At 41.9% G+C, this 57,671-nt stretch carries 33 protein-coding genes (2 of these 33 cut by a window edge); 19 read left to right on the top strand and 14 right to left on the bottom strand.

Features of this window, described 5'->3' with window-relative positions; translation table 11 throughout:
* Nucleotides 1-160 carry the end of a flagellar protein FlgN gene (locus PSV17_RS01205; protein WP_300478748.1) on the top strand. 314 nt of this gene lie to the left of the window's left edge, so 160 of the gene's 474 nt are visible here — the last part of the coding sequence; the start codon falls outside the window, past its left edge; its stop codon occupies nt 158-160.
* A 385-nt stretch (nt 161-545) separates the two neighbouring features.
* Nucleotides 546-6,680: a PAS domain S-box protein gene (locus tag PSV17_RS01200; protein ID WP_300478745.1), complete on the top strand. Its 6,135-nt coding sequence runs from the start codon at nt 546-548 to the stop codon at nt 6,678-6,680.
* Nucleotides 6,681-6,700: 20 nt separating this feature from the next.
* On the opposite strand, the gene motD is transcribed toward PSV17_RS01200, so the two are convergent.
* The 7 genes from motD to flhB are packed head-to-tail and all read right to left on the bottom strand — an operon-like array spanning nt 6,701 to nt 14,625.
* Nucleotides 6,701-7,516, bottom strand: a complete 816-nt coding sequence (motD, locus tag PSV17_RS01195; protein ID WP_300478742.1) for a flagellar motor protein MotD — start codon at nt 7,514-7,516, stop codon at nt 6,701-6,703.
* A 25-nt stretch (nt 7,517-7,541) separates the two neighbouring features.
* Nucleotides 7,542-8,282 carry a flagellar motor protein gene (locus PSV17_RS01190; protein WP_300478739.1) on the bottom strand — a complete coding sequence of 247 codons (741 nt, stop codon included), beginning with the start codon at nt 8,280-8,282 and terminating at the stop codon, nt 7,542-7,544.
* Entirely contained in the window at nt 8,264-8,998 is a 735-nt protein-coding gene (locus PSV17_RS01185) for an RNA polymerase sigma factor FliA (protein WP_300478737.1), read from the bottom strand. Before PSV17_RS01185 ends, PSV17_RS01190 begins: the two co-directional genes overlap by 19 nt.
* Nucleotides 8,999-9,013: 15 nt before the next feature.
* A complete protein-coding gene (locus tag PSV17_RS01180; RefSeq protein WP_300478735.1) occupies nt 9,014-9,847 on the bottom strand; it encodes a MotR in 834 nt (277 codons plus the stop codon).
* Entirely contained in the window at nt 9,840-11,345 is a 1,506-nt protein-coding gene (flhF, locus tag PSV17_RS01175) for a flagellar biosynthesis protein FlhF (protein ID WP_300478732.1), read from the bottom strand. Before flhF ends, PSV17_RS01180 begins: the two co-directional genes overlap by 8 nt.
* On the bottom strand, nt 11,342-13,426 hold the full coding sequence (gene flhA, locus PSV17_RS01170; protein WP_300478729.1) for a flagellar biosynthesis protein FlhA: 2,085 nt from the start codon (nt 13,424-13,426) through the stop codon (nt 11,342-11,344). The genes flhF and flhA overlap by 4 nt, the downstream gene beginning before the upstream one ends.
* Entirely contained in the window at nt 13,426-14,625 is a 1,200-nt protein-coding gene (gene flhB, locus PSV17_RS01165; RefSeq protein ID WP_300478726.1) for a flagellar biosynthesis protein FlhB, read from the bottom strand. Before flhB ends, flhA begins: the two co-directional genes overlap by 1 nt.
* A gap of 729 nt (nt 14,626-15,354) precedes the next feature.
* Between flhB and flhD the strand changes: the two genes are divergently transcribed.
* The 15 genes from flhD (at nt 15,355) to PSV17_RS01090 (ending at nt 42,183) form a co-directional block, all read left to right on the top strand.
* Nucleotides 15,355-15,675 (top strand): flagellar transcriptional regulator FlhD, encoded by a 321-nt coding sequence (flhD, locus tag PSV17_RS01160; RefSeq protein ID WP_300478724.1) that lies wholly within the window; start codon nt 15,355-15,357, stop codon nt 15,673-15,675.
* Nucleotides 15,676-15,721: 46 nt separating this feature from the next.
* Nucleotides 15,722-16,279 carry a flagellar transcriptional regulator FlhC gene (flhC, locus tag PSV17_RS01155; RefSeq protein WP_300478721.1) on the top strand — a complete coding sequence of 186 codons (558 nt, stop codon included), beginning with the start codon at nt 15,722-15,724 and terminating at the stop codon, nt 16,277-16,279.
* 86 nt (nt 16,280-16,365) lie between these two features.
* The gene (locus PSV17_RS01150) at nt 16,366-17,232 is read left to right on the top strand and encodes a class I SAM-dependent methyltransferase (RefSeq protein WP_300478718.1); all 867 of its coding nucleotides are present in this window, start codon (nt 16,366-16,368) and stop codon (nt 17,230-17,232) included.
* A 264-nt stretch (nt 17,233-17,496) separates the two neighbouring features.
* The gene (motA, locus tag PSV17_RS01145; protein WP_300478715.1) at nt 17,497-18,357 is read left to right on the top strand and encodes a flagellar motor stator protein MotA; all 861 of its coding nucleotides are present in this window, start codon (nt 17,497-17,499) and stop codon (nt 18,355-18,357) included.
* Nucleotides 18,358-18,399: 42 nt separating this feature from the next.
* Nucleotides 18,400-19,332: a flagellar motor protein MotB gene (gene motB, locus PSV17_RS01140; protein WP_300478712.1), complete on the top strand. Its 933-nt coding sequence runs from the start codon at nt 18,400-18,402 to the stop codon at nt 19,330-19,332.
* Between the two features lie 88 nt (nt 19,333-19,420).
* The gene (locus PSV17_RS01135; RefSeq protein WP_300478709.1) at nt 19,421-19,963 is read left to right on the top strand and encodes a chemotaxis protein; all 543 of its coding nucleotides are present in this window, start codon (nt 19,421-19,423) and stop codon (nt 19,961-19,963) included.
* A gap of 165 nt (nt 19,964-20,128) precedes the next feature.
* Complete coding sequence (locus PSV17_RS01130) at nt 20,129-20,497, top strand: response regulator (protein ID WP_300478707.1); 369 nt, start codon at nt 20,129-20,131, stop codon at nt 20,495-20,497.
* A 112-nt stretch (nt 20,498-20,609) separates the two neighbouring features.
* Complete coding sequence (cheA, locus tag PSV17_RS01125; protein WP_300478704.1) at nt 20,610-22,991, top strand: chemotaxis protein CheA; 2,382 nt, start codon at nt 20,610-20,612, stop codon at nt 22,989-22,991.
* On the top strand, nt 22,988-23,506 hold the full coding sequence (locus PSV17_RS01120) for a chemotaxis protein CheW (RefSeq protein ID WP_300478701.1): 519 nt from the start codon (nt 22,988-22,990) through the stop codon (nt 23,504-23,506). Before cheA ends, PSV17_RS01120 begins: the two co-directional genes overlap by 4 nt.
* 48 nt (nt 23,507-23,554) lie before the next feature.
* Nucleotides 23,555-26,593, top strand: coding sequence for a methyl-accepting chemotaxis protein (locus PSV17_RS01115; RefSeq protein WP_300478698.1), 3,039 nt, complete (start codon nt 23,555-23,557; stop codon nt 26,591-26,593).
* 451 nt (nt 26,594-27,044) lie between these two features.
* Nucleotides 27,045-29,681, top strand: coding sequence for a methyl-accepting chemotaxis protein (locus PSV17_RS01110; RefSeq protein ID WP_300478696.1), 2,637 nt, complete (start codon nt 27,045-27,047; stop codon nt 29,679-29,681).
* Between the two features lie 54 nt (nt 29,682-29,735).
* Complete coding sequence (locus PSV17_RS01105; protein ID WP_300478694.1) at nt 29,736-32,387, top strand: methyl-accepting chemotaxis protein; 2,652 nt, start codon at nt 29,736-29,738, stop codon at nt 32,385-32,387.
* Between the two features lie 175 nt (nt 32,388-32,562).
* Entirely contained in the window at nt 32,563-35,820 is a 3,258-nt protein-coding gene (locus tag PSV17_RS01100) for a methyl-accepting chemotaxis protein (protein WP_300478692.1), read from the top strand.
* Between the two features lie 190 nt (nt 35,821-36,010).
* Nucleotides 36,011-38,758 carry a PD-(D/E)XK nuclease family protein gene (locus PSV17_RS01095; protein ID WP_300478689.1) on the top strand — a complete coding sequence of 916 codons (2,748 nt, stop codon included), beginning with the start codon at nt 36,011-36,013 and terminating at the stop codon, nt 38,756-38,758.
* Nucleotides 38,758-42,183: a UvrD-helicase domain-containing protein gene (locus PSV17_RS01090; RefSeq protein WP_366910264.1), complete on the top strand. Its 3,426-nt coding sequence runs from the start codon at nt 38,758-38,760 to the stop codon at nt 42,181-42,183. Before PSV17_RS01095 ends, PSV17_RS01090 begins: the two co-directional genes overlap by 1 nt.
* Before the next feature lie 371 nt (nt 42,184-42,554).
* Here PSV17_RS01090 and PSV17_RS01085 read toward each other — a convergent pair whose 3' ends face one another.
* From PSV17_RS01085 to PSV17_RS01060, 6 genes are all read right to left on the bottom strand, one after another.
* Entirely contained in the window at nt 42,555-43,484 is a 930-nt protein-coding gene (locus PSV17_RS01085; RefSeq protein WP_300478686.1) for a hypothetical protein, read from the bottom strand.
* 195 nt (nt 43,485-43,679) lie between these two features.
* A complete protein-coding gene (locus tag PSV17_RS01080) occupies nt 43,680-44,291 on the bottom strand; it encodes a DedA family protein (protein WP_300478684.1) in 612 nt (203 codons plus the stop codon).
* Between the two features lie 35 nt (nt 44,292-44,326).
* A complete protein-coding gene (gene mfd, locus PSV17_RS01075) occupies nt 44,327-47,755 on the bottom strand; it encodes a transcription-repair coupling factor (RefSeq protein WP_300478681.1) in 3,429 nt (1,142 codons plus the stop codon).
* A 109-nt stretch (nt 47,756-47,864) separates the two neighbouring features.
* Entirely contained in the window at nt 47,865-49,343 is a 1,479-nt protein-coding gene (gene tldD / locus PSV17_RS01070; protein WP_300478678.1) for a metalloprotease TldD, read from the bottom strand.
* A gap of 47 nt (nt 49,344-49,390) precedes the next feature.
* The gene (locus PSV17_RS01065) at nt 49,391-50,257 is read right to left on the bottom strand and encodes a carbon-nitrogen hydrolase family protein (protein WP_300478675.1); all 867 of its coding nucleotides are present in this window, start codon (nt 50,255-50,257) and stop codon (nt 49,391-49,393) included.
* A gap of 48 nt (nt 50,258-50,305) precedes the next feature.
* A complete protein-coding gene (locus tag PSV17_RS01060; protein ID WP_300478672.1) occupies nt 50,306-54,262 on the bottom strand; it encodes a YhdP family protein in 3,957 nt (1,318 codons plus the stop codon).
* 290 nt (nt 54,263-54,552) lie between these two features.
* Between PSV17_RS01060 and PSV17_RS01055 the strand changes: the two genes are divergently transcribed.
* Nucleotides 54,553-56,472, top strand: coding sequence for an ATP-binding cassette domain-containing protein (locus PSV17_RS01055; protein ID WP_300478669.1), 1,920 nt, complete (start codon nt 54,553-54,555; stop codon nt 56,470-56,472).
* Nucleotides 56,473-56,627: 155 nt separating this feature from the next.
* Nucleotides 56,628-57,194 (top strand): hypothetical protein, encoded by a 567-nt coding sequence (locus tag PSV17_RS01050; RefSeq protein WP_300478667.1) that lies wholly within the window; start codon nt 56,628-56,630, stop codon nt 57,192-57,194.
* Between the two features lie 78 nt (nt 57,195-57,272).
* Here PSV17_RS01050 and PSV17_RS01045 read toward each other — a convergent pair whose 3' ends face one another.
* Nucleotides 57,273-57,671: the 3' portion of a Spy/CpxP family protein refolding chaperone gene (locus tag PSV17_RS01045; RefSeq protein ID WP_300478665.1), read on the bottom strand. The gene runs 174 nt beyond the window's last position; the window shows 399 of its 573 coding nt (coding positions 175-573); the start codon falls outside the window, past its right edge — the gene reads right to left on this strand; it ends in the stop codon at nt 57,273-57,275.

Below are 57,671 nucleotides of genomic sequence, written 5' to 3'. Positions count from 1 at the left end.
AGAAATGAATCGGCTCAATGGCATGCTTATCAATAAACATTTCAATCGTAACCAACAACTGCTCAATCAACTGCAAGGCGGCTCAGAAAATGGTGGCGTCTACGGCAAAAATGGACAGGCAAAATCACAGTCCAGCTCTCGCTCAACTTTAATTGCTTAATGATTTTTTCTTGTTATAATTGTGGCACTTTATTGGCCTATGGCGCCGCTGTACTTTGCAGTTTAAATTAAGCTCAATGGTTTCTAAGAGTTAGCATTAGGGTTTATCCTTCCAAAAAATATAATTAAGTTAAGGGACGTACCTGATGGTTTTGGTACCACTAAATGACCATTAGTAAATTCTTATTACTTTTTAATATTAAGTTTCTTTTCTCGGTTGCAGTGATTTTCCAAATGTTTATATTGTCAAAAATTACGCTTTTAAAAACCGCTTTTCATTCCCTCAGTTCTCCGCATGTTAATTTAAAGCCATCCTTAGATTTTATCTATGATTGCTCATTACCTAAATTCCCCGCAATCTTCTCGCTAAGTCTCAACTGCTCGAAATGAAAGTCGGCCACAAATTATTACTCATTGTGGTGGCTAGTGTTTTACTAGTGGTTATACCTGCCTTAGCGGGTATTTATCTGTACTTAAAGCATAACTTGCTTGCTAATGAAGCAGTTACACTTACCAATGAAACTCAAACAATTGTCGCAACTAATACTCAAACACTTCTAGGTTATGAGTTCAGCCTAAAAGCATTGTCAAGCACGCTTGAGAAAACCCTAGCCGAGCCGCCTAAGGTGGAAGAAGCCGCAACCTTTGACCGATTGATACAGCGCTACCCAGATAATGCATGGCGCAATCGACGCGAAGGTTTTGATGGGCGCACTGAAGCAGGAGTGTTTTTACCGCCAGATGCGGTATTAGATGCTGAGCAAAAAAGTCTGCATGTACGCAGTAAACATTTACTTGATATCTACGGCACGTCAATTACCACTGCATATGGCAATATATGGTTGCTGACTAATGATAAAACTGAAGTTATTTACGATCATCTTTATCCAGAATTCGCAGCTTTAATCAAAGCTGATACAGATTACACTCAAACACCTTGGCTGACGTTAGGTAACCCGGCCACAAACCCCAAACGTGAAGTGCGTTGGACGCCTCCGATGCTTGATCCAGTCTCGAGTAGTTGGATTATAAGTGCCGTTTTACCGCTACATGTTAAAGGCAAATGGATAGGGACAATTGGGCGCGATATTAGTATTACTAAAACGCTTCCTTCCTTAATGCAAAAAAGTGAGCGCTATTCTGGCGAGCAACACTTATTGATGGATGCACAAGGTGACTTCATCGACGCTGGCCCGTGGCAAAAACAACTGATAGCTCATCCAGATACGTTTAAGTTGGATCTAACTCAAGAACCAGACTTGGCTGAGCTTTTAGTGCACAAAGAACCAAGTTTGAATACTCATTTATATGATAAGCAGGTGACCATTAACGGCCGAGAATACCTCGCTATTGACGCGCATATGCCTAACCTAGATTGGCGCTATATGCGCTTAGTGCCTGTGAATGAGATTTTAGCGCCAATGCGTCAATTATTTTATTCTTTAGTTGGCATCGTGTTTGCTATTGGCTTATTAATAGGTTTTTTAATTGATTCGGCAGTTCAGCGTAACATTATTAAACGTCTTCAAATTTTAGCTGATACTGTGCGACGTTATGGTTTAGGTGATATGAAGGCTCGCGCTAATTTGTGGGGCAATGATGAGCTCGCAAAGACCTCTCAGGAATTCGATACGATGGCTAAGCGCATGGAAAGTAATGAGCGCGAACTGAATTTAGTCATGAACAACATACCCGTTGCGGCTTCACGTGTGGATAATGACTTCCGCTATGTTTATGTAAGCCACCAATATATGACTGTTTTTGCTAAGTCTAAAGAAGAAATTCTTGGGCATACGATGCGAGAAATTCTCGGTGAAGATTTATTAGAGCAAGAAGAGCCATATGCTAGGCGGGCAATAGCTGGCGAAACTGTTAAGTTTGAATTTAAAACTGATATTTCAGGTTTCGGTGAAATGTATGGTTTGGTACATTTCACTCCCAACATGGATGAGCAAAATCAGGTTGACGGTTTTTTTATTAGCGTTGTTGACATTACCGAGCTTAAAAAAATTCAACAAGATTTAATGGCGCGGGATAAGCGCTGGAAATTTGCTATTGAAGGATTTGGTGATTATTTATGGGATTCAAATGAGGTCACCCGAACAATTACTTATTCAAAAGCATGGATAGACATTTTAGGCTACGCTGAACATGAGCATAATCATAAGCTAGATGAATGGCAGTCTCGTGTTCATCCAGATGATAAAGCGGCGGTGTTTACCAATTTGCAAAAGTGTCTTGATGAAGTTACAACCACATTTGAGTGTGAGTATAGGATACGCACTAACAATAGTAGTTATAAGTGGATACACGATCGCGGTATAGTCTTAGACCGAAATTCAAATGGCAAACCATTGCGTATGGTTGGTACTATTAGTGACATAAGCGTGCGTAAGCAGCTAGAGGCCGACTTAAAGGCGAAAGATGAGCGTTTGAAATTTGCGATTGAAGGTTCTGGCGACGGAGTTTGGGATTGGGATATTCAATCCGATGCCATGGAGCATAGTGCTCGCTGGAAAGAAATAATTGGTTATGCCCCAGTAGATATACTTCCAACGGGTGAAAGCTGGACAAATCGATTCCACCCAGATGATATGGCGCGGGTTGAGGAAGAGATGCGTTTGTATTTAGAGGGGAAAATCTCCACTTATAGAGTTGAATGTCGAATAAAGTGTAAAGACGGTAGCTACAAGTGGATATTAGGTCGTGGCATGGTGGTGAGCCGTGATGAGCAAGGCAAGCCATTACGTATGATAGGTACAAGTACCGATATTAGTAAACGTAAACAAGCTGAACTTGAACTAAGCATCGCGGCGACAGCTTTTGAATCTCAACAAAGTATTCTTATCGCCGATGCTGAACGCAAAATTGTGAGAGTGAATGCTGCGTTTACTGAGACCATTGGATATTCAGACAAAGAAATCATTGGTCAGTCTATTGATATCCTTAAATCAGATAAACATGATCCTGCTTTTTACGTAGAGATATGGACGACGGTTAAAGAGCTTGGCACATGGAGTGGTGAAGTTTGGAATAAGCGTAAGAATGGCGATATTTATCTAGGGCAACTCACGCTCACTGCAATAAAAGACGATCATGATAACGTTAACTATTATGTGTGCACGGTGCTAGATATTACAGAGCGTAAGAAAGCTGAGGAAGCTTTAATTGAAAGCGAATATCGCTCAAAATTTGCCATTGAAGGTTCAGGCGATGGCGTCTGGGACGTGAACGTCCAGACTGAGGAAGCGACCTACTCTAAACGCTGGGCAGAAATGCTCGGCTATGAACCAAGTGAGATTCTGCCCACGCGGGGTGAATGGCGAGCGCTTCTTCATCCTGAAGATAAACCAAGAGTAATCGCAGCTGGTAATGACTATCTTGATGGTAAAACAGAAATTTACATGGTTGAGTATCGTATAAGATGTAAAGACGGTCATTACAAATGGATGTTGAGTCGCGGCATACTTGTGAGTCGCGATGAAAATAACAACCCTTTGCGTATGATCGGTACGCAAATAGACATTACAGAACGCAAACTCGCAGAAGAAAAGCTAAAACGGATGCAACGTGAGTTGTTGGAGTCTCACGAGCGCTATGTCGATTTGTATGAGTTTGCACCTATTGGTTATTTATCTATCACTAAGCATGGCATGATTACTGAGGTCAACTGGAAGGTGACCTCAATGTTTGGCTTGCAACGTAAAGATATTAATCAGCATCGGTTTGAGGAATTTGTCATAGAAGATGACAAAAAGTTTTGGCGTCGTCAGTTCAAGATGATTAAAGAAATGCAGGGCGGGGAAGAATTAAGCTTGTCCCTTAAGCTTGCTGGTGCAAATGGCGCTATATTTAACGCAAACCTTCATTGCTTACGTATGGATGATGATGAGGATCAGGATCAGCCTATATTACGTGTGACGCTAGAAGACGTGACTCAACTTAAACAGGCTGAGCAATTGATGCAGTTACGCGAAGGTTACCAGCGCTCATTGTTAGATAACTTTCCATTTATGGTTTGGTTGAAAGACAAAAAGCATCGCTACCTTGCTGTAAACCAATCTTTTATTGAAGCCAGCGAATACGATTCAGAAGCTTTATTGTTAGGTTTAACTGACCTAGATGTTTGGCCTATTGAGCTAGCAAAAAAATATCGCTCGGATGATATCGCCGTATTGAAAAATGGTGTGCCAAAAGCTTCTGAAGAAATTGTTGAGATCAATGGTCGGAAAAGATGGTATGAAATCTATAAGTCACCCGTCACTATAGATGGGGAAGTAGTGGGGACAGTTGGCTTTTCGCGGGATATTAATGAACGCAAGCATGCTGAAATGTTTGAGCAATTCCGTAGCCGCGTATTAGAGCTTTTGATTGCTGACTTAACATTAAAAGATATTCTTGAAGCGATTGTACTTGGTGTAGAACAATTTAACCCTGAAATGCTCTGTAGTGTTTTGTTGATCGACGCAGAAGGTAAGCATCTGGTTACCATGGCTGCTCCAAGTTTACCTACATTTTATAATGCTGCGATTGATGGCACTGAGATTGGCGAGGGTGTTGGCTCTTGTGGCACGTCCGCATTTACTGGGGAGCGTGTCATTGTTGAGGATATAGCAACACATCCTTATTGGGAGAGCTATCAAGATTTAGCCATCAACTCTGGATTGGCCGCTTGTTGGTCGCAGCCGATTTTGGCTCATAGCGGCAAAATACTTGGTACATTTGCCATCTATCATCGCCATCAAACTGCACCCACGCCAAGAGATATTACGCTGATTGAGCAGTCTGCTAATCTAGCAAGTATTGCTATTGAGCGTAAGCAAGGTGAAGATGACCTGCGTATTGCCTCAATTGCTTTTGAATCGCAAGAAGGCATGATGGTGACAGATGCAAAGAATATCATTTTGAAAGTCAATCAAGCTTTTTGTGATATTACTGGTTACACCGCTCAAGAAGCAGTAGGTCATACGCCACGCTTATTAAGCTCCAGTCAACATAGCGAAGGCTTTTATGATGCTATGTGGGAATGCGTGCACGCCACAGGTCATTGGGCGGGAGAAGTTTATAATCGACGTAAAAATGGTGAAGTTTTCCCTCAACATTTGACCGTGACCGTAGTTAAAGATGTCTACGGTATTGTGACCAATCATGTGGCTACCCTCACCGATATCACCATGAATAAAGCCGCCGCCGAAGAAATTAAGCATCTGGCTTTTTATGACTCATTGACTGGTTTGCCAAATAGACGTCTCATGGTGGATAGACTTAATCAAGCGTTGGTCTTTAATGCGCGTACAGGTCGAGACGGTGCAGTATTATTTTTGGACTTAGATCATTTCAAAACACTCAATGACTCGCTGGGTCATGATGTGGGCGACTTATTACTCCAACAAGTTGCCGAGCGTTTGGTGGGTTGTGTGCGAGAAGGAGATACGGTTGCTCGATTAGGCGGTGATGAGTATGTGGTGTTACTAGAAAGCTTGAGTCAAGATGCGCCTGAAGCAGCGGCTCAGGTTGAGGTTATAGGCGAGAAAATCCTTGCCTCTTTGAATCAAGCCTACCAACTTGGCCAACATGAATATCACTGCACACCCAGTATTGGCGTAGCATTATTTAGTAATCATAATCAGTCCCAAGAAGAGCTGCTGAAACATGCGGATATTGCCATGTATCAGGCAAAAAAAGCTGGGCGCAATACCATACGGTTTTTTGACCCGAAAATGCAAGAAGTGATTAATACCCGAGTAGACTTAGAGCGCGAGTTACGCAAAGCCATAGATAAGCAGCAATTACATTTATACTACCAAATTCAAGTAGATCTTTCTGGTCGATCAATAGGCGCAGAAGCCCTCATCAGATGGATGCACCCTGAGCATGGCTTAGTTTCTCCATTCCATTTTATTTCGCTTGCAGAAGAAACTGGTTTGATTCTACCCATTGGCCAATGGGTATTAGAAACTGCTTGTAATCAGTTAAAAATATGGGAAAAAGATGAGATGACAAGTAGTCTTACTTTATCCATTAATGTAAGTGCTAAGCAATTCCGCCAAACTGATTTTGTTAATCAAGTACGTGAAGCGCTTCAGCGCAGTGAAGTTAACCCCATGCTGCTAAAGCTAGAGCTTACTGAAAGCATGTTGCTAGATAATATTGAAGATACCGTTACTACTATGAGTAGATTGAAAGAGATTGGTATTCGCTTCTCGTTAGATGACTTTGGCACTGGCTATTCTTCATTACAGTATCTTAAACGCTTACCTTTGTATCAGCTCAAAATTGATCAATCATTTGTCCGCGATATTGCCGTGGATACGAGTGATCAGGCAATTGTAAGGACAATAGTGGCAATGGCGCATACACTTAATCTAAATGTCATTGCAGAAGGTGTAGAAACTGAAGAACAACAAGGCTTACTACTGAATAATGGTTGTACGCATTTCCAAGGCTACTACTTTGGAAGACCTGTGCCTATCGAACAATTTGAAGTGCTGGTTAAATCTAATTTGCTAAGAAATAGCTAGCTTATTGAAAACTATTAGTTTTATTTGGCAATGGTTTTTGGGGTAATTTCTAAAGCAGCTTCTTTTTGATTGGGTAAATCAGAAAGAACCATAATCGACACGCGACGATTTTTAGCGCGCCCTAGTTCAGTACTGTTTTCGGTAATAGGTTGAGTAGCACCAAAGCCTAGTGCGCTTAATCGCGCTTCAGCGATGCCCGTATCACTTAACATTCTCACAACGCTACTTGCACGCACTGCGGAGAGTTCCCAGTTTGAATAGAATAGGTCATTGTGAATGGCTATGTTGTCCGTGTGGCCTTCCACCTGAATTAAGCGCTCATTATCTTTTAACAGTGGTGCAATTTCATTTATTACTGTTGACGCTGCTGCGGCAAGTTCGGCTGAACCAGGTGTGAATAACAAGCTGTCATTAATGTCGATACGAATGCCACGAGTATTTTGCATCACACGAACCTTACCTTCTTTAATCAAAGGCGATAGCTTGTTGGCTAGATCTGCGCCCATATTTGTCATGGACTCTCGTTCTTTACGGATTTTTTCATTATGAAGATATGTCAGCGGCAGTGGCTTAATAAGCGAATCTGCCTGATTTTGAGCTTTGCTATTGAGATTAGGGTTAGAGCGATTAGTCTTTAAATTTACAGCAGCACCTTGCCCCGAAAATGCCATGCCCATTGAGGACATTAATTCATTATATTTACCTTGATTGACTGATGAAATGGAATACATCACCACAAAAAATGCAAAAAGTAATGTAATAAAATCGGCATATGAAACCAACCAGCGATCTGGACTTTCATCATCATCGTCTAAAGGAGGTCTTCTTATCAACATAAGCTAAAAATAATCTCTAAATAGACTAACGAAGGTAAGCCATTAAGCGCTCTTCAACGATTCTAGGGTGATCTCCACTTGCAATAGATACCCATGCGTTTAATAACATTTCTCGGCGCGTCATTTCTTGTTGAATCAGACCTTTAAGCTTATTCGAAATTGGCAGAAATACCAGGTTTGCTAATCCGACACCGTAAATTGTGGCAACAAACGCCACGGCAATGCCACTTCCTAGTCTACTTGGATCAGATAAATTTTCCATCACATGGATTAATCCCAGTACAGCACCTAAAATGCCGACAGTTGGCGCATAACCACCAGCGGCACTCCAGATTTTTGCAGCATTACGTTGATGAACCTCAAAAAAATGCATATCTATAGCAACCACCTGACGAATTTTATCTGGAGGCGTGCCATCTATCATTAACTTCAAGCCTTTTTGAATAAAAGGATCGACCTCTTTCGTTAAGTAATTTTCAAGCATGAAAATACCCTCTTTGCGGGCAAAGTTGCTCCACAGAATAATGCGATGGGCAAGGGCTTGCCTGTCATCTATTGGTGGATAAAACACCTGGCTTACCATTTTCAAGCCCGTAATAAATTTGTTTAAATCTGTTTGCAGTAATACGGCACCAAAAGTACCGCACATCACAATCAGAAATGCCGCAGGCTGTATGAGTGAGCTTATTTGCCCACCTTCAATGGCTTGCCCGAGTAAAATGCCGACTAAGGCAAGTACTAAACCGCCTAAACTGCTCCAGTCCATGATTTCTCTTTTAGGTTGGAACGCAACCTAGCGACTGCTTGGCTGTGTAATTGGCAAACGCGTGATTCAGAAACGTTCATCACCGCACCTATTTCTTTTAAGTTTAGTTCTTGTTCGTAATACAATCCCATCAGTATTTTTTCACGTTCAGGTAGGGCGGTAATTGCACTTACTAAAGCTTCACGGAAGTCGCTTTCAAGTAAGCTTTTTATGGGGTCACCCTTGCTATCAGCATTAAAGCGATCAAGAAAGTGATCACCACCCTCTGATTCATGGAAATCTTCGTAGTAAATTAATTGGTGACCACTGCAATCACCCAACATGTCATAGTAATCATTCAATGGAAGCTGTAGTTTTTTAGCTACTTCATTTTCCGTTGGAGGCTTGCCTAATTGTTGTTCTAGCTGACTGATGGCTACTTCTACATCACGCATGTTCTTGCGTACACTACGTGGCAACCAGTCTGCACTGCGCAGCTCGTCTAGCATAGAGCCGCGAATTCTCTGCGCAGCATAAGTTTCAAACTGTGCGCCATGGGTATCCTCGTAGCGATTAATCGCATCGAGTAAGCCCATCATGCCCGCCTGTATTAAGTCGTCTAATTCAACACTGGGGGGCAGTTTGGCTTTAAGCTGATAGGCGAGCTTTTTAACCAAAACGGCATGCTTGTTTAGCAGTTCGTCTTTCTGGTCTTTTTTTCCATGAATGGTATACATTGTAAAACCTTTAGCCTAGATAGATGCCATTTGGTGAATGGCGGTGCCATCATGTTTGTAATCTAGTCGTTGTGCAATCTGCTTAAAAGCGGTTGAAGCGCTTGCTAATGGAAATGCATCAATCACTGAACGACCCAGTTTAGCGGCACGGCTAAGATGGTCATCACAAGGAATAGAGCCAAAGAACTCTAATTCTATTTGCATGAAACGTCGTGCAACTTGCGAGATATTGCGGAATACGATTTGCGCTTGAGCATCAGTTGCGTTATCTACAATAATGCCGAAAGAGCGCCTGCCCAGCTCACTACATATTTGTTTGATGAGCGTGTAAGCATTGGTAATAGACTCTGGCTGACGTGTTAATTGAATAATGATTTCGCCATTGTTAAGAATTTTTAGCGGTAGTAAATTATCTTTATTAAGCGTTGCATCCACCAACACAATTTCATAGTCATGAGCTAACTCATTAAACAGTTGATTAGTCAGTTCACATTCATCACTTTCCATATCAATGTTGAATTGTCTTTTTTGCATAAGCTTAGCTACGTTAAAACCATAGCTAGTGTTGCTAATGGCGTCAGATATTGAAAAATCTTCGTTATTCACCTCAAAAATCACATCAAATAATGAGGGTAATTTATCTACACCATATTTAACTTCACGCGACTCTTGCGAGGCATGTACTACCAGCACATCGCTACCTTGGCCGAATATTGAAGCCGCTAAATTAGTCATCATGCGTGGTTGATCTTGTGTGATATCTGCAGAGATAATCGACACTACTCTTGGCTTTGGTGCCGCCATAATACGGCGCAATCCAGCTGCTTGATCTTGATGGAAATTAGACATGGCTTAACCCCGCTAGCTTAGTTTGAATTGTGTTGCCAACCGTATTGCCCATTACCAATGGCAATTCATCATTCAAAAATTGGAATGGTTGATTGTTAATGGATTTAAGTTTTAATGCGTGCTGAATCAGAAAAGCTTTATTAGCGAGATGAATATCTTCAGGTACACGTTGACCATTCGCTACGTAATACAGTTTAATTTTTTCTCTAATCACCACATCTAAGGCGCTGCCGATTGTAGCCGCTTCATCTAATTTTGTGATGATGCAACCTTCTAAGCCTTTACGTTTGTAGGCTTTAATGACATCAATAAGTGTTTCACCTGTGCTAGTTGCATTAAGGCACAACAATTTTTTTACAGGCATGTTGGTGCTGGAAAGCATAGCGATTTGCTCAGTCACCATACGGTCACGTTGACTAACGCCTACGGTATCAATCAGCACGGTATGTTTGTTTTTTAGCTCGTTAAGCGCGATTTTTAAATCAGCTTCATCTTTTACGGCATGCACCATTACGCCTAAAATTTTGCCGTAGATTCTTAACTGCTCATGACCGCCAATACGATAAGCATCTGTAGTGATAATGCCTAAGTTTTCTGTGCCATGCTTCATCACATAACGCGCAGCTAATTTGGCAGTCGTAGTGGTTTTACCTACACCAGTTGGGCCGATAAGCGCAAAAATTCCACCTTGATCCAATACTTCAGTTTCATTTTCTATAGTATTTAAATTAATGCTAAGAATAGCTTTAATCCATGCCAATGCTTTTTCTTCGCTAAGATTTCCAGGCATTTTCTCGGTTAACTGTCTTGAGAGTGCAGCGCTAAAGCCTGCAGATAACAATGTGCTTAACATTTTTGATTTAATAGGATCACGCTGTTGAATATTGCCCCAAGAAATAGCCGTAAGTTGCGACTCAATCACGCTACGCATATTACGCATTTCATTCAACATATCAGTCATTTGTTGATTAGATTGAATGCTAGGCAACGGATTATGGTTAGCTGTCTGGCGGACAGGCGCTACTGGTCGACTAGTTTGTTGCATCACTGGTTTTTCTGGTGTAGCTTGTCTTGCTGGTGCAACCTGTCTTAAAGGTGCCGCTTGTCTTACTGGCGCAGTTTGTTTTTGAACTTCAGCTTGCCTATTCATATTAGCGTTATTTTTTAATTCAGCACGCCTTACAATCTCATCATAATCGTCAATTTCAGCTGATGAAGACTCGTTATTACTCGTCTGAATGTCAGCTGATTTATTGCGATTATTTTTGCTGAGCAAAGACAATAGAGTAGGAGCATCATTGCTCTCTTCACTAAATGAGCGCTGCTGATTTTCATCTCTGGCGACCATAGCATTCATGTCTTCTTCTTTGAAAGCCATGATTTCATTGCCACCATTCATCGCACGGTTAGATAATATCACCGCATTTTCTCCCAGTTCTTTACGCACCATGCTGAGTGCTTCCCGTGAGTTTTTTCCGAAAAATCGTTTTATGTTCATGCTGAACCTCCAATAAGACTAGTAACACGTATGGTTTTTGAATCAGGTAATTCGTCGTGCGATAACACACGAAGATGCGGTACTGCGCGGCGTAAGAATTTAGATAACGCCGCGCGAAGAGGGGCTGACACTAGTAATACCGGTGTCATACCCATTTGTTCTTGTTGTTTAGCAGCAGTTTCTGCTTGTCTAGACAATGTTTCTGCCATGCCTGGCTCTATGGCTGAACCCGCTGTGCCATTGCCTTGCATTGCTTGAGTTAATAAGCGCTCAAGGTTGCTATCAAGCGTCATTACTGTGACTTCATTGCCAGTGGGGAATAGTTGTTGCACGATGGCGCGACCTAGCTGAACACGCACTACGGCGGTTAACTCGCTGGTATCTTGCGTTTGCGTTGCATATTCTGAAAGCGTTTCTACAATCGTACGCATATCGCGAATATGAACGCCTTCAGATAATAAGTTTTGCAATACTTTTTGAATCACGGACAGTGATAATAGTTTTGGTGTTAAGTCTTCAACCAATTTTGGTGAATCTTTGCTGATATGGTCTAGCAATTGTTGCACTTCTTGGCGACCAAGCAACTCAGCAGCATGAAGAGAAATAATATGATTCAAGTGTGTTGCAATGACAGTGCCAGCATCAACCACGGTGTAACCCATGTTTTGAGCTTCATCTTTCATGTTGCTATCTATCCACACTGCTGGTAAGCCAAACGCCGGATCGGTAGTCATTGTGCCGGGTAAAGGGCCAGACACCATGCCTGGGTCTATGGCTAAGAATTGAGCGTAATTAGATTCACCGCTAGCAATTTCCACACCTTTAAGCGTGATTTTATAGTTAGAAGGTTTTAGTTCTAAGTTGTCGCGAATGTGCACAGTCGGTGCTAAGAAACCAACTTCTTGCGCGAATTTTTTGCGTAAACCTTTAATGCGTTTAAGTAAATCACCGCCTTGCGCTTTGTCTACCAAAGGAATCAAGCGGTAGCCAACTTCAAGGCCGATTAAATCAACTGGCGTGACATCATCCCAAGTCGCCTCTTCTAATGTTGAAAGCACTTCAACTTTCTCTTCTACCACAGGTTCAGCATCTTCAGCTTTTTTCTGTTCAGCAATAAAGTATCCAATACCCGCTAATATTGCAGCTAATAACAAGAAGGCAAAATGTGGCATACCTGGAATAGCACCCATGCCGCCAATGATGCCAGCTGTGACATACACCACTTTAGAGTTTGAGAATAACTGTGTAACTAACTGACCACCAATATCTTCGTTATTAGCAACGCGTGATACCACCACACCGGCAGCCACTGAAATGATAAGTGATGGAATTTGTGCTACTAAGCCATCACCAATCGCTAACATGGTGTAGTTCTTAACCGCATCAGCAAAGGCTAAATCATGTTGCACAATGCCTACTACTAAACCGCCAACGATATTAATGATAATCACCATGATGCCAGCGATTGCATCACCACGTACGTATTTACTTGCACCATCCATAGCGCCGTAAAATTCTGACTCTTGGCTCACTTCAGAACGGCGGCGACGTGCTTCATCTTCGCCAATTAAACCTGCGTTTAAATCAGCGTCAATCGCCATTTGTTTACCAGGCATCGCATCTAAGGTAAAACGTGCGCCAACTTCTGCAATACGGCCAGCACCTTTAGTCACCACCGTAAAGTTGATGATAGTTAGAATCACGAATACCACGATACCAACTGTGTAGTTACCGCCGATTAAGAAGTGTCCAAATGCTTCAATTACTTTACCAGCAGCGTCAGGGCCGTTATGACCTTCAGCTAACACTACACGAGTTGAAGCTACGTTAAGTGATAAACGCAACATGGTTGTCATTAATAGAACAGTTGGGAATGCGATGAAATCGAGCGCTTTTTTAGTTTGTAAGCCAATGAGCAATACCATAATCGAAATGGCGATATTGAAACTAAACAACACATCTAGAATAACTGCTGGTAATGGCAATATCATCATTGCTAATAGCAAGATGATAATGGCTGGCGCCGCAACGTTACGACTTCCGAATTTATTCATCCAAGGAGGTAAGTTAAGTGCGTTCATTAGATGAATACTCCTGCTTCTTCATTCTCTACTACACTATTATCTAGAACACTAGGCTTAGGCAATAAGCTATGAGGATCCAGCGCATCTGGTACAGCAAGTGTTGTTGGAATTTCTGGGTAGAAACCACCATCCTTTTTGAAAATACGCATTTGAAACACATAAGCCAACACTTCTGCCACTGCTGAATATAAAGCTTCAGGGATTTCGTTACCAAGTTCAGTATGTGCATAAATAGCACGCGCCAACTTTGGTGATTCCATGATTAATACCTTATGTTCGCCAGCAATTTCACGAATCTTAAGTGCAACTTCATCAGCACCTTTAGCCACAACTATAGGAGCACGCATACCTTCATCTTGATATTTAATCGCTACGGCATAATGGGTAGGGTTAGTAATTACCACGTCTGCGTTTGGAATTTCAGACATCATTCTGCGTTTAGCCATTTCACGTTGTTGTTGACGAATTTTGGCTTTAATCTCTGGATTACCGTCAGACTCTTTAGACTCACGGCGAACTTCCTCTTTACTCATTTTTAACTTATTAGCGTACTGATAAAGTTGATAGGGCACGTCAATCGCAGCGATAAATACTAAGGTGCTGACGATGGTTAAAAATCCCGTCAACATTAAACTCCCCACTTCGGAGATGCCAGATTTCAAAGGCAATGAAGATAAGGTAAGTATCGGTTCCATATCATTTGAAATCACTGTATAGGCTACTATTCCTACCAGCATGACTTTTGCAATTGATTTAACTAATTCAACTAGTGAATTTTTAGAAATAATATTGGTTAAGCCTTTAATAGGATTCAAACGGCTAAATTTTGGAACGAATGCTTTACCACTAAATATCCAACCGCCTACCAACACTGGGGCTGCAATGGAGACGGCTACTAAAATTAAAGCTAATGGTGCGAACGCCGTTAACAATGAATAAATAGAATCAGCTGTTCTCATTAATAAGACGGTGGGTTCAAATGCTGCCGTCCGATCAAGCTTTAAACCAGTACTCATTGTGGTTTTCAAAGCTTGATTAAGGTGGTCACCCATCATTACTATGGTTAAGCCAGCGGTGAAAAGCACAGTTACAGTCGCCAACTCGCGAGAGCGTGGCACGTCACCTTCTTTCCGAGCTTCATCTAAGCGCTTGGGGGAGGCCTGTTCTGTTTTTTCTAAATCGCTGTCTTCTGCCATGACGATTCCTAAAGTTATTTCAAATCAACATTCAAGCAAGAAAATATTTTCTATTACTTTGTTGACTACATGGGATGAATTATCAAGTGAATGGATGCGATTGCATCTTTGGAATAAAAGGGTGAAACCAGCCCTTTCTTGAGTGTCTTAAGTGAAATCTAACCTAATTAGACCCTTGAAGGGTGACTTTTTACAAATTAATTTATTTAATTTTATTAATAAATTCAGGTGCTTATAATTATTTTTAAAAAAATTTTAAATTTTTTCTAAATTTCTCTAAAGTTTTCAAAAGTACTGCCGATAAAGATTTGTTAGATGAAACCGAAAGTGTTTTTAAATTTTTTCTTAATTTGGATTAAAGAATTTGAAATGACTGCCGTTAGCGCTCCTAAGGTAAGCGTTTTAGCAAAAAAATTAATGCGCAGGTTGTAGAAGCGAGCAGGTTTTGTAAACTTTTGAAGAATTTTAGGATAATTTTTAGAATGAAATTACAGATTTAACATATTTTACACGCATTTAAACAATTTTTTCTTGTTTAAGTATTTGATGTATATAGATTATATTAGCCCTTGTAGGTGTTTGTAAGACAAACACCTACAAGGGCGTTTCTGTTTATCCTACCTAATTAATCGACAAACCCTAATTGTTAAGAAGTGTTAACAAGTTCAAAGTACACCCATACGCGCAACACATTATTTACAATAGAAACAAAAGTGAATGGGGAATAAAATGAACGAATCAGAAATGATGGCAGAAATTAAAGATGCGAACTTAAATTACTTAATGTTGGCTCAACAATTAATTCGTTCAGATAAAGCCACTGCAATTTTCCGTTTAGGAATTAGTAAAGACATTGCGGATTTGCTTGAAGGCTTAAGCAATCTGCAATTACTAAAACTCAGCAATGCCAACATGATGCTAGCACGTTTCCGTTTTGATGATAGCGCAATTTTAGGCATGTTAACAAATTATACAAAAGATCGCTCACAGGCACATTTGCATGCGGCTGTTCTAATGGCCGGCCAAAATGCCGAAACAATGGCACATTAATCAAGAGTTAGCGGTTAGCGTTTGATTTTAAGTTGAGGAGAATAAGATGGACAAGAAAAGTGTAGTGAATGAAGCGGAACAAATCCAGCTAGCGATTAAAATGATTAAATTAGGTGCTAGATTACAACTTCTTGAATCTCAAACAACCTTATCTCGTGAACGTTTAATCAAACTATACAAAGAATTAAAAGGCGTATCGCCACCAAAAGGTATGTTACCTTTCTCTACTGATTGGTTCTTGACTTGGCAGCCAAATATTCATTCCTCTATTTTCTATAATATTTATAAATTCATGGTGGATTACACCGATGAAAAAGGCATACATGCCATCATAAAAGCTTATAGTCTTTACTTACAACAAGTGGAACAAGAGGGCGATGAAGAGCCAGTACTGTCAATGACGCGTGCTTGGACATTAGTTCGTTTTGTTGAAAGCAAAATGCTCAAAATGCAAGGTTGCAACTGCTGTGGCGGTAGTTTTATTGTGAATAATTATGACTTAAATAAACAATACGTATGTAATTTATGCCACGTGCCTTCACGTGCAGGTAAAACTAAAAAAGCTAAAGAATTGACTTACAAAGTAGTTGCAATACCAGCTTAATATTGACTTACAGCTGTTGTAAACGGTTTACCCAAAATTAGGTATTCAAATATCAAGTTATGCAAAAAGTGCTTAATAAATTTGTTTTGAAATTTGAATCTAAATCTACTTTTGGTAGCTATTTCTACAAAAAATCATTCCTAAAAAGTGCTTTAAATAAGTTACCAACGCTAAGGCCTAATAAGCGCTTAGTACCAGCGACACTTGCGGTATTGATTCAATGTGCCGCTTTACTGTCAGTAGCCATAACAACATGGACGGTAATTTTCGCTAGCGCCTATTTTGGCCTAAGCTTAAATATCTCAATTTTCACTTTAGTGTTGATGCAGGCATTAGCTGCCGCGACACTTTCTTATCTCGCAGGCATGGCAAGTTGGTGGCGTTGGATACATTTATGTTTTCCGCTCGCCGCTTGGCTCTTGTATCAATGGCATATCCCTAACGTGATTTACCTTGTTGGTTTCATTATTAGCTTAAGTCTATTTTGGACGACATTTCGCACTCAAGTTCCATTTTTTCCATCACGCCCCGTGGTATGGCACCAAGTTGCAAGTATCATTCCACAAGAAAGTCCTGTGCGTTTAATCGATATTGGCAGTGGTCTAGGCGACATGTCTATGTATATGGCTAAAACTAGGCCGGACAGCCAAATTGAAGGTATAGAGATTGCGCCATTACCATGGATGATTAGTTATATTCGCGCCAAGTTCCGCAGATCCTCCGCCAAGTTTATTTTGGGAAATTACCAAGCGCTAGATTTTGCGAAATACGATGTCATTTTCGCTTACCTATCTCCCGCGGCTATGCGCTTGTTATGGGATAAGGCCAGCAAAGAAATGCGCTCTGGCACACTGCTGATCAGTCTTGAATTTGAAATTCCAGATGTGCCAGAAACTACGCGTATCCCAAGCAACAAAAACACACCAGAAATTTATGTTTGGCAAATCCCTTAACCAGACCTTGTTCTATTCTGATGTAATCTTTCCTGAAGTAATCTACTCTGTTTTATTCTAATAAATTCCGATTTAGCTTTATTTCTAAGTGTTTTTATAACTTCAACTTAGATATTTGGCTAAGGACTATTCACAATATAAGGCTAAAAACAGCCCTTTATTCTACAAATTGATTTCTATCGTTGCTTGATATTCTTAGATCATGTAGATAACCCTCATTTATCTAGCCCTACAAATTATTGAACTAGTCTGGAGTAATTAAACATGTTTGTCATTATAGGATACGTAGTTATATGCGGAACCATTTTTGGTGGCTATGCTATGGCAGGCGGTCATTTGGGTGGGTTGTGGCAACCATTAGAGGTGCTAATGATTTTTGGTGGCGCGCTAGGGTCATTTGTTGTGGGTAACGACATTAAGGCACTTAAGGCCACAGGTAAAGCCATTCCTACTTTATTTAAAGGCTCAAAATACACTAAAACACTTTATTTGGATTTACTGGCGATGTTATTTGAAATTCTTGCCAAAATCCGCAAAGACGGCATGATGTCTATTGAAAACGATGTTGAAAATCCTGAAGCCAGTCCGCTATTCAGTAAGTATCCAAAACTACTCCACGACCACCATCTAATAGAGTTTATTACCGATTATTTGCGTCTAATGGGTTCTGGCAACATGGATGCTTTTCAGATTGAAACTCTCATGGAAAGTGAAATTGAAACACATCATATGGAAGGCCATGTACCAGCCCATTGTATAGCCAAACTTGGCGATGCCTTGCCAGCATTTGGTATTGTTGCAGCCGTGATGGGTGTTGTACACACCATGGAAAGTTTGAGTTTACCGCCAACAGAATTAGGTATTTTGATTGGCCACGCGCTGGTCGGCACATTCTTAGGTATTTTGCTGGCTTATGGTTTCGTTGGTCCACTTTCAGGCTTGTTAGAGCAGAAGTTGGAAGAAAGCACCAAAATGTATAACACAGTAAAAGTCACGTTGATTTCTAGCCTTAATGGCTATGCGCCTGCGATTGCAGTAGAGTTCGGTCGAAAAATACTGTATTCAACAGAGCGCCCAGGTTTTGCTGAGCTAGAAGCACACGTTAAGCTGACTAAAGGTAAATAATTAATTGTTAACTAAAACAATTATTCGAATACGGAGCATGCGATGGCTGAACAACGTGTAAGACCGATTATTGTAAAAAAAATTAAAAAGGGTGGCGGAGGCCATCACGGGGGGGCGTGGAAAATTGCATACGCTGACTTTGTAACTGCCATGATGGCATTCTTTTTACTCATGTGGTTGCTAGGTTCAACTTCAAAAGAGCAAAAAGAAGGTATATCTGAATACTTTCAAACGCCATTGAAGCAAGTGTTAATGGGACCATCAATGGGAGCAAGTGACACTATTATTAAAGGCGGCGGTGGTAAAGATTTTACGAAAAAGTCAGGACAGGTAAAAAAAGTTGAGGGACCAGACGGTAAGAAAACTGCAATTGATGCTGAAGGAGCTAAAAAAGCTTTAGAGCAAGCAGAAAAAGTTAAGCTAGAAGAGCTTAAAAAGAAAATAGAAAAAGCGATTGAGGATAGCACAACCTTAAGCAAGTTTAAGGATCAACTGTTGCTGGATATTACTTCAGATGGCCTGCGTGTGCAGATTGTCGATGAGCAGCACCGACCCATGTTTAATTCCTCTAAAGCTGAAATGCAACCTTATGCCAGGGAAATATTACAAGAGCTCGGTAAAACCTTGAATGATGTGCCGAATAAAATCAGTTTATCTGGTCACACCGATGCTACACCTTACCCAAATGGTGAGAAGTCTTATAGCAACTGGGAGTTGTCATCCGATAGAGCCAATGCTTCACGTCGAGAACTTGTGGCGGGCGGTATGAATGAAACTAAACTGATGCGCGTCGTTGGGCTTTCTTCTGCGGCACTGTTTGATAAAGAAAATCCTTTTAATGCGACTAATCGTCGAATCAGCATCATCATTATGAACAAGCAGGCTGAAGAAGATGCATTAAAAGATGGTGCAGCATTCAATGTGCCTTCTAAAGACAGCGCAATAATATTAGGTGAAGTAATTAAGAGTCCATAGCGCTATTAGAAAAAATTCGAATTGATTAGTTTAACTGGTCGTATTCACTAAATTGAAATACAGCACTTTGAGGCAAGATTAGACTGACATGAAAATATTACCAATGACTGAATTAAGGAGCTTGCTTGCCACGGTTGCAGACCATGGCAAGCAACATCTAGTGGAAGTTGAAGCAGATTTGCTACAAACCACCTTCTTGCTTAGCGAGGCAATTGAAAAGCTTGGGGTGAGTTTTATGGCAGTGCATGAAGCTGTGACCTTACAGCAGTCTGTGCTAAATAGCTTGATGATGAATCATCAATTCGATGCTGATGAAGCAAAAAAATTAGAAGAGTTTAAGAACAAAATCGGAGAAGAAGTGAATGCCGCAGTGACAGGCTTACAATTTCAAGATCTCACCAGCCAATTGTTGGCAAGAACAATCAAACGAGTCAATGGCTTAAAAGATCTGCTTAACGAATTAGGCAATCACAGTGATGGAATAGATCCAGAGCACGAGCACGAAGAAATTGCTAAATTCCTAGATGAAATGAGTCACAGTTTGCATGCGGGTAGTCGCGCACTTTCTGGAGGATTAAGACGTTCTGTTGATCAGCAAAATATGTCGACAGGTGATATTGAGCTTTTTTAACAAAACCATTAAGAATTAAAGAAATTCTGCCGTTAAGTAGTGTGAGAAACCTTTAATAGCACCTAAAAATAGTAAGAAAATGTGCAGCGATTTAAATAATTTAAGTAATTCTGGTGATTTATTAACAATTTGCAAGATTAATAACGAAAAAAGTGAGTGAATGAAATGGCAAAAACAATTCTAGCAGTAGATGACTCTGGATCTCTCCGCCAGATGGTGGCATTTAGTCTTAAAGCTGCTGGCTATGATGTAGTGCAGGCTGTTGATGGACAAGATGGCTTGGATAAAGCAAAAGAGAAGACCGTAGATCTTGTGCTAACTGACCAAAACATGCCAATTATGGATGGTTTAACATTGATTAAGAACTTGCGTGAGTTGGGTTCATATCAAAATGTGCCGATTTTAATGCTCACCACAGAATCAAGCGATGAAATGAAAGCAAAAGGTAAAGCCGCGGGTGCCAATGGTTGGTTGGTTAAGCCTTTTGATCCAAAGCGCTTAATTGAAGTCGTGCAAAAAGTAATTGGTTCGTAAAAATTTTGTAGGAGGGGTGTTACACCCCGAATATTGAGTGTTGATAGTCACATTTATTCGCGGTCATAGACCGCTCCTACTTAGTAGCTAAATAGATATATGGAGTACAGCAATGACAATTGATATGAGTCAGTTTTACGAAGTCTTCTTTGATGAAGCAGAAGAGCTATTAGCTGAAGCTGAACGTTTACTTCTTAGTATCGATATAGAAAGCCCTGATACTGAAGAGTTAAATGCGATTTTTCGCGCAGCCCATTCTATTAAAGGTGGCGCTGCCACTTTTGGCTTTATGGACATGACTGAAATTACCCATGTGCTAGAAAATCTCTTAGATAAAATCCGCAAAAATGAAATGGCGCTCACTGCCGAACATGTGGATGCATTTTTGGCTGCAAAAGACGTGCTAAAAATGGAAGTTGATGGACATAGATTAGCCACAGAAGTCGATCAAGAGCAAGTTGCTGATGTAAAAATGATGTTAAAGCAGCTCTCTGAAGCAGGCGGTGTTGTGATTAAGCCAGCCAAAACTGCGCCTGCACCAGAGACTTCACCAGTCATAGCTGCTCCAGTTGTGGAGGCTCCTAAACCCGTTGACCCTGTGATTGCCGCAGTGCCTGATGATGGCTTAACTCGTTTTAATATCGTTTTGCCTGAAGTCACTGAAAAAGACATGAATAACCTAAAAGAAGAATTAGGCTTATTAGGTGATGTTGAGTCTAGTCAAAATGAAAGTAATCGTTACGTATTTAAGCTCACAACAGATTCAACTCAAGCAGACATTATTTCAATCTGCTCTTTTGTATTAGACCCTGATGATTTAGTGATTACTGTAAACGCAGCTGTGAGTGCGCCAGCCGTAACAGCAGAAGCTATACCAGCGGTAGTTGAGGTTGCAGGGTTCGGTCTATTTGAAGATGATGTAAAACCTGCTGCAGTGAATGCACCTGCTAGTACTTCTGGAGTCAAGATTCATGAAGAAGTGGGTTATGGCTTATTTGCTGAAGAAGGTAAAGAAAGCGTGGAAGAAGGCTACGGCTTCTTTGCACCATTTGTGCCACATAAAGATGCTGTCGTTGCTAATTTAATCGGTGATGACACCGTGGCTACAGAAGCAAACTCTGGCAAAGCTGAGCTTGTTAAGGCGGCAGCCGCTAAATCCGCAGCAGACACCGCGGCCTCAGAAGCCACTGATAGACGCAATCAAGGTCGTCGTGAATCAGATAAAGCACCTGCGAGCGCAGAGTCTTCATCTATCCGAGTTGGCATAGAAAAAGTAGACCAACTAATTAACTTAGTAGGCGAGCTAGTTATTACACAAGCGATGATAGAACAACGTATCAGCCAACTAGACCCAGTGCAACACGAACCGCTAATTAACAGTGTAGGACAACTCACACGTAACACTCGTGATCTACAGGAATCTGTGATGTCGATTCGGATGATGCCGATGGATTTTGTATTCTCACGCTTCCCTCGTATGGTGAGAGATTTAGCTGCAAAATTAGGCAAAAAAGTGGAATTTGTAACGGTTGGGGCTACAACTGAATTGGACAAAGGCCTTATCGAACGCATTGTCGATCCATTAACGCACTTAGTGCGCAACAGTGTTGACCATGGTATTGAAACCCCTGAAGGCCGTAGGGCTGCGGGTAAGGCCGAGACTGGAACGCTAACACTGTCAGCTGCGCACAAAGGTGGCAGTATTGTTATTGAAGTGACTGATGATGGCGCTGGTTTAAGTCGTGACAAGCTATTAGCAAAAGCCGCTAAAAATGGCTTGCCAGTGAGCGAAAGTATGAGTGATACCGATGTGTTTAATCTGATTTTCGCGCCAGGCTTTTCAACCGCAGAGGTTGTGACAGATGTTTCTGGTCGTGGTGTGGGTATGGACGTGGTGAAACGAAATATTACTGCCATGAATGGTGTGGTAGAAATTCGTTCTGCACTGGGTTTTGGCACCACTATTTCAATTGCATTGCCACTCACACTCGCAATCTTAGACGGTATGTCAGTATCGCTAGGCAATAGCATCTATGTGATACCACTTAACCTTATTGTAGAAACCCTACAACCACGTGCGGAAGACATTAAAACAGTGACTGGAGAAGGTCGCATGGTGCATGTACGCGGTGAATACTTACCGATTATTGCATTGCACAGTTTGTTTAATCACCCCACTGAAATTACCGATCCAACACAAGGTGTATTAGTGTTGCTGGAATCAGATGGCAAAAAATCGGCCTTGTTTGTGGATAGGTTGGTCGGACAGCAACAAGTGGTGATTAAGAGTTTAGAAACCAATTACAGAAAAGTGCCAGGCGTATCAGGAGCTACCATCATGGGTGATGGTTGTGTTGCGTTGATTTTAGACGTTTCTGCCATTATTCAAATGGGACAGACAACTAATTACCTGACTGGCGCACCACCATTTTCACACTACCAAAAAGCACAACCAATAGAAAACCAAGTAATCCCTAAGGAGCTTACAAAATGAGCACAGAAAACGTCAGCAGACCAAATAATTCAGCCCCTTCATCAGTCAAATTAAGAAACGCAGCGGGTGAGTACCTCACTTTTGTATTAGGTGAAGAACAGTATGGTTTAGAGATTTTAAAAGTACAAGAAATTCGTGGTTACGATGCCGTGACACAAATTGCCAATACGCCAGAGTTCATTAAAGGCGTGGTCAATTTACGCGGAAAAATCGTGCCAATTGTCGATTTGCGCATCAAGTTTCACTTAGGAAAAGTGGAATACGATGAGTTTACCGTGGTGATTATTCTTAATCTAAATGGTCGGGTAGTTGGCATTGTGGTCGATGGCGTTTCAGATGTTATGGCTCTTAAAGAAGAACAGATCCGTGAGGTGCCTTCTTTAGTTTCAAATATCGACACAAAATACATTGTAGGTTTAGCTTCGGTTGAGGAACAAATGTTTATTTTGGTGGATATCGAGCAATTAATGAGCAGCCAGGAGATGGAGCTTATGGATTCATTAGCGGTGCATTAATTAAGATTATGAATAAATACAAAGTCACTTTATCAAGGAAAAGTTAAAATGAATTTTTCTATACAATCGCTCAAAGTTGGTAAACGACTAATGATCGTCATCGTTATAGCATCTGTTGTGGTGTTAGCGCAGGCAGGAATCGGCCTTTACGAATTGGGTACACAAAACTACGCGTTAAAAAATGTGTATGAAAAACGTATGAAGCCTGTTGAAGATTTGGGGAAAATCTCAAATTTGATGTTAGAAAACCGCACCTATTTGAGGACGGCATTAAGTGACGTCAGCATAATTGTGACTGAACAAAACATTTCATTAGAAATGAATCATGATCAAGCCATTAAGTCAGCTGATGCGATTGAGCACAATATTGAAAAGATTACTAATATCTGGAAAAGCTACATGGCAAGTGGGTTAACAGCTGAGGAAAAAAGTTTAGCTGATCGATTCACTGAAAATCGCAGTAAGTTTGTTAAAGAAGCTTTAAAACCCTCAATTATTGCATTGCGTGCTGGAGATTATGAAGCGGCAAAAGCGTTATCAGGAAAAGCAAGCGACCTATACGCGGCAGCAGGACCTAGTCTTGAAACTTTAACTAATTTTCAATCTAAAGCAGCAACAAAATCTTATCAGGACGCTGTAAAGCGCTTCGATAGCATACGTACTATGACATTGCTAGGATTGTTAGGCGCTACGGCTTTGCTCATATTCTTAGGGTTAATCATTACACGTTCTATTACCAAGCCATTGCAAAAATCCATTGAAGTATTTGATAAAATTGCCGATGGTAACTTCGAAACGCCGATTGATGCGCAGGGTAAGGATGAACTTAGCATCGTACTGCAGTCGTTAAAAAGCATGCAAGCCAAGCTTAAGAAAGACATTGGTGATCAACGTGCCTTGGCCGCTCAAGTGGCAGATCAGTCCACTTTATATGAAAACCAACTAGCTGCTATTAGCAAATCTATGGGCGTGATTGAATTTAGCTTAGATGGCAAGGTGATTGCAGCTAATAATATTTTCTTAAATATATTAGGCTACAGCGCCAGTGAGGCTATTGGTCAACACCACAGTGCTTTTGTGGACAGCGCTTATAAAAACAGTGCGGAGTATCGCCAGTTTTGGGAAACACTTAATCGAGGTGAAGCGGTTACGGGGCAATATCTACGCATAGGTAAAAATGGCAAAGAAGTTTGGATAGATGGTACTTACAACCCAATTTTATCTGCAGCAGGTAAGCCATATAAAGTGGTGAAATACGCTTATGACATCACTGAACAAAAATTAAAGAATGCTGACTTTGAAGGCCAAATTTCTGCCATTGATAAGTCGCAAGGCATTATAGAAGTGTGTTTAGACGGCATAGTTACTAAAGCAAACCAAGTATATTTGGATATGTTGGGCTACAAAGAGAGTGAATTATTAGGCAAGCACATCAGCATGGTATTAGATCCAACATTTGCCAATAGTGATAGCTATAAAGCTTTATGGGCCAAGTTGGTAAGTGGTGGCACCGATACCGGCCAATATAAGCGAATTACTAAAGATGGTCGTGAAGTTTGGATTCAAGCGTCATATAACCCAATTTATGATTTGAAAGGTAAGCCATACAAAATTGTTAATTACACAATGGATATTACGGAGCAAAAATTAATGGCGGCCGATAATGCTGGTCAACTTGCAGCTATTGGCAAAATCCAAGGTGTGATTGAATTTGATTTAACCGGCAAAGTTATCGCAGTCAATGAAAACTTTGCCAATGTGACAGGTTACAGCGAAAAAGAAATCGTAGGTAATCATCACAGCATGTTTGTAGAACCGGCTTATAAAGCCAGCCATGAATACAAAGCCTTTTGGGATAAACTAAATAAAGGCATTGCTGATGAAGGCCAATACAAACGCATCGGCAAGGGCGGTAAAGAAGTATGGTTACAAGCCAGCTACAACCCGATTATGGACATGAACGGCAAGCCTTTTAAAGTGGTTAAATATGCTACTGATATTACCGAACAGCATCAAAATGCGGCGGTATTGGCAGAGGCGGTTGCAGAAACCCAAGCCATTATTGAAAGCGCAAAAACAGGCGATCTATCAAGCCGTGTTTCATTAGATGGCAAATCCGGCGCAATTGCCTTACTTTGCGATGGTGTGAATGCCTTAATGGATAAAATGACTGAAGTGATTGTAGAAGTACGTGAAGCCGGCGATACAATTAACACCGCAGCTGGTGAAATATCATCTGGCAATAACGATCTTTCACAACGCACAGAACAACAAGCCTCAAGCCTAGAAGAAACTGCAGCAAGCATGGAGCAGTTAGCTTCAACCGTAAAAAACAACGCAGAAAACGCCAAGCAAGCCAACCAACTGGCCGCTGCGGCTTCAGGCGTAGCTGTTAAAGGTGGCGAAGTTGTCGGTCAAGTGGTCAATACCATGAGCGCCATCAACAGCAGCGCTAAAAAGATTGAAGATATTATTTCTGTGATTGATGGCATTGCCTTCCAAACCAACATTCTTGCACTTAACGCTGCGGTTGAAGCAGCCCGTGCAGGTGAACAAGGTCGGGGATTTGCAGTGGTGGCTGGTGAGGTACGTAACCTAGCTCAACGCTCTGCTAGTGCCGCCAAAGAAATCAAAGAGTTAATTTCAGACTCAGTGAGCAAAACTGCCGAAGGTACTTCACAAGTAGAGCAAGCGGGTAAAACCATGGCAGAGATCGTGTCTTCCGTTCAACGCGTAACAGACATTATGGGTGAAATCACTGCTGCCTCTGTAGAGCAAAGCGCAGGGATAGACCAAGTAAACCAAGCGGTGACTAGCATGGATGAAGTGACGCAACAAAATGCTGCGCTTGTTGAACAGGCTGCAGCAGCAGCTGAGTCATTAGTTGATCAGGCCGTGAGCTTAATTGAAGTCGTAAGTGTGTTTAAATTAATGGGAGGTTCTTCATCCTCTTCACATAATGCTAAAAGCCGAGCACCATTACGTTTAGCTTCAAGTGATAATAAATCTAAGCCTGCTGCAAAACAAGCACCTGCTAAAGTAGTAACTAAAACTGGCACAGATGATAATGAGTGGGCAGAATTTTAATTGTGATTTAGTAATATAAGCAATTAAAAAAACAGCACCTATCGGTGCTGTTTTTTTTATGCTTATTGGTTGAATAATTATTTTCAATATTCACTCAAGATTTAAACAGAAATGACGTAATAACACATATGAGGTTTTGCGATTAATTTCCAATAATTACCTTCTCGGCTTTTTGCCATATCGTCGCTTAAGTGGCTCCTATTAACATATTGCTAGGACTAAATAAAAGCTAAACCTTAAAGATGATGCGCATTTACTGCTTTGTTTGGCAATTCAAATATTGCGACCGAAGAGGAAAATCACTATATGGAAATTGTATTAAAGCTATAGATAATCTGATCAATATTAGGGTAATGGCGATAGTTTGTTTAAGCGGTTTTAAAGACTTAAATTAATTTTTCAGATCACTGGTTAATTTACGTTAAACAGCCCAATAAATTGGAGTAATAAAATGAGTATGACAAAGAAAATGTATATGTTGATACTGGCTGCGGCTTTGGGCATGGTGTCACTGGCGGGTATTGGTTTATATAAAATTAACCAAGTCTATATTATAACTAACTTTGCCAATACGAATGCTGTGCCAAGCGTGCAATTATTGGATGAGGCATTAGCGCATTTTGAAGCAATGAATAGCTTAGTTTGGCAACATATGGCTAGCTTGGATAATGACAAAATGGTCGAAATTGAAGCCAAGGTTGCGGCAGAACACAAAGCGTTGATGGATAACCTAGCCCAGTATGAAAAGACCATGGTGGCAGATAAAAAAGATGCTGAAATGATAGTCGCTGACCGTGCGGCGCTAGCGGCATTTGATGAAATGGGTGGTCAGGTACTCACTACCTCTTTAGCTAATGACAAAGATAATGCTAGAAGCATTTTGCTCGCGAGTGGAAATATGATTTCTAGCGTACAAAACGCAATTAGCAATCATCGTAACTATAACGTTAAATTAGGTAATGATAGCGCTGAAAAAGCGGCCACCATTAAAAATGAAGCAGTGGTTCAGTCTTTGGTGATTTCAGGCTTAATTTTGTCTATTATCGTTTTGCTCGGCGTATACATTACACGTGGTTTAATTAAGCAGTTGGGTAGTGACCCTGCAGACTTAGCCTTGCTAGCCAAGAATTTTGCTGATGGCAATTTGACTCAAAAAATTATAGTAGCTGACAATGATAAGTTGAGCGTGGCTTACTCGATAAAGTCTTTACAAAGGACTTTAGATGGCATTGTGCAATCATTGCAATATGTGAGTGCACAGCATGATGCAGGGGATATTGATGTCAATGTTGACGTCAGTCGATTCAAAGGTGGCTATGCCGATATGGCGGCTGGCGTGAATAAGATGGTGGCTGGTCATATCGACATGAACAGAAAGGCGTTAGCCTGTGTGAAATCTTTTGGCGAAGGTAATCTTGGCGCCACATTAGAGAAGTTTCCAGGTAAAAAAGCTTTTGTAAACGAAGCGATTGAACAAGTAAGAGCCAACATAAATGCATTGGTTAACGATGTTAACGCGCTCTCTAAATCCGCAGTAGAAGGTCATTTAGCTGTTCGAGCCGATGCAAGTAAACATCAAGGTGATTTCCGTAAGATCGTAGAAGGTGTGAATGAGACTTTAGACGCAGTCATTGTGCCTTTAAATATGGCCGCAAAATATGTCGACGATATCTCTAAAGGCAATATCCCAAGTAAAATCACCGAGACTTACCAGGGTGATTTTAACGCCATTAAAGATAATCTAAATCAATGTATTGATGCCGTTAATGCCTTGGTAGTAGATGCCGCTATGCTTGCCGAGGCTGCTGATCAAGGCCAATTATCGACCCGTGCGGATGCAGCAAAGCACCAAGGTGATTTCCGTAAAATTGTAGAAGGTGTGAACAACACATTAGACTCAGTCATTGGACCATTAAACGTTACCGCAAACTGTGTTGATAGCATTTCTAAAGGTGATATCCCCGCTAAGATAAGCGAGCATTACAAAGGTGATTTTAATATCATCAAAGATAACTTAAATCATTGTATCGAAGCAGTTAACCGCTTGGTTGAAGACGCTAACATGCTGGCCCAAGCAGCCGCCGATGGAAGAGTCAGTGTACGTGCGGATGCTTCGCTTCATCAAGGTGACTTCCGCAAAGTGGTAGAAGGTGTGAACGCCACACTAGAAACCATCGTAGCGCCAATTGCAGCGGTTAAAGAGGCCATAGAAACTATTACCACTGCCGCCAATGAAATTGCTACTGGCAATAACGACCTATCACAACGCACAGAACAACAAGCTTCCAGTCTAGAAGAAACCGCTGCTAGTATGGAACAGCTAGCTTCAACCGTAAAAAACAATGCTGAAAATGCCAAACAAGCTAACCAACTTGCTGTCACCGCTTCAGGCGTTGCGGTGAAAGGGGGCCAGGTCGTTGGTCAAGTGGTTAACACCATGAGCGCCATCAACAGCAGCGCTAAAAAGATTGAAGATATTATTTCCGTGATTGACGGCATTGCCTTCCAAACCAATATCCTAGCCCTTAATGCTGCGGTGGAAGCAGCCCGTGCGGGTGAACAAGGTCGAGGATTTGCAGTGGTGGCTGGTGAAGTGCGTAACCTCGCGCAACGTTCTGCCAGTGCTGCTAAAGAAATTAAAGAGCTTATTTCAGATTCAGTAAGCAAAACTGCCGAAGGAACTTTACAAGTGGAGCAAGCGGGTAAAACCATGGCAGAGATCGTGTCGTCGGTACAACGCGTGACAGACATTATGGGAGAGATCACTGCGGCCTCAGTAGAGCAAAGCGCAGGCATAGACCAAGTTAATACGGCGATTACCAGCATGGATGAAGTGACACAACAGAATGCTGCGCTAGTTGAGCAAGCCGCCGCCGCCGCAGAAAGCCTAGTTGAACAAGCGATACAGCTTTCTGATGTGGTGAGCGTATTTAAGTTAAATAATACTGGTAGATCTAGTGATAATCGCCGAGCAGTGAGCAGCCCATTGCGAACCACAGTTAAGAAGGTGCAAGCGGTAGCAAGCAGGCCGGCACCTAAACTAGTGACTAAAAATGGCACCAATGATGACGAGTGGGAAGAGTTTTAGTATCAGTTGGTAAGCTTTATTAACTAAGTATTTGTATCGAAATGTGAGAACAAAATGAAAATGAAAATGAAAATGAAAATGACTATCGCTAGAAAAATGTTGTTACTAACTTTTATCGCCATGACTGGATTGATAGGTGGGATGGCATTAAGCCAGCATCAAATGGAAAAAGTTTACGCCGAAACTAATTTCGCTAATACGAATATAACACCTAGTATTCTTGTGTTAGATCAGGTAAAAAATAAATTTAATAGTTTACAGATTAACACGGCAAATCACACCATTATTGAAGATGCTGCCAAAACGGCTGAGATTGATGTGACTATTAAGAAGTTGCAAAGTGAGCTTGACATGCTTTTTCAAGGGTATGAAACCTATTTATCTGACGATAAAGAGAAGCAAATGCTCGAGGCTGATAAAGCTAACTTGAAAGAATATTATGCACGTTTGGAGCCAATATTAGCGTCGTCAAGAATCAACGAAAAAGCCGGGGCACAACAGCTCTATATCGACATTCGCGAGACTGCAGAAAAAGCTAATAACAGCATTGCAGCGCATATTGATTATAAAGTTGCGTTGGGTAAAAGTATGGCTGACGATGCCGCAGTTGTTAAAGAATCAGCCAGAAATGTTTCGTTAATTAGTGGCGCATTAGCTTTACTAGCTATCGGAATCATTGGTTTTATGATTACCCGTAATCTACGTAAACAATTAGGTGGTGAGCCAGAGGAAGTGGCAGCAATTGCAAAAAATATCGCTGAAGGCGATTTGAATCGTCATATAGACATACAAAAAGGTAGTGCTGGCAGTTTAATGGCAGCAATGCACACCATGCAGCAAACACTTAAGGCCGTGATTGATGAGCAAAGTGCAATGTCTGTTGAAAACAAAGCTGGCAATATCAAAGCGAATATCAACACACATAAATTTCTGGGTAGCTATAAAGCTATGGCAGAAAACGTGAATGAAATGGCGAATAATCAGGCTGAAGTAATGCGCAAAGTTACAGCCTGTATCTCTGAGTTTGCTAACGGCAATTTTGAAGCACCATTAGAGCGATTTCCTGGTCAACGAGTATTTATTAACGATAGCGTAGAGCAATTACGTAGCAACATTAAAACCGTTATAGCCGACATGGATTACATGTCTAAAGAGCATGACGCTGGTGATGTAGATGTCGTGATTGATGAGGCAAAATACAAAGGTGCATATGCGCAAATGGCGCATGGTGTGAATACCATGGTCGGTGGTCATGTTCAAGAAAAAAATCAAATGATTCAATTAATTCGCGCACTTGGCGATGGTGATTTTGAAGTTAAGATGCAACAATTTCCAGGTAAAAAAGCCGAAATCAATAAGAATTTAGACCGATTGAACGGCAAACTTAAAGGGATTGTAGACTCAGTGAAATGGGTAACAGCTGAACATGAGCAAGGCAATATCGACATGAGTTTGCATGCGCATATGTTTAAAGGTGGCTTTAGTGAAATTGCCACGTCAGTGAATAAAATTGTAGGCGGTCAACTAGAACTTACTGAAAAAGCTTTAGCTTGCGTTAAAGAGTTTGGTGAAGGTAATTTTGATGCACCACTAGAAATTTTCCCAGGAAAAAAAGTTTTCGTGAATGAAGCGATTGAGCAAGTGCGTAGTAATTTGAAAGCATTGAATGAAGATGCGCAACTGTTAGCAGATGCCGCTCGTGAAGGTCGCGTGATGGTGCGCGCTGATACCGATAGGCATTTAGGCGACTATCGCAAAATCGTGATTGGTATGAATGAAACCTTAGAGATGATTGTTAAACCAATTGTGACGGTTAAACAATCTGCTGAAGCGATTAATACTGCAGCTAAAGAGATTGCACAAGGTAACGCAGATTTATCACGTCGCACTGAAGATCAAGCGGCTAGTTTAGAACGCACGGCCTCAAGCATGGATCAACTCTCATCTACTGTTAAACAAAATGCAGACAATGCTAAACAAGCGAATCAATTGGCTATTGCAGCCTCAGGTGTGGCCGTTAAAGGTGGCGATGCCGTGGGCGACGTAGTGAGTACGATGAGTGCGATTAATTCCAGCGCTAAAAAGATTGAAGATATTATTTCTGTGATTGATGGTATTGCTTTCCAAACGAATATTCTTGCGCTGAATGCCGCAGTGGAAGCGGCTCGAGCGGGTGAGCAAGGTCGTGGCTTTGCGGTGGTTGCAGCAGAAGTACGCAATCTTGCGCAACGTTCTGCCAGTGCTGCTAAAGAAATTAAAGAGCTTATTTCAGATTCTGTGAGCAAAACGGCAGAAGGCACGAGACAAGTTGAAATGGCCGGCGAGACGATGAAAGAGATTGTCAGCTCAGTTAAACGAGTGACCGATATTATCGGTGAGATTGCCGCGGCATCAACCGAGCAAAGCACTGGTATCGCACAGATTAATGAAGCCATTATGAAGATGGATGATGTGACGCAGCAAAATACCGCCTTGGTAGAAGAAGCTGCGGCAGCGGCTGAATCTCTGATGGAGCAATCTGAAGAAATGACAGCGGTAGTGAGTGTGTTTCAGCTAGATAGTGGCACACCAAAAACAGCGCATAAAGCTTCTCCTTCTCCTAAAAGGCACCTCAGTGGTATTCAATCAAGCTCTGATAAAAAAGAGTCTTCAGTCAGAGCTGCTGCCAAGACGGGTACGAACGACAGCGAGTGGGAAGAGTTTTAAGTATTTTCATTAAGTGCCTCGTCGAGATTGCATCATTATTCCCGATGGGGCGCAGCTCTTACATATGACTTTTCTAGCATCATAGCGCTTATGAAACCTTTGCGTCTGTATTTAAATTTAAAAGTTATTAAACCGTTTATCGAATACAAAAAGTACAGAATAGTAAGGATTCAGAATGAAAATAAATATGCCAGTGACCCAGCGTGAGGTCGAATATAAAGACTCTTTACAAATCGTCTCAAAGACTGATTTAAAAGGAATAATCACCTTTGTTAATCGTGACTTTATAGAGATTAGTGGATTTGCAGAAGAGGAGTTAATCGGACAAAGCCATAATATAGTCCGGCATCCTGATATGCCTCCAGTGGCCTTTGCCGATTTATGGGATACGGTGAAGTCTGGCAAGCCATGGATAGGGATCGTCAAAAATCGTTGCAAAAATGGTGATTATTATTGGGTAGAGGCGATAGTTTCACCCTTTGCAGAAAACGGTCAAGTGGTCGGGTATATTTCTGTTAGAAAGAAAGCCAGTCGTGAGCAGATTGAAAATGCAATGCGCTACTATCAAGTGCTTATAGAAGGTGAAAGTTGGTTTAACCGCATCAAAAGTGCTTATCAAAGTTTTAAACGTAATTTTACGGTGAAATCTAGAATCATCTCTATTTTCATGGTGGTCGCTTTTAGTAGTTTAGTGCTTGGTTACAATGGCTTAATTGGTATTCAGGCGAGTAATAATAAACTATCCTCAGTCTATCAAGATCGTGTCATCCCACTCCAACAGCTTAAAATTGTTGCTGATATGTATGCGGTGAATGTGGTCGATACTTCACATAAGGTTAGAAATGGAAACCTAACTTGGGCACAAGGTCTGGAGAATGTCGATAATGCACTAAAAGAGGTAGATAAACAGTGGAAGGCCTATACCTCAACTTATTTGGTCGAAGATGAGAAAAAGCTGGTTGCTGAAGCCAAACCGCTTTTTGTAAAAGCTAATACTGCCACTGAGGCGCTAAAAAGTATCATGCGTAGTCAAGATGGTAATCGTATGGCTGAATTTACCACTAACGAACTATACCCAGCGATTGATCCACTATCAGATAAAATTAGTCAGTTAACTAATTTGCAATTGAAAGTAGCAGGTGAGGAATACCTTGCTGCTGACGCTAACTATATTAATAAACGCAATCAGAATATTTTCCTAATTCTAGTTAGCCTTGGTTTGTCTAGCTTGCTTGGCTGGATGCTATATAAAGCGATTATGCCGCGTGTGAATGACGCCGTTAAATACTTGTTGGCTAGTTCTCAGGGGCTTGAGCATGACTCTGTAATAACTACAGATCATCGTGACGAGTTGACCACTGTGATGAATGCTTACAGAGCATTGAGGGCGCGTATTGATTTTGACAACAGCGATGCCTTTGCTGGTATCGATCGCATTAAATCGGCTTTAGATTACGCAACCATTCCAGTGACTGTAGGCAATGAAAATAACACGCTTATTTACATGAATCATGCAGGTTTTGATTTATGGAAAAAAATGGAGTCTGATTTATTAAAACGTCATCCTGATTTTTCAATAGACAAACTCATTGGCAGCAGACTGGGACAATATATTGAAAATGAAGAGCAACGTGCAAATTATGTAGCACCAGTCGTAAGCACCAAAATGCTATCAACTGAGATTGGCGCGCGTCAATTAGATCTAACCTTTAACCCCGTTCATAATGAGGAAGGTCGCTATATTGGCCGCATGATTCAATGGGTAGATAGAACAGATGAACTAAGTGCAGAGAAAAAAGTGGCTGCACTGATTGAGAAGACCGTTGCGGGTAATTTGACTGAGCGTCTAGATGTAGCAACATTACCTGTCGGTTTCTTGCGAGATACTGGCGTAGGTATGAACCGCTTATTAGAGGCGGTGATTAATCCGCTTAATATGGCAGCCGCGTATGTTGATAATCTGTCTAAAGGCGTGATTCCCAATGAAATCACCGATGATTACCACGGTGACTTTAATATTATCAAAAACAATTTAAATGCTTGTGGCTCTGCTATTAAAGCGCTGGTTGCCGATGGCAATATGTTAGCTAAAGCAGCTGATGAAGGGGTGTTAACTGCACGTGCAGATGCAACGCAACACTTGGGCGAGTATCGCAAAGTGATTGAAGGGTTAAATGCTACTTTAGACGCGATTGTAACGCCTTTAAATATGGCTGCTAGAAACTTGGATAGCATCGCACGTGGAGACATTCCACAAAGAATTACTGAACATTACAGTGGCGACTTCAATAATATTAAAGACAATCTAAATACTTGTATCGAGTCCATCAATGCATTAGTGGGTGACGTTCAAATGTTAGCTAACGCTGCAAATGAAGGTCGTGTTTCTGTTCGCGCAGATGCCAGCGCGCACCAAGGCGATTTCCGCAAGATTGTAGAAGGTGTCAATGAAACGCTTGAAATGATCGTTGGTCCGATAGGCACGGTCAAAGTTGCTGTAGAAACCATCAGTACTGCTGCAAAAGAAATTGCTCAAGGTAACGCTGACTTGTCTCGCCGCACTGAGGAGCAAGCTGCTTCACTTGAAAAAACTGCCGCTAGTATGGAAGAGTTGTCTTCAACAGTTAAACAAAATGCCGATAATGCAAAACAAGCTAATCAGCTTGCCACTGCGGCCTCAGGTGTGGCGGTAAAAGGCGGCAATGTTGTCAGTGAAGTCGTTGCAACTATGAGCTCAATTAATAGTAGCGCTAAAAAGATTGAAGACATTATTTCTGTCATTGATGGCATTGCCTTCCAGACCAACATCCTTGCGCTTAATGCCGCGGTAGAAGCGGCAAGAGCGGGTGAGCAAGGGCGTGGTTTTGCCGTTGTTGCAGGCGAAGTACGCAACTTAGCACAACGCTCGGCTAGTGCTGCTAAAGAGATTAAAGAACTTATTTCTGACTCAGTCAGCAAAACGGCTGAAGGTACACGCCAAGTTGAAAATGCGGGTCACACTATGCATGAAATTGTAACCTCAGTTAAACGTGTATCCGACATCATCAGCGAAATTGCCGCCGCCTCCAGTGAGCAAAGCGCAGGCATTGAGCAAGTGAATGAAGCTGTGATGAAGATGGATGACATGACGCAACAAAATACGGCCTTGGTAGAAGAGGCCGCTGCAGCGGCTGAATCTATGATGGAGCAAGCCGATGAGCTGATGAACGCTGTTAGCGTATTTCAATTAGAAGGTGAAAGTCAGTCTAAACGCACCAGTTCAGTAGAGCTACGAACAGCACACAATGCGATGCGAGGCTCTGCCAATAATGCCACTACAAGTAAAGCTGTAGCTACAAAACCAAGACTGGTTGAAAGTAAGCCATCAACAACTAAACCTATAAAAGTTGTTACAAAATCGGGCACGGATGACAGCGATTGGGAAGAGTTTTAACCGATGTAGGAGCGACGTCTCGTCGCGAAGTTACGGTGCAAATCTCGACGAGACGTCGCTCCTACAAGAAATTGCATGGGCAATGATGCATTTCTTAAGCTTTTAAAAAAGGTCGCATATGCGGCCTTTTTTTTATGAAATTTTTTGAGATTTGCCGTTATGGGTCTCGACTAAACGCTACAATCACGGCATGTCTTTAACACCTCATAAAATTACTATCTGTGCGACTGCGCGACTTGTGCGCGGTGTGCTTGCTCAGCATCAGCAACAACAGCTCGAAAGCGGCGCTACGCAGTGGCAATCTGCTCAGGCTTATACACTGCAGCAATGGCTAGATGAGCTGATAAGCCATGCCAGTTTATTCGGGATTTTACCCGGCGATGCTTTACCCACGGTGACGTTGAGCAACATTGCAGAAGCATACTTGTGGGAGCAAGCGATTGAAACTTGTCTAGCCAAGCATGAGGCTGCGGCTTTGTTTGATATTCGTTCGATGGCAAAATCTGCGATTGAAGCGAATAACTTAATGCTTAATTGGCAACTGCTTGAAGCTGATATTAACCATGATTTTATCACGCAAGAAACGCGTCAATTTTTGCGTTGGCGACATACGTTTGAAGACTTTTGTACCAAGCAAAATGCTATCGAGTCCGCACGCTTAACTGCATTACAAATCGCGCTATTTGCACAGTTTCAACAACAAATTACCAGTGAACTAGCGTTGCCATCCCATATTCAGTTAGCTGGTTTTGACCGCATTACACCATTAGAATTACGCTTGTTTGAGCTGTTAAAAGTTTCTGGTGTAAAAATTGAAGTGCTGGCAAGCAATATACATAGTCAAACTGATATTCAATACTTAGCAGCGATGGATGCACATAGCGAATGTCGCGCTGCTGTGGCTTGGGCAAAGCAAAAGCTGACAGAAAATCCTAAAGCGCAATTGGCGATTATTAGCCCAGCGTTGGGTAGTATTCGCCGTGAGTTGGCTGATTTACTCGATGATACCTTTCACTCTGAAACGCTGGATTCCAGCCTATATGAAACGCCACGCTGCTATGATTTTTCGTTGGGTTTAGCGCTCACAGAGTACGCAATTGTGCATAGTGCATTACAGCTTTTGCGTTTGGCGGCTAGCAAAGCAGATTTGATTTTTGATGAAGTCACGCCACTTTTACAAGATGTCTATTGGGGTAGCCAGCAAGAGTTGGATGCCAGAGCGCAACTGGATGCGCATTTGCGCAGAAATATGAATGCCAGTTATCACTTAGAATCGCTCATCAAGCAAGCAAGCAAACTGCAAACCAACGGCGCATCATTAGACGAGTTGCTTGAAAACTTAACGCAAATTTCACGGTTTCAAAATCAACTGGGCAAGCAACGACAGCTACTTTCTGCTTGGGTGACGGCTTTTGTGCAATTGCTAGATGAGTTGCATTGGGCTAAAACACGCTCGCTCTCAAGTCATGAGTTTCAAACTCAGCAAGCTTTTTTGAAGTGCTTAAAAGAGCTAAATGGCTTAGATGCGATATTTGGCAATATTTCTGCGAGCACTGCTGTGCAAAAAATCACCGAGCTTTGCAATGCCACCATGTTTCAGGCAGAAGCTAAAGGCAATATTCGTATTCAAATTTTAGGGCTTTTAGAAACACCAGCGGTGCAACTAGATGCCGTCTGGGCGCTGAACATGAACGACCAACATTGGCCGCCTGCGGTAAAACTTAACCCGCTATTACCCGCAGATTTGCAAAGAAACCGCGGTACGCCCAACGCCAGTGCGGCGGTGCAGAGCCAGTTTGCGTCATTAGTACATCAACGCTTAATGACATGTGCACCAGAGGTGATTTTTTCATATGCAACAAAAGAAGAAGAGCGCGAATTGCGCCCATCACCTTTGTTAGATATTCAAGATGAGATATACACATCGAATACCATTCAAACGCTGGCAGAACGATTAGCGCAACCAGCGACTTTGCAGCTACTTGATGACTTTATCGCGCCTGCTGTTTTAGCCGATGAAAACGTGCGTGGCGGTGTGAATTTATTTGCCACCCAAGCCAAATGTCCTGCATGGGCGTTCTATCAATATCGGCTTGGTGCGGCTAAGCTAGAAACCCCTGTTGATGGCTTAGATACGATGTCGCGAGGCAGCTTGCTACACATGGTATTGCAACTTTTTTGGCAAGATTGCAAAACGTTGAGCAATCTAAAATCTTTTTCTGAAACGTTGTTAATTGAAAAAATTAATGATGCAATCGAAAAAAGCATACAAGCTTTAAGTGCAGAAATTAGCTATCACATTCCACCGCAAGTTTTGCAAATTGAAAGAAACAGACTTCGCCAACTCATGCAAACGTGGCTAACATTAGAACTCGAACGCGCTGATTTTGTGGTGGACGCCTGCGAGAAAAAATTTGAGCTTGATGTTGAAGGGCTAAAGCTTAACTTAAGCATAGACCGAATTGATAAGCTTGCAGAAGGCGGATTAGTTGTCATCGACTACAAAACCAGCACTGTCGTGAGTCCTTCAAGCTGGGCAGAAGACCGCATTGCCGAGCCACAGTTGCCTATTTATGTAGTGCTGGCACTTAAGTACGAGCAAGTGGTAGCCGTCAGTTTTGCCAAAATCCGCAGTGATGAAACCAAGTTTATTGGCTTATCTGCTGAGCAAGATGTGTTACCAAAAGTGACAACATTAGGAAAAGTGGCTAAAAGTTCAGCGTTTTATGAGTTTTCAAATTGGGATGTTTTATTAGAGCATTGGTACACCAGCTTGACCAATATTGCACAAGAAATCAAAACAGGGGTCGCCGATGTAACAATGAGCAACGAAGCTGATTTGATTTATTGCGATGTTAAACCACTGTTACGTTTACCTGAACGATTATTGCAATTTGAGAACATGCAAGTGGCTTTACAAAATGGAGGGAATGCATAGTGACTGCTTTGAATTCTCTTAATTTAGCTACTTTAGACTTAAATGAAATGGACACATTAAATCGTGTTCGCGCATTAGAACTCGCTTCATTTATTGTAGAAGCACCTGCTGGTGCAGGTAAAACCGAGTTGCTCACGCAGCGCTACTTAAAACTATTGGCGACAGTGAATGAGCCAGAAGAAATTATCGCGCTGACTTTTACCAATAAAGCTGCAGCTGAAATGCGTAACCGTATTTTGCTCAGTTTAGAAAATGCGCAACACCAAACCATAGAAACCGCTGCTCACAAATTAAGAACACGCGAGTTAGCAAATGCCGCGCTCACGCAATCCAAGTCCAAAGCATGGGATATTATTAATCAGCCAAGCAGGCTACGCATTCTAACCATAGATGCTCTGTGTAGCAGCCTAACGCGGCAGATGCCTTTGCTGAGTAAGTTTGGTGGTCAACCTGCTGTGAGTGACGATACGGATAGTCACTACATAGAAGCTGCACGTCGAGCAATAGCACATATCGTGCATGAAACACAACCCGACGATACCGTCACCATTGCCCTAAGTTATTTAGATAACAATAGTGAAAAGCTCGCCGAGTTGTTGGCAAAAATGTTAGCAAGGCGCGACCAATGGCTGCCACACGCGGTAGATTTGCATACTAAGGATATTGAAGAGGTCTCGCAAAATACAGCAGTTGCGCTACAACACTTAATTGCTGAGAGCCTACAAGATGTGCTTGATACATTAGGCGCTAGAGCGCAAAGTTTACTCATGCCGCTTGCCAGATATGCTGCCGGCAATATAGAGGCAGACGCTGATATTGCGCCTTTGCGCGAATGGCAGCAACCACTCACCGCAGAGGCTGAATGCTTGTTGGAATGGCAAGCACTCGCAAATTTTTTGGTGACCAAAACCGAGCGTACCTTTCGTAAAAGCCTCAATAAGAATATAGGTTTTCCTGCGACTGATGAAGGCAAAACTCATAAAGAAGCCTACTTTGAAATCGTTAATGGCTTAGAAAATAGCCAAGTCATTGCCAGTGTGCTCGATTTACCTGCTTTAGCAAATATTGCCGAGAATCAAGAGATTATTAAAGCACTCACTCGCTTACTAATATTGGCTGAGCGGCATTTATGGATAGTTTTTCAAGCGGCAGGGGAGGTGGATTTCGTCGCCATTGCACAAAGTGCCCAACTGGCGCTAGAAAACGAGCAAGGCGCGACTGATTTAGCGCTAAAACTAGACTACAAAATTTCACATTTGCTGATTGATGAGTTCCAAGATACCAGTCCAGTGCAAACGCGTTTAATTGAGAAGCTCATTGAGGGCTGGCAGCCAGATGATGGGCGCACGCTATTCTGCGTGGGTGATCCTATGCAGTCCATCTATCGTTTTCGCAAAGCCGATGTAAGCTTGTTTCTGCAAGCCAGCGAGTTTGGTATTGGTCATTTGCCGCTTACACGATTGCAATTAAGCCGTAATAATCGCTCACACCCTGCGGTGGTTGATTGGATTAACCACGCATTTAAGCAAGTTTTCCCCACGGACGATAATATCAATCAAGGTGCGATTAGTTACCGAAAATTCACGGCTACACGACCAGAAGTGGCAGGCGAGGGCGTTAAATTACATCCTTTGATTTTAGAATATGCAGAAGAGGTAAGTGCAAAAGCCGACCTTAAGCAGATTGAAGCCAGCTATGTGGCGGATTTAATCGTCAAACTTCGTGCTGAGAATGGCGCGAGCAATACCATTGCTGTTTTAGTCAGAAGTCGCAGTCATTTAAAAGAGCTTGTGTCTGAAATTAGACGTAATCATCCAAGCTTAAAGTTTCAAGCCGTTGAGATAGAGCACTTGAATGAGCGGCAAACAGTGCAAGATGCATTGTCATTGGTCTGCGCGCTACATCATCGTGCAGATAGAACGCATTGGCTCAATTTATTACGCGCCCCGTGGTGCGGGCTAACGCTAGCTGATTTGCATGCGTTGGCTGGAGACAATCATCGTGCGACTATTTGGCAATTGATGCAGGATAAAGCAAGGTTAAGCCGCTTGAGTAATGATGGTCAATTACGTTTAGCGCATGTTCATACCGTATTAAGCGCTGCATTCAATGGGCAAGGTCGCATGCCTTTACGCCGCTGGTTGGAAAGTACCTGGTTGCAACTCGGTGGTGGTAAGTGCTTGGTAGATGCAGGCGACAACCGTGACGTGCAAGTGTTTTTTGATTTGGTCGAAAAAACTGGCCGCAGCGGACATCTTGATATTGCAGCCTTAGAGTTAGGCATGAAAAAACTTTACGCCAAGCCCGATATAGAAGCCGATGGTAGCGTGCAGTTTTTAACAATACATAAATCCAAAGGTTTGGAGTTTGATGCAGTGATACTGCCTGCCTTAAATCGCCAACCTAGGCACGGCGATAACGAGTTAGTGTTATGGCAAGAGGTGATGGTGGATAACCATTTGCATTTAATTGTTGCGCCATTAAAGAGTAAAGCTGTTGCTAAAAATAATAATGGCGCTGACGTCTATGATTTTCTTAAAAATCTAGAAAAAACACGTGCAGAAAATGAGTTAGTGCGTTTACTTTATGTGGCCGCCACGCGCGCGCATAGACAGCTACATTTGATTGCTAGCATGCAAGCCAATAAAGACGGTGACATTAAGCCTACTGCAAACTCCTTATTACAAGCGTTGTGGCCTGCGGTAGAAACCAATTTCACACAAGCGACACCTTTTATTCAAAGTGCTAGTACTTCATCCACGCTAGATATAAAACAGTTCAAACCGCAACTGCAACGCTTGCCAAGTGAGCATTTTGTAAGCGTTTCCAATGTTATGGAGAAACCTGATTTACAGCTAAATGAGCAAGCTGATGTTTTAGAGGACTTCTCAAGTGAGAGTGCTCGTGCAATTGATTTCCAAAAACATTGCGGCACACTCGCACATCTATACATGGAACTGTTTGCAAAAACAGACTTACAAACTTGGACAAGCCAACGTTTACAACAATGTCAGCCAGCTATGCAAAAGTGGTTGGTGCAACAAGGCCATGCAAAGCAGCTTGCGGAGCAGGGGGCGGTGCAAGTTCAAACTGCTTTGCAAACTACGCTAGCAAGTGAAGCTGGGCAATGGGTTTTGCAAAGTCATTCTGATGCTGTCAGTGAGTTAAGCCTATTGCAAACGGAAGAGGCTAGCGTTAAAAACCATGTGATAGACCGTACTTTTGTTGAAGGTGGTGTACGTTGGATTGTGGATTATAAATTGACGGCTTTGGATGAAGAAAAAAATACATTGGATGATTTAAGTCTTGCAGCTGAGCAGCACCATCCGCAGTTGGAGCGTTATGCAGGGTTGTTTACCAGTGAGGGTTTAGCTGTTAAAAAGGCGGTGTTGTTTTTAAGTGTGGGGAAGTTGGTGGAGTTGTAGCTGATGGCTTTGAAAGCTTGATAAACTGGCTGACTTGCAAACTGTTTATTTCGCCACTAGGCGAGTTACTTTCTTTTGCTTGCTCAAAAGTAAGTAACCAAAGAAAAGAGCACCCCCTACCGCTTGTTCCCCGAGTTGCTTAGCCTTAATGGGCGTCAAGCGGAAACTCACTTCGTTCAAACAGCCGCTTTCCGAAACCTCCCATTAAGCCTAAACAACTCAGGCGCGGCAGCAGGGGATGAAAGTGCACTGAAGTTTCACGAGTGCTGATTGTTGACTTTAATCTTTCAAACCTAACTATTCTGACAAGGACGGGATATAAATGTGTGAGTTAAGGGGCACGTTTTAGCGTGTGCCGCTTGAATGATTGGTTAGCCATTGCCAGTAGCTACCATTTGATAATAGTTTAGATAAATGCCATCGGTCTGAGCAGCATGGCGTTTTTTTCTCAAAAGTAGGCTAGTGAAATCTATTCTTTCTTCGAGAACAGCCATTAGGTCACCACCATCCATGAGAATAATAGCCGCGCCACCAGCCTGATGTGCGGATACACCATCTTGAGAAAATCCATTAATTGATAGAAAAATCCCTAATGTGTTTTCAAGTTTTGTTTTAACTTTATCGGAGAATACTGCTAAATCAGCTTTATTGACCAAATTTTTCTGCCACTTTGCTTCAAAAAGATATTCCGTACCTTCAAGTGAGAATGCACCATCAATTTGTTCACCTAGATTTTTAAATGATGCTTTGGGGTCTAAATCAAATAAATCAAAAAGTTCATACATAGTTTTTTCCAACTCAAAACCTCTGCTTTGAGCATTTTCTGAACTAACCAATGCCATATATTTATTTTTAATAGAGTCTAATTTTTCCCGAACAGCTTTATTTTCCTTAATTTTTTGAGCAGCTTGATTTTGACGTTTTTTTATATCATCTTGTTCTTTTGCTAAGTCTTGATGTGGTTCTACAAGTTGCTTTAACCTTTCAACAGCGCTTCTGGCTTTTTCAACCTTTTGAGTACCATCTTCAAGCTGTTTTAAATTAGAAAAATCATTCAATTTACAAATTTCAAAACAAATTTTTGTTAAATCTCCAATATGTTTTTCTGGATTTTGAAACAAAAAATCGACAACGTCAGATGCAATCTGACGTTTGTAATTTTCCCAATTGAATTTATTAAGAATCGAAGGGTTTGATAAGCATAATTGTAAAAATCCTCTTAACTCTAATTTATACCAATAAACAGAGCAAAGAGCTTCTTTTAAAGCCATAACTCCAGCAGGTGAAATTTGTTTTGCCAATCTATTTCTCGCCCTTATGGCTAACAGTTATTAAGCGGACGCATGCGTCCGCTTAATAACATTGTGGATATTGATTTTTGCATATTATTTTTCTTTTTAAATCTTATAGTTAAGGTTTGCTCTGTCCGTATAGTAATCAATCACTAGTGCGGGCGCAAATCATTTAATGAGTGCTTTGTTTAAAACTAACTTTTTCTAATGTTGCTTAAAATGCCGACGCACATACCAAATCACAAAGAGTAAACCTGCCGCAAAAATCACGTAATGAAACTCATGGAAATATACTTTTAAGTCTTCCCAGTGTTCTCCAGTTTTCATGCCTGCGTAACCAAGCAACCAGCACCATATGAACGAGCCGATAAATGTGTAAATGATGAATTTAGACATATTCATCCGTGCAACACCTGCTGGAAAGGCGATGAAAGTACGCACACCAGGTAGCATTCGACCAATAAAAATAATTAACTCGCCATGTTTTGCAAAGGCATTGTCTGCCCAGTCTAAATCTCTTTTGCTAATCAGCAGATATTTGCCGTAGCGCTCGGCTAGCGGTCTGCCGCCAAACATGCCGACATAGTAAGCTGGAATTGAGCCTAATACACAGCCAAGCGCGCCTGCTAATGCTATGCCCATGAGAGTCATTTCGCCTTTGGAGACCAAAAATCCAGCAAAAGGCATGATGATTTCTGAAGGTAAAGGAATACATGCCGACTCGATTGCCATGAGCAGCATCACGCCACCATAGCCCAAAGTAGAGATGACGCCCATAATCCACGTGGCGACAATCGCGATAAATTTTTCCAGCATATTTTCAGCTACTTTCTAATATAAATTCTTTTTTCTTAAATAAATTCTTTTAGCAACGTTTTCACAAAGTCAGTTCTCAGGTTCAGGTCTTCTAAACCTATCGTCACTCTGAGCTTATCAGGGCCATTCATTCGGCAACGGCGGTCACGTTGTAGTAAGGCAATCAGTTTGGTTGGGTCAATGTCTGCTTTGGGGTTAAATTGTAGCTGAATCGCTTCTGAACTGGCGTCAATTTTAATGATACCAATCGCTTTAGCGGCAATGCGCAATCTGTGGCAGGCAATCAGCGCTTCGCCTTGCTCTGGCAGCAAGCCAAAGCGGTCGATTAACTCTTCTTGCATATTGTCTAAATCATCGTCATTGACGCAGTTAGCTAGACGTTTGTAAATGACCAAGCGTTCATGCACATCTGGGCAATATTTCGTGGGTAGCAGTGCAGGCGTGTGAAGATTGATTTCAGTGGTGACGCCAAGCGGTGCATTTAAATCGGGTTCTTTACCGGCTTTAAGCTGTTTAACGGCATGGTTGAGCATATCAGAATACAAATGAAAGCCAATTTCTTGCATTTCACCACTTTGGCTGTCACCTAGTAATTCGCCTGCGCCACGAATTTCTAAATCGTGCATGGCAAGGTGAAAGCCTGCACCTAGATCTTCCATGAGTTGAATGGCATCTAAACGTTTTTGCGCTTGTACAGTAATTTTACGATCGGGGTCTGTGAGCAAGTAAGCGTAAGCTTGATGATGCGAACGACCCACGCGGCCGCGTAACTGGTGCATTTGCGCTAAACCAAACATATCAGCTTTGTTCAAAATGATGGTGTTGGCGGTTGGTACATCAATACCAGTTTCAATAATGGTCGTGCACAGCAATAGGTTGTAACGCTGGTTATAGAAATCACGCATCACATGTTCTAGCTCGCGCTCGCGAAGCTGACCATGCGCGACTGCTATGCGAGCATCTGGCACAATGCGTTCGAGTTTTTCACGCATGGAATGAATAGTGTCTACTTCATTATGCAAGAAATACACTTGACCACCGCGTTTAAACTCACGCATTACCGCTTCGCGAATGATACCTTCAGAATAATCAGTATGGAATGTTTTGATGCTCAAACGCTTTTGTGGCGGCGTGGTGATAATTGAAAACTCGCGCAAGCCTTCCATTGCCATGCTTAATGTGCGTGGAATCGGCGTGGCGGTTAGCGTGAGTATATCGACCTCAGCACGCAGGGCTTTAAGCTGTTCTTTTTGGCGCACACCAAAGCGGTGCTCTTCATCTAACACTACTAAGCCTAAGTTCTTAAACTTCACATCTTTTTGAATCAAGCGATGCGTACCGATAATAATGTCGATATTGCCAGCTTCCAAGCCCGCTAAAGCTTCTTTTTGCTCTTTGGCAGTTCTAAAGCGTGATATTTCGGCGATCTTAATCGGCCATTCAGCGAAGCGGTCTTTAAAGTTATTAAAATGTTGCTCGGCTAATAACGTTGTTGGCACCAGCACCGCAACTTGCCTACCGCCCATTACCGCGACAAAAGCGGCGCGCAGGGCAACTTCCGTTTTACCAAAGCCTACATCGCCACAGACCAATCTATCCATAGGGCGACCAGATTGCATGTCTTTGATAACGTTTTCAATCGCCTCTAATTGGTCTGGGGTTTCTTCAAACGGGAAGCCTTCACAGAAGCTTTCATAATCATGCAGACTCAATGTGAACGCATGACCCCGACGTGATGCGCGTTGTGCGTATAAGTTAAGTAATTCAGCCGCAGTATCACGAATTTGCTTCAGCGCTTTTTTCTTTGCTTTTTCCCAGTTGCCGCTACCTAAGCGATGCAACGGTGCTGATTCAGGCGGGCCGCCTGAATAACGCGAGATTAAGAAAAGCTGTGACACTGGCACGTAAAGCTTATCTTCACCAAAATACTCAAGTAGCAAAAGCTCGGTTTCGCCTTCACCAAAATCTATATTCACTAAGCCCTTGTATCGCCCAACGCCATGCTGCTCATGCACCACTGGGTCATCCATGCGTAGCTCAGATAAGTCTTTGAGCATGCCTTCCGTGCTGCGCGCCTTTTCTTTTTCTCTACGCCGTTGTTGGCGCACCGTGGCGGCATATAGCTCTGCTTCGGTAATGACAGCAATGGATTTGCTAGCAGTTTTGCTTTCTAAGCAAAAACCATGATGCAGCGGTGAAACACCGAGCATGACTTTTTCTTTAGAATCAACAAAGTCTGCCCAAGTTTCAATCATGGTCGGTTGCAAGCCATGTTCAGCAAATAGCTGTGAAATAGTTTCTCTGCGGCCTAGGCTTTCTGCGGCAATTAAAATGCGACCAGAGAAATCACTGATGTAGTTTTGCAATTTATGCAAAGGTTGCTCAGCACGGCGCTCGATATCCAGCGCAGGTAGCCCAGTAGATTTAGTGTTGGTATTTAATAAAATGCGAGTAAATGGATGCGTGGCACTAAAAAAATCTTCTGTTTTAATCAGTAAAGTTTCAGGCGTTAATAGTGGACGTTCCGCATCATGCGCTAATGTGCGGTAGCGAGATTGCGCTTCGCGCCAAAACTGTTGTGCGCTTTGGTCTAAATCGCCATGCAAGCACAGCACACAATCAGTTGGCAGATAATCTAAGAAGGTGGCAGTTTGCTCAAAAAATAAAGGTAAGTACCATTCAATACCACCAGAAGCGATGCCTTTGCTGACATCTTTATAGATTTTTGCGCGTTGTGGGTCGCCTTCAAAAGCTTCTCTAAACTGACCGCGAAATAGCGCAACGCCTGCTTCATCAAGCGGAAACTCACGTGCAGGTAACAATCGGATTTCTGGCACAGGATAAAGGCTGCGTTGTGTATCCACATCAAAAGTACGAATCGTTTCAATTTCGTTATCAAACAAATCGATACGGTAAGGTAATGCCGAACCCATAGGGAATAAATCGACTAAACCGCCACGCACGCTAAATTCGCCATGCGAAATCACTTGGCTCACATGATGGTAGCCTGCTTCTGCGCATTGACGACGCAAGGCTTCAGTATCAAGTATCTGCCCTTTTTTAAGCATAAAGGTATTAGCACTTAAATAAGCCTTGGGGCTTAAGCGGATTAGCGCGGTCGATAAAGGCACAATAATCACATCACATGAATTTTGGCTAATTTGATAAAGCGTGGTGAGTCTATCGGAAATTAAATCAGGATGAGGTGAGAACTGATCGTAAGGTAGCGTTTCCCAATCAGGTAATAAATTCACCGTGAGAGAGGGCGCAAAGTACGGGATTTCTTCAAGCAGGCGTTGTGCATCAAATGCATTCGCGGTAATAATGACTAATGGTTTAGTTGGCGTGGCACTTTTGATTTTAAGCGCTAACTCAGCTAAAGCTAGCCCATCCTCACCATTGGTGGAGAGTTCAACACGGTTTGATTGGCCTGATTTTGGAACTAGCAGTGAAGTCTGCGACATGTATGAATTTAATGATATTTTGAAAGGCTAGATTATAACGGCACAAGCTATGCTGCGATGTTTTTTCTTATAACGATCATCTTAAGATGAGTCTGTTAAATGCTGGTATTTATGCCGTTCCACCTACTGTAAGTGCATCAATTTTAAGCGTAGGCTGGCCAACGCCAACAGGTACACTTTGACCTTCTTTGCCACAGGTGCCAACGCCACTGTCTAAAGACATGTCGTTTCCTATCATAGACACACGTTTTAGCACTTCTGGGCCATTACCAATCAAAGTGGCGCCTTTGACTGGATAAGTGATTTTACCATCTTCAATCATATAAGCTTCAGCAGCGCTGAATACGAATTTTCCGCTAGTAATATCTACCTGACCGCCACCAAAATTAGCCGCATACAGACCTTTTTTGACTGATTTGATGATTTCTTCTGGAGGTACAGTACCGTTTAACATATAGGTATTGGTCATGCGTGGCATGGGAATATGGGCGTAGCTTTCGCGGCGCGCATTACCTGTTATAGGCATATTCATTAGGCGTGCATTAAGCGTATCTTGTATATAGCCACGCAGAATGCCATCTTCAATCAATACTGTTCTGTTAGTTTGGTTGCCTTCGTCATCCATGCTCAGTGAACCGCGTCTATTTTGAATCGTACCATCATCCACAATGGTGATGCCTTTAGCAGCGACTTGCTGGCCTATCATGTTTGAAAAAGCTGAACTGCCTTTGCGGTTGAAATCACCTTCTAAACCGTGGCCGATGGCTTCATGTAACAAAATTCCAGGCCAGCCAGCGCCTAATACTACTGTCATGCTGCCAGCAGGGGCCGGGCGCGCATCTAAGTTCACAATGGCTTGATGCACGGCTTTTTGAGCATATTCTTGCAGAATAGCCTCACTGAAATAACTGTAGTCAAAGCGACCGCCACCGCCACTAGAACCTTGCTCACGGCGACCATTGCTTTCGGCAATCACATTGATAGAAAGGCGTACGAGAGGACGTACATCTGCCGCCATTACACCATCGTGGCGTGCGACCATGACCACTTCGTATTCACCAGCGATAGAGGCTGTCACTTGTGAAACACGTGAGTCTAAACTTCTTGCGATTGCTTCTAAACGCTCAAGTAATCTCACCTTAGCATCGGCTGAAAGCGAGGCAATAGGGTCTTGCGGAAGGTAGAGTGGTGATGCTTGGCGTTTGATGACTGAACTAGCGGTTTGTTCAGTGCCAAGGCTAGCAATCGCCTTGGTGGCTTTAGCGGCCTCTTGAAGCGCGCTTAAAGTAATATCGTCAGAATAAGCAAAGGCGGTTTTTTCACCACTGACTGCACGCACGCCTACACCTTGGTCGATAGAAAAATTGCCTGATTTAACTTGACCTTCTTCTAAACCCCAACTTTCGGCACGGCTGTATTGAAAATATAAATCTGCATAATCAATTTTGTGCGACATCATATCGCCCAAAACATTTTGCAGTTTTGCAATATCTAAGCTAGCTGGAGCAAGTAAAGACTCGGTAGCTAGGTCAAAATGCGTGCCTAATGTTTTAGATGAATTTGTTAATGTGTCGACTTTAGTGGTCATTAATGCTGATTCCGATTTAATTAATTACGTACAAGAACTTACAAAATTTACTTAATAATACGATGCTTAAGTGCAGGCAAACTATTTCTTAAGCTGGCCTGATATTGCGGATTCATAGTGGCAATCACCACGCCAGAACCACGTGGTAACCTGTCTAGAATAACACCCCAAGGGTCGACAACCATACTATTGCCATGCGTTTCTCGGCCTGATAAATGATAGCCACCTTGCGCAGGTGCAATCACATAACTTAAGTTTTCGATAGCACGCGCACGAATTAAGGTTTCCCAATGCGCTCTGCCAGTGGTGTCAGTAAACGCTGCTGGAACAATAATCATGTTAACTTCACCCATGGCGCGGTAGAGTTCAGGAAAGCGTAAATCGTAGCAAACTGACAAGCCGATTTTACCAAAAGGTGTATCCACTACTTGAACCTGATCGCCCGACTCTATGGTATTTTCTTCGTGATAATGCTCATTACCTAAATCTAAACCAAATAAATGGATTTTGTCGTAGCGGGCAACTTGCTTACCTTTATCGTCATATACCAAGCAACTATTACGCACTTTATTTGGAAAATTGCTGGTCAATGGCACTGAACCGCCAATGAGCCAGATTTTATGCTTCTTAGCCATTTTGCTTAAAAATGCTTGGATTGGACCTTTGCCTTCCTCCTCACGTACCGCCACTTTGTCGGTTTCTTTAAGACCCATAATGGCAAAATACTCTGGCAACGCAACCAATTTTGCCCCTTGATTCGCTGCAACTTCAATCAAACGTTCTGCTTCATTTAGGTTGGCAGAAACTTGTGGGCCTGATGCCATTTGAATGGCGGCAATTTTAATAATATTACTGTCAGCATTTAAACTACTAGGTTTTGCTTTTGTTGTTTTTAAGCGAGAGGTTATAGCCATGATTAATCCAAACGATATTGTTATTTATATAATTTCTAATCAATGAGATTAATTGAGAGGTGAGTCAGAACTCGAGCCTGGTTTACCGTCTTTATTCTCACTTGATTTCACTTCTTGCGGGTTATCCCACGTGCCAATAATTTCATACTCGCTTGAGGCGATTTTGTTTAAAGGATCCTTTAAGATTTTTTGCGCTAAGAAAGCAACAGCACCTACTAATGGTCCTCCTGCTAACGCCGCAAGCGAGACACTATCACTCACATGCGGTAAAACTTTTACTGTTAAGTGTTGAGTTTCTTTTTGCAAGTTAGTTTCACCTTTAATATTGACATCAGCGGCTGGGCCAGACATGACGAAGTTATCACTACGCATCACACCTTTGTCGATTTTAACAGTCGCGTCTATTTTATCAAAAGCAAAGCCATTGCTAAACAAATCTCTAAAGTCCAAGGTCAAGCGGCGGGGCAAGCTTTGCAGGCTGAGTAGTCCTAGCAGTCGACCAACGCCAGGTTGTACTTTTAAAATTTGTCCTTTGTTCATTGCTAATTCAAAACTGCCATCCATACCCGCTGGATTAAACTCATGAGGGCTACCAGGCCAATGCAGTTGTCCTGTGAGTGTGCCGTCCCCGCCTTTAATGGTATCAGGGTAACCCATATTTCTAAGCGTTTTACCTAAGTTCTTAATATCCCAAGTAATAGAAAGAAAAGTATTTGGACTTTTTACCCAGTTATTCCATTGGCCTTCAGCGCTGAGTTGACTATCAGGCGTACTGAGTTTGAGTTTCTGAATGTTCCAATTATCTTTTTGTGGATAAGCAATTAGCTCTAAAGCACCAAAATTTTTCTTTTTAAATTCAAAATTGTCCGCAGTAATATCCAACGATGGGTAATCCTGCTCTAGTCTAACGAACTCTTTTGCTGCCATATCTTTGCTTGTTTTGGTTCGATTTGGCGTAGGTTCTGGTATGGTCAAATTGCTTAGGTGCGCAATAAGTTTTCCATTGTTTTGGTTTAGCCATTGTAAGTCGCCTGAAATTTCCTTACTTTGTATATTGGCATGCAAACCATCTTTATCCGCACTGTTGGATATTTTTAATTGATTGATACGTCTATCGAATATATCTAGGGCATTAATTTTAATGGCGAGTTTCTGTATCGGCATCGTGGAGCTTTGTTTTGACTCTCCAAGTTTTGTTGCCCCAGAGAAATCTTGTATAACACTCCTCCACGCGTCTGCATCAAGATAATCTAAATTGCCGTAAACTTGCAACCCTTTAACATTGCCCAGTTCTACGTTGCTGGTTAACTCGTTGCCATTAATAGCGTTACTTGCTGCATTTGCATTGAGTCTAATACTGGCACGATCAATTTGTAAGTTGTCATTTGCACCAATGCGGACAATTTTTGCAGCCAGTTTATTAGCAAGACTCATTGTAATGGTATCAGTGCTGTCATCCTGCTTTTTATCTAAATTCAAGTTCCAATGTTCATTTGCGGCTTTGTTAAAAGGCGCAGGTAAACGAGAGGTAATACCCACTAAATCTGAACGTACATTGATAGTGACGGTAGGTTTTTGAATTGTGATATCGCTTATCCATTCGGTACTGCCAGAAATGTAATTCGCACCTTTTACCCAAGAGCGATTAATAGGGTCCTGATCCAGCAATGCTTGTTTGATGCCTTCATCACTCAATCTACCTTTAGCGGTAACGTGAACGACTTTATCTTTACCCGAATCAATATTTACGACCACTGGCGAACTGAAGGCATTTGCAGTGATATTTTTTGCTGATAGGCTATTTTCAGTAAATGCCAACGCGCCATTAATATTAGTGAGTGTTGGAATGCTTTCGCTATCCATACTGCCATTGATAATTTGGTACAAGCCTTTGTACTGCGCAGAATCTAAATCTTGCAAGGGGATTTTTAAGCCCAAAGTGAGCTTACCTTGGCCACTGGTTATTAGGTCATCAGTAAAGCCGAGGGTTACCGTTGAAACTGGGCTTTTATTAACAAACTTAATGGCTTCAGCCGTCGGCCCTTTAAGTTCACTTTCAATGCTGAGAATTGGCGAGTCAGCGTCTAGTTGTGCAATAGTGGTTTTGCTCTTAACGATTTGGTTGCCAAATATATGGCCAGCATTTGCATTTAACTCCATGCGTTTGCCTTCAAATAGCAAATCAAGGCCTAAGCCTTCTATTGCTGGCCAGCCAGTGCCAAACTCCAGCGTGCTATTGCTGATTTTGGCAGTGACTCTAAATAGACCTAATTTCTTATTTAAATTATTTTTGCTGTCCACAAACGGAAAGTCTGCTAATCGACCTTTAACTGTCAGATTAATGTCTTCGGCATTGCCAGACAAAATAGAGGTGTCTAACCAATGAGTGGTGTCTTTACCGAGAATAATCGGGTAGTAAAACGAGGCATATTTTGCGTTACCTTTGCCAAATTTACCCGTCAAATCAAGATAGCCACCTTTATTACCATCCATTAAATATTCAGCATTGAGCGTGCCTGCCAAGTGTGGGCTACTGATATTCAGTTGACTCACTTTAATGCTAGTTTCTTTGTCTTTAATACTCCAGCGAATGTCCCCAGTCATTTTGTCTACAGGTATCGGCCAGCGTAATACGTCTTTAAAGTCCAGCTTGGCATTTCGTGTATTAAGTGTGATTTTTCCAGAATTTTGACTCGCCTTAACTTCCCCAGTTAAGTTGTTAAACCCAGGGATTTTTTCGTCAGCGATTATGCCTAGACCAGTAAACTTAGCATTAAGTTGATACCTTCTCTTAATGGATTGATTGCCCTCCCAATTAAATAGCAGATTATCAAGATTGCCAGTGGGTGATAGGCTGTTAATTTTTTGCGATACTTCTGCTGGCAAAGGCAATTGCACTAAATAGGGTTTGATAAAAGCTAAGTCTATATGTGCAAGTTTGAGGTTAAACTTTTCATTTCCTTGCTGGGTTTTAGTATAACTGCCAGCCGCATCTTTTAACGTTAAACCATTGCTAGTGTTAAGCGTTAAGTGGTTCACGCTAAATGATTGCTCTTTCGCAGTGTTTTTCCACTCAAGCTGCCCCACTAATTTGTTTAATATCAGCGGATTAGTATTCGCCTTAAGCTGTAATTGCACATTGTCTAGCGCCACAATGCTAGTGACAGATTGCACTTGATTTTTTGCGAACTCAATCGTGGTTTCCGTGCTGCCAACGCCAGACTGCAAATTCATAGGGTGCGTTATCGTTGAATAGTCAAACCACGGTTTAAAGGCAACCATGTTGGCATTTTTTAATGTGGTTACTAAGCTGCCGTACCATTCAGATAGACGACTAATGTCGTTACCATAGACATTGGCATTAATTGTAATGGGCTCTTCAGTGCCAGCCGAAACAATAGTACTTAGTGTAACGCGATGGTTTTTAATAAAGCTCTTCCATGGCGGACTGACCACTTGCAGATTAAGTTTTTCTAAACTCAAAGCAGGTGCGTTGCGCATTTCATCTAGCCAAATCACTTTTGCATTGATGACTTCAAACTGCGATTGCCTTAATAACCAATTGGGTAATTCTGGTTTGGATTGGCCTTGCATGCTAATGCCTGCTACAAAAATATCTCCATTCAAGTCACGGCGTATGGTTAACTCAGGGGAGCGAATGGTTAGGTTGGCTAAATGCGGCTCGAATAATGGAATACTTAACCATGAGAACGATACATCTGTATCTTTAAGCGCTAATGCAGGGCGATTTTCAGTATCATAAAGATCAATATTCGATAATGATAAATGCGGGTTAAGCCCTTGCCATCCAGCCTTAATATTGCCGATGACCACTTTTTGATGTGTCGCTTGTGTAGCGTAGTGAGCGATCTTGTCTTTGTATTGATTAATGTTTGGGAACACAAAAAATTGAATGACTAGTGCTGCAATCACAAAAATGACAATGATGAAAGATGCAAGCCAAAGCGCGATCCAATAAAGCTTGAGTAGTGATTTTTTGACCATATTTTAGTGAGCTTGCTTTATATTTTTATTGTTTTTAGATGGAATGGATTGCATTTAGGTGTTGTTAGTTTGAAATGATGTCAATTTATGACATTTTACTTCAATATCAAGGTCTAAAGAGGATTAGATACGAAGTCAATTTGGCAAATATAAGTAAAATTTTGTAAATCTTTACAATAATTTCTTAAAGATTTCATAAGACTAAGGTAGTAATAAATTAGAATAGCGTTTTTGGTCAAACGCTGGTTGACCAATTCTTTATTTAATCTCGATTTAATATTGGTCCTCACTTGATTCAATTCAAACAACTCACGCTAGTTCGCGGTTTAAAAGTCCTCATTCAAGCCGCTTCTTTGCAGCTTCATCCTGGCCATAAAGTGGGCTTAACGGGTGCAAATGGTGCTGGAAAATCATCACTTTTCGCCTTGTTACGTGGTGAAATGCAATTGGAATCTGGCAGTTTAGAAATGCCTGCTAGTTGGGTGATTGCCCACGTTGCGCAAGAAACGCCAGCATTGGCGATGCCAGCCATTGAGTTTGTGTTAGATGGCGACGCTGAATTGCGGAATATTGAAGCAGCGCTCGCGGATGCAGAAGCTAATCATAAAGGTGAGTTGATTGCAGAGCTACATCACCGCTTGATGGATATTGATGGTTACAGTGCAAAAGCGCGCGCGGCTGAATTATTAAGCGGCTTGGGTTTTAGTCAGGCTAATTTACAGCAAGCCGTTTCTACCTTCTCTGGCGGTTGGCGTGTACGTTTAAACTTAGCCAGAGCACTAATGTGCCGCTCTGACTTGTTGCTGCTAGATGAACCAACCAACCACTTGGACTTAGATGCAGTGATTTGGCTTGAGGGCTGGTTACAAAGTTATCGCGGTACCTTATTGTTGATTTCGCATGATAGGGATTTCTTAGATGCGATTGTGAACCACATTGCGCATATTGAGCAGCAAACGCTGACTTTGTATCGCGGCGGTTATTCTGACTTTGAACGTCAACGTGCTGAAAAACTAGCGTTGCAACAAGCTATGTTTGAAAAACAACAACGCAAAGTCTCGCATTTGCAAAGTTATATTGATCGCTTTCGCGTGCAGGCTACTAAAGCGCGTCAGGCGCAAAGCCGCATTAAAGCCCTAGAACGCATGGAAATGATTTCTGCCGCGCATGTGGACTCACAATTTAACTTTGAATTCAGAGCGCCAGTTTCCGCACCAGATCCATTATTGGTGCTGGATGAAATGTCTGTCGGCTATAACAACGTTGCATTAATTAAGAATATTGTTTTAGCGATTAGGCCAGGCGAACGGTTGGGTTTATTAGGACGCAATGGTGCAGGTAAAACGACGCTGATTAAGTTACTCGCCAACGAATTGCAGCCTTTAAGCGGCAAACGCGTTGAAGGTAAAGATTTGAATATCGGCTATTTTGCGCAACATCAGTTAGAGCAATTGCGCCCAGATGAATCGCCACTGCAACATATGATAAAGCTTGATCCGCTCACGCGCGAGCAAGAGCATATGAATTATCTTGGCGGCTTTGACTTTAAAGGGGATATGGCACGTTCGCCCTGTGCAAACTTCTCTGGCGGAGAAAAGTCACGTTTGGCGTTGGCTTTGTTGATTTGGACTCGCCCTAATTTGCTCTTATTAGATGAGCCAACCAATCATTTAGACCTTGAAATGCGCCATGCGTTAACCTTAGCCTTACAAGATTACCAAGGTGGCGTAATATTGGTTTCGCATGATAGAGCCTTATTGCGCGCCACCTGTGATGAATTTATATTAGTTGCAGATGGCAAAGCCGAACCTTTTGATAGCGATCTAGAAGGTTATAGTCAGTGGCTAAATGAGCAACGTTTAAAAGAAAAACAAGCGACGCAAGCCGTAGCAGAAAGTCAAAACCCGACTGAAAAATCTAACAAAAATGACCGCGCCGCCAATAAAGCCGAACGCCAAGCTAGAATCGCAGAACGCCGGCCGCTAGTGAAAGAGGTTGAGCAGCTAGAACTTAATATTGCCAAATGGCAAACTGAGAAAAAAACTTGTGATGACCGCTTGAATGATAGCGAACTCTATAGCGCCGCGGATAAAGCCGAGTTGCAGCAATTGTTAAAGAAACAAGCCGAGCTGGCTAACCAAATTGAAATGGCAGAAGAGCGCTGGTTAACATTGCATGAGCTTTTAGAAGCCATGCCAGCATTAGATTAATTCAATCTTCGTCGCCATACTGCGTTGCTCATAAAAAATACTCCATACATATTAATATGCTGCGTCATAATTTTTTAATCGCGCCTTGTCTTGTTTAGAAGCTTGAGTTAATTTAAGCGTATTTATGGTAAAAAACTAATTTAATAAGGTTCAATATGGAAATGCAATACTCAAAACGCATCAAACTCATGCACGCTTTGTGCCTCGCTGAAACATTACGTGACGATGAAGCCAAGCCCAATATGGATTTAGACGACTACGATGCGCTTGCGTCTGCTGATTATTTAAGCTGTTATGTCACTTTTAAGGCGATTCAGGCGGCAGAACGTTCACCGCTGGAAGAGCGCATGGATAACTTTGATATGTTAAGTGTATATCAAGCTTATGCCTTGTTGGCTTATGCGTTTTTTACCACGCCATTAGCGCGTGAAGACATCACACCAAACTTTCAAACTGCCCAAATCACAATCGCAAAAACACTGTTCGCAGGCTTGCCAGATGCGGAGTTAATGGAAATTTTAGAGACGGGATTACAAAAATTCCAGTTGATAGGCGATGCTCAAGTGGATCATTGGTTTGAGTTTAGAGAGAATTTGGATAAACTAACCGTAGCCTTTGTGATTGCTGGTACGGATGATGAAAGCCCGCATGATAAAGAAGACGTGATTCCATTATTTGGTCAGTTATTAAGCCAATTATGTGAAGCTTTTGAAAGCGCATAACAAGCTATTAATTTGTAAAATAAAAAACGCCTATTGAGGATTTCAATAGGCGTTTTTTATTAGCAATCAATACTTTAATTACATATTACGATTTTCTAATGGACGGTTTTGCTGTTTAAAGCGAGTAGGGCGCTTGTTGTCATTATCTCTACGATCATCGCCGTGACCAAAACGGCGTTCTTCCATTTTAAATTCACGTGCTTTTTTACGTTGTTCCGGCGTTAATAGTGCAAACACTTGCGAATCATGGCGCGCCCATGCGAGCACTTTTTCTTTCTCTAATTTAGCCGCTTTATCTGACAATTGCTGTATTTTTGCATCATCGAACTTTTCAGCTTGTGCCGTTTCGCGCAATTCTTTCATTAATTGTTGATGTTGTTTATGCTGATCACGCGTGACTGGAATCTGAGCATGGTTTAAGTTAAATAACTGATCTTTTTGAGCGCTGGTTAAATCCAAGCAGCGTAAATAAGGTGC

Source organism: Methylotenera sp. (assembly GCF_029946165.1).
Classification (GTDB): Bacteria; Pseudomonadota; Gammaproteobacteria; order Burkholderiales; family Methylophilaceae; genus Methylotenera.
This window is presented reverse-complemented; position numbering and strand designations above follow the sequence as displayed.

What these genes read in the sequence shown, in the direction of transcription:
- PSV17_RS01200 (WP_300478745.1), top strand. Translation starts at nt 546, where the DNA reads ATGAAAGTCGGCCACAAATTATTACTCATTGTGGTGGCTAGTGTTTTA.
- motD (WP_300478742.1), bottom strand. Translation starts at nt 7,516, where the DNA reads ATGTTGATAAGAAGACCTCCTTTAGACGATGATGATGAAAGTCCAGAT.
- PSV17_RS01190 (WP_300478739.1), bottom strand. Translation starts at nt 8,282, where the DNA reads ATGGACTGGAGCAGTTTAGGCGGTTTAGTACTTGCCTTAGTCGGCATT.
- PSV17_RS01185 (WP_300478737.1), bottom strand. Translation starts at nt 8,998, where the DNA reads ATGTATACCATTCATGGAAAAAAAGACCAGAAAGACGAACTGCTAAAC.
- PSV17_RS01180 (WP_300478735.1), bottom strand. Translation starts at nt 9,847, where the DNA reads ATGTCTAATTTCCATCAAGATCAAGCAGCTGGATTGCGCCGTATTATG.
- flhF (WP_300478732.1), bottom strand. Translation starts at nt 11,345, where the DNA reads ATGAACATAAAACGATTTTTCGGAAAAAACTCACGGGAAGCACTCAGC.
- flhA (WP_300478729.1), bottom strand. Translation starts at nt 13,426, where the DNA reads ATGAACGCACTTAACTTACCTCCTTGGATGAATAAATTCGGAAGTCGT.
- flhB (WP_300478726.1), bottom strand. Translation starts at nt 14,625, where the DNA reads ATGGCAGAAGACAGCGATTTAGAAAAAACAGAACAGGCCTCCCCCAAG.
- flhD (WP_300478724.1), top strand. Translation starts at nt 15,355, where the DNA reads ATGAACGAATCAGAAATGATGGCAGAAATTAAAGATGCGAACTTAAAT.
- flhC (WP_300478721.1), top strand. Translation starts at nt 15,722, where the DNA reads ATGGACAAGAAAAGTGTAGTGAATGAAGCGGAACAAATCCAGCTAGCG.
- motA (WP_300478715.1), top strand. Translation starts at nt 17,497, where the DNA reads ATGTTTGTCATTATAGGATACGTAGTTATATGCGGAACCATTTTTGGT.
- motB (WP_300478712.1), top strand. Translation starts at nt 18,400, where the DNA reads ATGGCTGAACAACGTGTAAGACCGATTATTGTAAAAAAAATTAAAAAG.
- PSV17_RS01135 (WP_300478709.1), top strand. Translation starts at nt 19,421, where the DNA reads ATGAAAATATTACCAATGACTGAATTAAGGAGCTTGCTTGCCACGGTT.
- PSV17_RS01130 (WP_300478707.1), top strand. Translation starts at nt 20,129, where the DNA reads ATGGCAAAAACAATTCTAGCAGTAGATGACTCTGGATCTCTCCGCCAG.
- cheA (WP_300478704.1), top strand. Translation starts at nt 20,610, where the DNA reads ATGACAATTGATATGAGTCAGTTTTACGAAGTCTTCTTTGATGAAGCA.
- PSV17_RS01120 (WP_300478701.1), top strand. Translation starts at nt 22,988, where the DNA reads ATGAGCACAGAAAACGTCAGCAGACCAAATAATTCAGCCCCTTCATCA.
- PSV17_RS01115 (WP_300478698.1), top strand. Translation starts at nt 23,555, where the DNA reads ATGAATTTTTCTATACAATCGCTCAAAGTTGGTAAACGACTAATGATC.
- PSV17_RS01110 (WP_300478696.1), top strand. Translation starts at nt 27,045, where the DNA reads ATGAGTATGACAAAGAAAATGTATATGTTGATACTGGCTGCGGCTTTG.
- PSV17_RS01105 (WP_300478694.1), top strand. Translation starts at nt 29,736, where the DNA reads ATGAAAATGAAAATGAAAATGAAAATGACTATCGCTAGAAAAATGTTG.
- PSV17_RS01100 (WP_300478692.1), top strand. Translation starts at nt 32,563, where the DNA reads ATGAAAATAAATATGCCAGTGACCCAGCGTGAGGTCGAATATAAAGAC.
- PSV17_RS01095 (WP_300478689.1), top strand. Translation starts at nt 36,011, where the DNA reads ATGTCTTTAACACCTCATAAAATTACTATCTGTGCGACTGCGCGACTT.
- PSV17_RS01080 (WP_300478684.1), bottom strand. Translation starts at nt 44,291, where the DNA reads ATGCTGGAAAAATTTATCGCGATTGTCGCCACGTGGATTATGGGCGTC.
- mfd (WP_300478681.1), bottom strand. Translation starts at nt 47,755, where the DNA reads ATGTCGCAGACTTCACTGCTAGTTCCAAAATCAGGCCAATCAAACCGT.
- tldD (WP_300478678.1), bottom strand. Translation starts at nt 49,343, where the DNA reads ATGACCACTAAAGTCGACACATTAACAAATTCATCTAAAACATTAGGC.
- PSV17_RS01065 (WP_300478675.1), bottom strand. Translation starts at nt 50,257, where the DNA reads ATGGCTATAACCTCTCGCTTAAAAACAACAAAAGCAAAACCTAGTAGT.
- PSV17_RS01060 (WP_300478672.1), bottom strand. Translation starts at nt 54,262, where the DNA reads ATGGTCAAAAAATCACTACTCAAGCTTTATTGGATCGCGCTTTGGCTT.
- PSV17_RS01050 (WP_300478667.1), top strand. Translation starts at nt 56,628, where the DNA reads ATGGAAATGCAATACTCAAAACGCATCAAACTCATGCACGCTTTGTGC.